This is a genomic window from Fibrobacter succinogenes (assembly GCF_902779965.1).
GTDB classification, from domain to species: Bacteria; Fibrobacterota; Fibrobacteria; order Fibrobacterales; family Fibrobacteraceae; genus Fibrobacter; species Fibrobacter succinogenes_F.
Genome location: NZ_CACZDK010000001.1, coordinates 56,343 through 114,013 on the forward strand (window position 1 = coordinate 56,343; position 57,671 = coordinate 114,013).

The 57,671-nt window shown below is 46.8% G+C and carries 50 protein-coding genes and 1 other RNA gene (2 of these 51 cut by a window edge); 36 read left to right on the forward strand and 15 right to left on the reverse strand.

Going from position 1 to position 57,671, the window contains the following annotated elements; all coding sequences use genetic code 11:
• The 6 genes from HUF13_RS00290 to mdh all read left to right on the forward strand — a co-directional run.
• Positions 1–263, forward strand: the 3' portion of a protein-coding gene (locus HUF13_RS00290) for a 23S rRNA (pseudouridine(1915)-N(3))-methyltransferase RlmH (protein WP_173473271.1). Its footprint begins 199 nt before the window's first position; 263 of the gene's 462 nt are visible here — the last part of the coding sequence; the start codon falls outside the window, past its left edge; its stop codon occupies positions 261–263.
• A gap of 166 nt (positions 264–429) precedes the next feature.
• On the forward strand, positions 430–921 hold the full coding sequence (locus HUF13_RS00295) for a dihydrofolate reductase (RefSeq protein ID WP_173473272.1): 492 nt from the start codon (positions 430–432) through the stop codon (positions 919–921).
• A 35-nt stretch (positions 922–956) separates the two neighbouring features.
• The gene (locus tag HUF13_RS00300; protein ID WP_304038660.1) at positions 957–2,657 is read left to right on the forward strand and encodes a GGDEF domain-containing protein; all 1,701 of its coding nucleotides are present in this window, start codon (positions 957–959) and stop codon (positions 2,655–2,657) included.
• Positions 2,658–2,900: 243 nt separating this feature from the next.
• Positions 2,901–4,184 (forward strand): MgtC/SapB family protein, encoded by a 1,284-nt coding sequence (locus HUF13_RS00305; protein ID WP_173473273.1) that lies wholly within the window; start codon positions 2,901–2,903, stop codon positions 4,182–4,184.
• A gap of 91 nt (positions 4,185–4,275) precedes the next feature.
• Positions 4,276–5,028, forward strand: a complete 753-nt coding sequence (locus tag HUF13_RS00310) for a hydroxymethylpyrimidine/phosphomethylpyrimidine kinase (protein ID WP_173473274.1) — start codon at positions 4,276–4,278, stop codon at positions 5,026–5,028.
• 165 nt (positions 5,029–5,193) lie between these two features.
• Positions 5,194–6,135 (forward strand): malate dehydrogenase, encoded by a 942-nt coding sequence (gene mdh, locus HUF13_RS00315; protein WP_173473275.1) that lies wholly within the window; start codon positions 5,194–5,196, stop codon positions 6,133–6,135.
• A gap of 143 nt (positions 6,136–6,278) precedes the next feature.
• Here mdh and HUF13_RS00320 read toward each other — a convergent pair whose 3' ends face one another.
• Complete coding sequence (locus tag HUF13_RS00320; protein ID WP_173473276.1) at positions 6,279–7,292, reverse strand: T9SS type A sorting domain-containing protein; 1,014 nt, start codon at positions 7,290–7,292, stop codon at positions 6,279–6,281.
• Positions 7,293–7,296: 4 nt separating this feature from the next.
• A complete protein-coding gene (locus HUF13_RS00325; RefSeq protein ID WP_173473277.1) occupies positions 7,297–8,340 on the reverse strand; it encodes a T9SS type A sorting domain-containing protein in 1,044 nt (347 codons plus the stop codon).
• 252 nt (positions 8,341–8,592) lie between these two features.
• Between HUF13_RS00325 and HUF13_RS00330 the strand changes: the two genes are divergently transcribed.
• From HUF13_RS00330 to HUF13_RS00350, 5 genes are all read left to right on the forward strand, one after another.
• Positions 8,593–10,245: a family 43 glycosylhydrolase gene (locus tag HUF13_RS00330; RefSeq protein WP_304038661.1), complete on the forward strand. Its 1,653-nt coding sequence runs from the start codon at positions 8,593–8,595 to the stop codon at positions 10,243–10,245.
• Positions 10,246–10,566: 321 nt separating this feature from the next.
• A complete protein-coding gene (locus HUF13_RS00335; protein WP_173473278.1) occupies positions 10,567–12,666 on the forward strand; it encodes a family 43 glycosylhydrolase in 2,100 nt (699 codons plus the stop codon).
• Between the two features lie 73 nt (positions 12,667–12,739).
• Positions 12,740–13,522, forward strand: a complete 783-nt coding sequence (locus HUF13_RS00340; RefSeq protein ID WP_173473279.1) for a hypothetical protein — start codon at positions 12,740–12,742, stop codon at positions 13,520–13,522.
• 219 nt (positions 13,523–13,741) lie between these two features.
• On the forward strand, positions 13,742–15,721 hold the full coding sequence (locus HUF13_RS00345; protein WP_173473280.1) for a family 43 glycosylhydrolase: 1,980 nt from the start codon (positions 13,742–13,744) through the stop codon (positions 15,719–15,721).
• Between the two features lie 156 nt (positions 15,722–15,877).
• Positions 15,878–17,380, forward strand: coding sequence for a fibronectin type III domain-containing protein (locus HUF13_RS00350; protein WP_173473281.1), 1,503 nt, complete (start codon positions 15,878–15,880; stop codon positions 17,378–17,380).
• An 82-nt stretch (positions 17,381–17,462) separates the two neighbouring features.
• Here the strand turns inward: HUF13_RS00350 and HUF13_RS00355 are convergent, their stop codons facing one another.
• Together HUF13_RS00355 and HUF13_RS00360 are read right to left on the reverse strand one after the other, a co-directional pair.
• Entirely contained in the window at positions 17,463–17,834 is a 372-nt protein-coding gene (locus HUF13_RS00355) for a DMT family protein (protein ID WP_088629078.1), read from the reverse strand.
• A gap of 148 nt (positions 17,835–17,982) precedes the next feature.
• The gene (locus HUF13_RS00360) at positions 17,983–18,549 is read right to left on the reverse strand and encodes a DUF4416 family protein (protein ID WP_173473282.1); all 567 of its coding nucleotides are present in this window, start codon (positions 18,547–18,549) and stop codon (positions 17,983–17,985) included.
• 102 nt (positions 18,550–18,651) lie between these two features.
• Between HUF13_RS00360 and HUF13_RS00365 the strand changes: the two genes are divergently transcribed.
• On the forward strand, positions 18,652–19,416 hold the full coding sequence (locus HUF13_RS00365) for a glutaminyl-peptide cyclotransferase (protein ID WP_173473283.1): 765 nt from the start codon (positions 18,652–18,654) through the stop codon (positions 19,414–19,416).
• Here the strand turns inward: HUF13_RS00365 and HUF13_RS00370 are convergent.
• Positions 19,413–20,852, reverse strand: a complete 1,440-nt coding sequence (locus HUF13_RS00370; RefSeq protein WP_173473284.1) for an SUMF1/EgtB/PvdO family nonheme iron enzyme — start codon at positions 20,850–20,852, stop codon at positions 19,413–19,415. The two genes, HUF13_RS00365 and HUF13_RS00370, sit on opposite strands and share 4 nt — an antisense overlap.
• Positions 20,853–21,632: 780 nt before the next feature.
• Here HUF13_RS00370 and ssrA point away from each other — a divergent pair.
• Together ssrA and HUF13_RS00380 are read left to right on the forward strand one after the other, a co-directional pair.
• Positions 21,633–21,993, forward strand: a transfer-messenger RNA (tmRNA) gene (ssrA, locus tag HUF13_RS00375).
• Positions 21,994–22,236: 243 nt separating this feature from the next.
• On the forward strand, positions 22,237–22,650 hold the full coding sequence (locus HUF13_RS00380; protein WP_173473285.1) for a hypothetical protein: 414 nt from the start codon (positions 22,237–22,239) through the stop codon (positions 22,648–22,650).
• On the opposite strand, the gene HUF13_RS00385 is transcribed toward HUF13_RS00380, so the two are convergent.
• From HUF13_RS00385 to ilvB, 8 genes are all read right to left on the reverse strand, one after another.
• Positions 22,647–23,456 carry a hypothetical protein gene (locus HUF13_RS00385; protein ID WP_173473286.1) on the reverse strand — a complete coding sequence of 270 codons (810 nt, stop codon included), beginning with the start codon at positions 23,454–23,456 and terminating at the stop codon, positions 22,647–22,649. The two genes, HUF13_RS00380 and HUF13_RS00385, sit on opposite strands and share 4 nt — an antisense overlap.
• A gap of 1 nt (position 23,457) precedes the next feature.
• Positions 23,458–24,339, reverse strand: a complete 882-nt coding sequence (locus tag HUF13_RS00390) for a hypothetical protein (RefSeq protein WP_173473287.1) — start codon at positions 24,337–24,339, stop codon at positions 23,458–23,460.
• The gene (locus tag HUF13_RS00395) at positions 24,339–25,142 is read right to left on the reverse strand and encodes a hypothetical protein (RefSeq protein WP_173473288.1); all 804 of its coding nucleotides are present in this window, start codon (positions 25,140–25,142) and stop codon (positions 24,339–24,341) included. The genes HUF13_RS00390 and HUF13_RS00395 overlap by 1 nt, the downstream gene beginning before the upstream one ends.
• Before the next feature lie 110 nt (positions 25,143–25,252).
• The gene (locus HUF13_RS00400; protein ID WP_173473289.1) at positions 25,253–26,353 is read right to left on the reverse strand and encodes a radical SAM protein; all 1,101 of its coding nucleotides are present in this window, start codon (positions 26,351–26,353) and stop codon (positions 25,253–25,255) included.
• Positions 26,350–26,985 (reverse strand): hypothetical protein, encoded by a 636-nt coding sequence (locus HUF13_RS00405; protein ID WP_173473290.1) that lies wholly within the window; start codon positions 26,983–26,985, stop codon positions 26,350–26,352. Before HUF13_RS00405 ends, HUF13_RS00400 begins: the two co-directional genes overlap by 4 nt.
• A gap of 26 nt (positions 26,986–27,011) precedes the next feature.
• On the reverse strand, positions 27,012–27,590 hold the full coding sequence (locus tag HUF13_RS00410) for a hypothetical protein (RefSeq protein WP_173473291.1): 579 nt from the start codon (positions 27,588–27,590) through the stop codon (positions 27,012–27,014).
• A gap of 244 nt (positions 27,591–27,834) precedes the next feature.
• Entirely contained in the window at positions 27,835–28,329 is a 495-nt protein-coding gene (gene ilvN, locus HUF13_RS00415; protein ID WP_173356149.1) for an acetolactate synthase small subunit, read from the reverse strand.
• 18 nt (positions 28,330–28,347) lie between these two features.
• Positions 28,348–30,066, reverse strand: coding sequence for a biosynthetic-type acetolactate synthase large subunit (gene ilvB / locus HUF13_RS00420; protein ID WP_173473292.1), 1,719 nt, complete (start codon positions 30,064–30,066; stop codon positions 28,348–28,350).
• Positions 30,067–30,457: 391 nt separating this feature from the next.
• Here ilvB and HUF13_RS00425 point away from each other — a divergent pair, with 391 nt between their 5' ends.
• The 13 genes from HUF13_RS00425 to HUF13_RS00485 all read left to right on the forward strand — a co-directional run bounded on the left by HUF13_RS00425 (position 30,458) and on the right by HUF13_RS00485 (position 47,048).
• Entirely contained in the window at positions 30,458–30,859 is a 402-nt protein-coding gene (locus HUF13_RS00425) for a hypothetical protein (protein ID WP_173473293.1), read from the forward strand.
• A 176-nt stretch (positions 30,860–31,035) separates the two neighbouring features.
• Positions 31,036–32,454 (forward strand): MBOAT family protein, encoded by a 1,419-nt coding sequence (locus HUF13_RS00430; protein ID WP_173473294.1) that lies wholly within the window; start codon positions 31,036–31,038, stop codon positions 32,452–32,454.
• A 136-nt stretch (positions 32,455–32,590) separates the two neighbouring features.
• Positions 32,591–33,832 carry a hypothetical protein gene (locus HUF13_RS00435; protein WP_173473295.1) on the forward strand — a complete coding sequence of 414 codons (1,242 nt, stop codon included), beginning with the start codon at positions 32,591–32,593 and terminating at the stop codon, positions 33,830–33,832.
• Positions 33,832–34,332 carry a hypothetical protein gene (locus HUF13_RS00440; protein ID WP_173473296.1) on the forward strand — a complete coding sequence of 167 codons (501 nt, stop codon included), beginning with the start codon at positions 33,832–33,834 and terminating at the stop codon, positions 34,330–34,332. Before HUF13_RS00435 ends, HUF13_RS00440 begins: the two co-directional genes overlap by 1 nt.
• A gap of 132 nt (positions 34,333–34,464) precedes the next feature.
• A complete protein-coding gene (smc, locus tag HUF13_RS00445) occupies positions 34,465–38,019 on the forward strand; it encodes a chromosome segregation protein SMC (RefSeq protein WP_173473297.1) in 3,555 nt (1,184 codons plus the stop codon).
• Positions 38,020–38,337: 318 nt separating this feature from the next.
• Positions 38,338–39,414: a hypothetical protein gene (locus HUF13_RS00450; RefSeq protein ID WP_173473298.1), complete on the forward strand. Its 1,077-nt coding sequence runs from the start codon at positions 38,338–38,340 to the stop codon at positions 39,412–39,414.
• 202 nt (positions 39,415–39,616) lie between these two features.
• Positions 39,617–39,883: a hypothetical protein gene (locus tag HUF13_RS00455; RefSeq protein WP_173389528.1), complete on the forward strand. Its 267-nt coding sequence runs from the start codon at positions 39,617–39,619 to the stop codon at positions 39,881–39,883.
• Between the two features lie 4 nt (positions 39,884–39,887).
• On the forward strand, positions 39,888–40,814 hold the full coding sequence (locus tag HUF13_RS00460; RefSeq protein ID WP_173473299.1) for a TraB/GumN family protein: 927 nt from the start codon (positions 39,888–39,890) through the stop codon (positions 40,812–40,814).
• Between the two features lie 139 nt (positions 40,815–40,953).
• The gene (locus HUF13_RS00465) at positions 40,954–42,702 is read left to right on the forward strand and encodes a 1-deoxy-D-xylulose-5-phosphate synthase (RefSeq protein WP_173473300.1); all 1,749 of its coding nucleotides are present in this window, start codon (positions 40,954–40,956) and stop codon (positions 42,700–42,702) included.
• A 36-nt stretch (positions 42,703–42,738) separates the two neighbouring features.
• Positions 42,739–43,902: an alpha/beta hydrolase gene (locus HUF13_RS00470; protein WP_173473301.1), complete on the forward strand. Its 1,164-nt coding sequence runs from the start codon at positions 42,739–42,741 to the stop codon at positions 43,900–43,902.
• 70 nt (positions 43,903–43,972) lie between these two features.
• A complete protein-coding gene (locus HUF13_RS00475) occupies positions 43,973–44,410 on the forward strand; it encodes a rhodanese-like domain-containing protein (RefSeq protein ID WP_173473302.1) in 438 nt (145 codons plus the stop codon).
• A gap of 60 nt (positions 44,411–44,470) precedes the next feature.
• Entirely contained in the window at positions 44,471–45,796 is a 1,326-nt protein-coding gene (gene ribD / locus HUF13_RS00480; protein WP_173473303.1) for a bifunctional diaminohydroxyphosphoribosylaminopyrimidine deaminase/5-amino-6-(5-phosphoribosylamino)uracil reductase RibD, read from the forward strand.
• Positions 45,797–45,857: 61 nt separating this feature from the next.
• Positions 45,858–47,048, forward strand: coding sequence for a hypothetical protein (locus HUF13_RS00485; protein WP_173473304.1), 1,191 nt, complete (start codon positions 45,858–45,860; stop codon positions 47,046–47,048).
• Positions 47,049–47,101: 53 nt separating this feature from the next.
• Here the strand turns inward: HUF13_RS00485 and HUF13_RS17200 are convergent, their stop codons facing one another.
• Together HUF13_RS17200 and HUF13_RS00490 are read right to left on the reverse strand one after the other, a co-directional pair.
• Positions 47,102–47,476, reverse strand: a complete 375-nt coding sequence (locus HUF13_RS17200) for a hypothetical protein (protein ID WP_304038662.1) — start codon at positions 47,474–47,476, stop codon at positions 47,102–47,104.
• A complete protein-coding gene (locus HUF13_RS00490; RefSeq protein ID WP_304038663.1) occupies positions 47,439–48,176 on the reverse strand; it encodes an Rpn family recombination-promoting nuclease/putative transposase in 738 nt (245 codons plus the stop codon). Before HUF13_RS00490 ends, HUF13_RS17200 begins: the two co-directional genes overlap by 38 nt.
• A gap of 269 nt (positions 48,177–48,445) precedes the next feature.
• Here HUF13_RS00490 and HUF13_RS00495 point away from each other — a divergent pair, with 269 nt between their 5' ends.
• From HUF13_RS00495 to HUF13_RS00540, 9 genes are all read left to right on the forward strand, one after another.
• On the forward strand, positions 48,446–49,357 hold the full coding sequence (locus HUF13_RS00495; RefSeq protein WP_304038664.1) for a hypothetical protein: 912 nt from the start codon (positions 48,446–48,448) through the stop codon (positions 49,355–49,357).
• Between the two features lie 155 nt (positions 49,358–49,512).
• Complete coding sequence (locus HUF13_RS00500) at positions 49,513–50,112, forward strand: riboflavin synthase (protein WP_173473305.1); 600 nt, start codon at positions 49,513–49,515, stop codon at positions 50,110–50,112.
• Positions 50,099–51,346: a bifunctional 3,4-dihydroxy-2-butanone-4-phosphate synthase/GTP cyclohydrolase II gene (locus HUF13_RS00505; protein WP_290922111.1), complete on the forward strand. Its 1,248-nt coding sequence runs from the start codon at positions 50,099–50,101 to the stop codon at positions 51,344–51,346. The genes HUF13_RS00500 and HUF13_RS00505 overlap by 14 nt, the downstream gene beginning before the upstream one ends.
• A 1-nt stretch (position 51,347) precedes the next feature.
• Positions 51,348–51,815: a 6,7-dimethyl-8-ribityllumazine synthase gene (gene ribH, locus HUF13_RS00510; protein WP_173473306.1), complete on the forward strand. Its 468-nt coding sequence runs from the start codon at positions 51,348–51,350 to the stop codon at positions 51,813–51,815.
• A 2-nt stretch (positions 51,816–51,817) separates the two neighbouring features.
• Positions 51,818–52,258, forward strand: coding sequence for a transcription antitermination factor NusB (gene nusB, locus HUF13_RS00515; RefSeq protein WP_173389538.1), 441 nt, complete (start codon positions 51,818–51,820; stop codon positions 52,256–52,258).
• Between the two features lie 5 nt (positions 52,259–52,263).
• Positions 52,264–55,497, forward strand: a complete 3,234-nt coding sequence (locus HUF13_RS00525; protein ID WP_304038665.1) for a DUF2723 domain-containing protein — start codon at positions 52,264–52,266, stop codon at positions 55,495–55,497.
• Between the two features lie 15 nt (positions 55,498–55,512).
• The gene (locus tag HUF13_RS00530) at positions 55,513–56,451 is read left to right on the forward strand and encodes a glycosyltransferase family 2 protein (RefSeq protein WP_173473307.1); all 939 of its coding nucleotides are present in this window, start codon (positions 55,513–55,515) and stop codon (positions 56,449–56,451) included.
• A gap of 33 nt (positions 56,452–56,484) precedes the next feature.
• The gene (locus tag HUF13_RS00535; protein WP_173473308.1) at positions 56,485–57,198 is read left to right on the forward strand and encodes a polyprenol monophosphomannose synthase; all 714 of its coding nucleotides are present in this window, start codon (positions 56,485–56,487) and stop codon (positions 57,196–57,198) included.
• A 122-nt stretch (positions 57,199–57,320) separates the two neighbouring features.
• On the forward strand, positions 57,321–57,671 hold the beginning of the coding sequence (locus HUF13_RS00540; protein WP_173473309.1) for a glycosyltransferase family 2 protein. The gene runs 1,332 nt beyond the window's last position; only the first 351 of its 1,683 coding nucleotides appear in the window; it begins with the start codon at positions 57,321–57,323; the stop codon falls past the right edge of the window.

The window sequence follows — 57,671 nt, forward strand, 5'->3', positions numbered from 1 at the left end:
TTAAGCGCGTGATTCTCTCCGAAGAAGGCAAACTCATGGATACGGTCAAGCTTGCCGATACACTCTCGGCACGTTTCCCCGGAAATATTGTGTTCTTGATTGGCTCGGCTTACGGCATCGATGAGAACTTGAAAAAGTCCGCCGACTTGCTTTTGAGCCTTTCTCCGTTGACTTTCACTCACGACCATGCTAGGATGATTACGGCCGAGCAACTCTACCGCGTCCAGATGGTCATGCAAAACCACCCGTATCATCATAGGTAGTAGGAAGTAGGCGGTAGACAGTAGGAAGTGGTTAGTATGCAGTGGTTAGTAAATAGAATGATTCAGAACTTAGAACTTAGAACTTAGAACTTAGAACTTAGAACTTTGCTTGTCTTTCTAAGCTCTGCGAGCGAAGCTGTCTAAGTTCTGCCAACTAATAACTAATATGCTCATATCCGCGATTGTAGCTGTATCTGAAAACAATGTTATCGGGCGCGACGGGCACTTGCCGTGGCACCTTTCTCAGGACCTTAAGCGCTTCAAGGCGATTACCACGGGGCATGCGGTTGTTCTCGGTCGCAAGAATTACGAAGATATCGGCCGTCCGCTCCCGAACCGTACGAACTACGTGCTGACCCGTAACAAGGACTTTCAGGCACCGGGCTGCGTTGTCTGCTCGTCGCTCGACGGGGCTATTGAGTCCGCTCGTGCTGCCGGCGAAACGGAATGCTTTATCATCGGCGGGGCGGCGGTTTACCGCGAGGCGATGCCGCTTGTCGAAAAGCTTTATTTGACGAGAGTCTTGTCGCATGTGGATGGCGATGTTTATTTCCCGGAGTGGGGGGGATCCTTTCAAAAAGTGAGCGAAGAAGCGTTTCCGGCTGATGAAAAGAATGATTTTGCAACGATTTTCGAAGTATGGATACGAAAAAAATAAGATTCTATCGTCTTTAGAATTACTTATTATTAAGAATGATGTTATTGAGGAATGGTAAGAGACTTTTAAAACTGTTGATTGCAGTGTTTGCCACTGTAATCGTAGCTTTATTTGTCATTAGTTTTAATGGCGCCTGCCGTCATAGCTTGTCTGACAACGTCATCAAGCTTAACGACGGTTGGTCTATATCTTTTTCTGATGTTCATCTCTCGGCTTTAGAGCATGTATCGGATTTCCGAGTCCCGTCGAATATAAAACCGGGTGATACCATTATCTACGAGCGCGACATGAAGAATGATTCCATTCCTTTGCCGACGACGCTTCGTTTTCATGCTTATCATGTTGCTGTGGCTGTCTATGTCGATAGTGTTTGCTATTATCGTTATGGCTTCGAGCGTTTTAAAGAGGGAAAGCTTGTCGGTAGCGGCATCCATCTTGTGAACATGCCGGAGTTCATTGATAATCATAAAATCCGTGTGGTGACTGTTGTTACCGAAAGTGCAGCCGCAAAGTCGGTCACGTCTATTGAACTTTTACGCTCTAATAGCATGACGGATTATTTTGCCAAGAATTTCGATTCCCTTACCATTGGTATTTTCCTGATTTTCTTTGGGATGATTGCCTTTATAACAGGCTGCTGTGCCGTTGGTTTTGAAAGGGCTTATTATCGTCTTATTTTGATAGGTCTTTTTGCGAGCTTGATGGGGCTTTGGACGCTTAATTACGCAAAGTGTATTCAGGTCTTCTCCGTCAATTATGCAATGGATACGACGTTGGAATATGTTTCGCTTTATCTGGCGGCAATTCCGTTTGGACTTCTTGTTATCAACATGCGTTCCGGAAAGATCGCTAAGTGGAAGCTGAATGTTCTAAAAGGTATTGTCGTCTTTGGAGTGTTGTTCTTTGTCGTGACCACCATTTTGCATGTGACTAATGTTGCGCATTATCCGGCATTCCTGTTAGTTTATCATCTCTATATTTTGCTCTCCTTCTTGTTCATGGTATTTTTCCGTGTATTCTATGAGCGTGGAGCGGGGTTGCAAGAAAAAATTCTTACGTCTGGAACTGTTGTTTTCGTCTTGTTTGGTATTGCGGATCTGTTCCGTTATAATGTGCAGAACTTGTTCGGTTTGGAAAAGTCGTTCCTGGATGCAACGTGCTTGCCTGTGGGAACGCTCCTGTTCATTGTGCTATTGATGGTGGGCTACCTCGTTTACATGTACGGAGAATTGATGGACAAGACCGAAAAGGAAGTTCTCCGCCAGATTGCGTATAGGGATGCTTTGACAGGCATTTACAACCGTGCTAAGTGCGAACGCATTTTCGAAATCTTGAATCATGATGATAGCGATTATGCTATCGTGAGTATCGATGTGAATGGACTTAAGTATGTGAACGACACATTTGGACATTCTGCTGGCGATAAGCTCTTGTGCTCTTTTGCCGAAGTGTTCAAGGAAGCGTTCGATGGTGTTGGTACGACTATCCGTATGGGTGGTGATGAATTTGTGGCGATTATTCGCACCGAACATCTCTCGGATCTGAATAACGCGCTAAAGAAAATGGTGGCTTTGGAGAAAGATGCCAAGTTGCCGATTCCTGTTACGCTGAATGTGGCTTACGGTTACTCGGTTCGCCGTTGTGGTGATGCGGTCACGGCTATGGATGTTTACCGCATGGCCGATGCAAATATGTACGCCATGAAACTCGCCTCCAAGCAGCAGCGAATGGCGTAGGGGAAGTTACTAGTTACTAGAAAATGGCGTAGTCATCCTCGAACAAAGTGTGGGGATCCATACAGTTTTAATTTAGAACTTAGACCGCTTCGCTCTTAGAACTTAGATCTTTGGTTCGACAGGCTCACCAACCTTTAAGGTCCCTGAGCTTGCCGAAGGGCCAACTAAGTTCTACAAAAAGTTCTGCCAACTAAGTTCTACAAAACTTTTCTTTCGCACATTTTTTTGATTAGATTTTGGACTATGATTGAGTTCAATATCTTTTATAAGTTGGCGGCGGCGCTGGGTATCGGCTTTATTATCGGTATGCAGCGTGAAAATTCTTATTCCCGTAATAATTCTCGGCATCCAGCGGGTCTTTGTTCGTTTTCGATTGTGAGCCTTTGTGGCGCCTTGTCGTGCTATTTGGGCGAATTTATGGATTCGATTGTTCCCTTTGTAACGGGGCTTGTAGTAGTTGGGCTTTTGCTTGTGGCAAGCCATGTGGCGTACGGACTTTCGAATCGCGAAAATGGCGGGCCTGCGGGTGTTACGACGAGTACGGCTCTCATCATGATTTATTTCCTTGGCGCGCTTTGCTGGTTCAATCGCCTTTTGGAAGCGTGCATTCTCATGATTGTTCTGCTGTGGTTGTTGGCGGTCAAGCGGCAACTCCATGAATTTGCAAAAAAGCTTTCGTCCGAAGATATCATGGCAACGGTCAAGTTTGCGGTGATTTCTTTATTGATTTTGCCGTTCTTGCCGAATCACGCTTTTGGCCCCCCTGGGCTAGAAGTGCTGAACCCGCATACGATTTGGCTTTTTGTGGTTTTTATTTCGGGTATAGGCTTTGTGGGCTATGTGCTTATTAAGGTTGTTGGGCCGGGCAAGGGCATTTGGCTTACGGGCCTTTTAGGCGGGCTTGCTAGCAGCACCGCACTGACGCTGAATCTTGTGGGGCGCAGTCGCGATAATGAGCAGTATGCGGCCGATTTTACGCTCGGCATTGTGCTTAGCTGGTCTGTGATGTATGTGCGACTCTATTTGATTTGCGTGTTCTTGGTGCCTTCGCTTGCGATGCCCCTTTTGGCGCCATTGATTGTTCCCGTTGTGCCCGGGCTTGGGTATGCCCTGTATCTGAAAATTCGCGAGTCCAAAAATCATCTGCAAAAAACGACTGATTTTAACAATCCGTTTAAGCTCTTGCCGGCGGTCAAGTTCGGCTTGGTATTCACGGTCGTGATGTTTTTGGCGAATGCGGCTCGCGTGTATTTAGGTTCGGGCGCTCTTATCGCGTGTAGCTTTTTGGGCGGTGCTGCTGAAATGGATGCCGTGGCGTTCTCGCTTATTGATATGTGCCGAAAGGCCGCTCTTGAAAATCAAAGCTTGATTTTGGCGCTCCTGTTTGCGAGCCTTGCAAATACAATAACTAAGGGCGGAATCGTTTATTTTCTTGGGGCTAAAGCGATGCGACGCCCGATTATTCCGGCGGTTGCGCTCATTAGCGGCGTGACTGTAGTCATGATTGGGTTTTATTCGGTGGTGTAGGCTTGTTTCAGTCATATTTTTTTGTGACGATTATCCCTCTTTGTTCCCGTTTATATAATTTGAAATGGGATAATTTTTTAATGGGTGTATCATGTTGGAAAAGATGAATTTTGCATTGACGGTTGCGGGATTCGACGGCTCTGCAGGTGCTGGAATTTTGGCCGATGTCAAGGCGATGGCTCATTTTGGCGTTTATTGCGAATCCGTCTGCACGGCGCTTACGCAACAGAACGAAGATGAATTTGTGGCTCCCGGTTGGGTTATATGGGACCGTATCGAAGCTCAACTGGAAACATTGTTCAAAAAACGCACTTTCAAGTATGTAAAGATTGGGCTTGTCGAAAAAGCAAAAGTCCTTAAACGAATTGTAGAATTTATTCGTGAAAAATCTCCGGACGCGTATATCGTTTGGGATCCGATTGCAAGTGCCTCGGCGGGTTTCCATTTTTTACGCGCCGCTGAACAGAATAAGTTTATGCCTGTGATGAAGCAGATTGATTTGGTGACGCCAAATCAAGATGAATTCGGATTCTTGGGGCTCGGACTTGCGGCGTCCCGTGGAACGTTTGAACTCGGGAAAGATTTTGCCTTGCTTTTGAAGGGTGGACATTCCAAGGGCCCGGAAGCCGTTGATTTGCTTTGGGATAGGGATGGAATACAGTACAAGTTTGCAAGCCCGCGTTTGTCGGGGGGCGGAAAACACGGCACAGGTTGCCACCTGTCGTCTGCGATTTTGGCGAACCTTGCGCTTGGGCATACGCTGCCGGAATCATGCCAAATCGCGAAGGATTACCTCACTGAACTTTTGCAAAGTGGGGAAGGGCGCCTTGCCAATGATTTGTAGCGATTAAAATTAGTTTTCCCGTTTGGCTAATTAAATGAGAAGGTTGAACCTTGCTTATTTTTTGCGTTTTTCGCTTTTATGGGGTAATTTTATCATTGTCTGTTTACAGAAAATGTTCTATATTTGATGCGTAAAATTTTAAATACCTTAAAAGGAAGGTTAATCATGGCTAGAAAGAAGATTGCACTTGTTGGTGCTGGTCAAATTGGTGGTACAATGGCTCTCGTGCTCGCCCAGAAGAACCTCGGCGACGTCGTGCTTATCGACATTCCGATGACTCAGGGCATGCCGAAGGGTAAGGCTCTCGATATCATGGAAGGCCGTTCCGTCATCAACTCGTCCGTTGATCTTCAGGGTTCTACCGATTACTCCGCTATTAAGGGTGCTGACGTTGTTATCGTTACCGCCGGTTTCCCGCGTATGCCGGGCATGAGCCGTGACGACCTCCTCGACAAGAACTGCGGTGTTATTAAGACCGTTGCCGAAGCTATCAAGGAAAACGCTCCGGATGCATTCGTGATTGTTATTACGAACCCGCTCGACGCCATGGTCTATAACATGCAGAAGCAGTCTGGCCTCCCGGCTAACAAGGTTATCGGTATGGCTGGCGTGCTCGACTCTGCTCGTCTCGCTTGCTTCGTCGCTGACGAACTCGGCGTTTCCGTCGAAGACGTCAAGGCTCTCGTTATGGGCGGCCACGGCGACACGATGGTTTCCATCATGGAATGCGTCTCTGTCGGCGGTATTCCGGTTTCTCAGCTCATGAGCAAGGAAAAGTTTGCTGAACTCGCCAAGCGTACCGCTGGTGCAGGTGGCGAAATCGTGAACCTCCTCGGTCGCGGTTCTGCATTCTACAGCCCGGCAACTTCTGCTATCCACATGGCTGAAGCTTACCTCCTCGACAAGAAAAACGTGTTTTCTTGCGCAGCCATGCTCAATGGCGAATACGGCGTGAAGGGCCTCTACTGCGGCGTGCCGGTTGTCGTTGGTGCAAACGGTGTCGAAAAGATTCTCGAAGTCAAGATGAGCGCCGAAGAAAAGGCTGCTTTCGACAAGTCTGTCGAAGCTTGCAAGAAGAACGCTGAATGGGTTGACGCACACACCTAAGAATTGTCATTCCCGGCTAGACCGGGAATCACCTTCTTAACAAAACAGCCCGCGGGTAGTAAACCCGTGGGCGTTTTTGTTATGCTTTTGTTGAGCCCGTTACTGTCATGCCCGGCTTGACCGGGCATCTCCATTCTATTGCTTTACCTCAGCACGATTTTCTTCGCAAAATTCACGTTTTTCCCGTTCACTCGCACCATGTAAATTCCGGCTTTGAGTGCTGCAAGGTTAAGCGTTGTAGCGTTGTTAATGGCGCCTTTCATCACGACTTGCCCAAGAGAATTCATCACTTCGACGGTTGCGGAGGTTTTGATTCCTGAGAATCCGAGCATGCGCCCGTTCAAAATGGCCTTGACCGCAGAAGTCCCGCGAGCAACCTTGATTCCTGCACTGGAAATGCCGCATTTTTCTGGGCATGAGCCGTCTTTCGGCCCAACGGCGCAAATGTTGAATTCGTAATCGCCGGGTTCTGCCTGAATTTTGAAATGCACTCCGACAAGTTGCTTTGCTGCTGTTTCTCCGTCAAATTTAACGGCGCCATCGTACCATGAAGGCTGTTTAAAGTCAGACCATGAAACAACGACCTTGTTGCCGTCTTTTCCGTTTGGCGATAGAATGTTCGAAGCTTTTGCGGCAGGAAGTGTTACCGCGGGGAGCGCGTAATTCATTGTGGTATCGATGGCATCGCCAAGCCCGAGTTCGAGTTGTATGTCCACGTTGGAAATGTAGGTCACGCAGAGCCCGCCCCAAGCAGACGCATCGCCTGCGGCTGGTGTCGTGTTTGTTGTCGAAGTTTCGCCGACCACATTGAAACCGACTCCTGCGAATGGGGTGATTGTTGCGCTTCCTCTGTTTAAAGAGGCTGTCCCGCAATAACCTTTGCAGTAGTTGAAAAGTTCGTCGTAAAATTCTGAATAGCAATAGGGGTAATCAAGACAGGGATCTAAAGGATAGACGACTTTGGATTCACCATGATAATACCAATCATCGCCGAAAGAATACCAATAACCTTCTGTTTGTGTTGTATTGCCAAGTCCTGTTTGAATGTGTTGTTCCGCGTTTTCATCGGCCCCATTCCAAGTTTCGAAAGTTCCTGCGGCAAATGCCGTTGATGATGCTGTACAAAGAGCGATGGATAAAACGATTTGCTTGTTCATGAGATTACCTCACCACAATTCTGTTTGAGAAATTAACGGCCTTTCCTGTAACGCGGACCAGATAAATTCCAGCGTCGAGGTGGGCGAGATTGAGCGTCGAGGTCGCGCTTTCGATTGCTCCTCGTGCGATGACTTGTCCGAGGCTGTTCATGACTTCGGCAGTGGCGGTTGACTTGACGCCCGTAAAACTGAGTGTGCGACCGTTCAGAATAGCTTTAGTTGCAACATTTTCGTTTGTTCTGTGAGCAAATTTGATTCCAACTTCGGAACTTGGGATTCCGCATTTTTCTGGGCAGCTTCCGTCTTTCGGACCGATTGCACAGATGTTGAAATTGTAGCTGCCCGGCTCGGATTGTAGTTTAAATAAAATGAAGGAAAGCTGTTTTGCGGCGGTTTCTCCGTCTATTATGGGGGCGCTTGAGTGTGAAGGTATTTGTTTGAAGTCTTGCCATGCGACTCTCGCCAAGTTGCCGGTCTTGGAGGTGGGAAGCGTGGCGGTTGGATAGGAAAGCGCTTGGGCCGGTTCTGTATCGGGGCCTTCTCCGTCTAATATCTTGCCATTCGGGTTGCTAATCGGACCTGGACCTAGTTGTAGTAGCAAATCAGTGTCAGAAGTGTATGTGACACAGAGCCCGTCCCATGCAGAAGCGTCGCCTGCTGCTAGGGTGGGGTTTGAATCGGCTGTTTCTCCGACAACGGCGAAGCCAAATCCTACGAACGGTTTTTCGATTGCGGATCCTCCTTTGAGAACCGCTGTTCCGCAAAAGCCGTTGCATTCCTCAATGACTGGATCAAAAGCGTAATAAGGTGGGTCCATCGCGGCTGCCCACATAACATTAGAGCCGTCACCGTTGTTTTTGTCGGTGTAATAGAACCAGTAACCGTTTGTTTCTGTTTCGTTGCCAAGTCCTGTTTGAATGTGTTGTTCCGCGTTTTCATCGGCTCCGTTCCAGGTAACAAACGGTCCAGCGGCAAAGGCTGTTGATGATGCAATTGAAACAGAGAAAAGAGCAATTGCTTGTGTTACCAAAGAGTTTCTGTGCTTCATTTTTTTCCTCCTGCACTAATCTGTAATATAGATTTTGAATTTTGTGTTTGAAAAAAATGAGTTGAAAAAAGATGAAAAAATTACTTTATGTGTATCATATAGACCCGAGTTGTATAATAGAGAAGCGTCTATTTTCTTTTTAACTCTAAACTATTAACTCCTAACCACAAAAAAATGTGGACTTTTAATATTGGAAAGTATATATTTACCATAACTAGACTTGTTTCGAGTGTGGATGTATGGGAGAAGTCTATGGAAACAAAGGGTTTGGAGTCTTTTGTTCACTTGCCGCGTATTGTTTGGAACGCGGCTTGTTGCGCTATTTTAAGTACTGGATTTGGTTCGGCTGCTTTTGCCGCTAATCCGCTCACGACTGATTTTTATTCTGCAGATGCAGCGGCACTCGTGCATAACGATTCGCTTTTTATCTTTGCTGGCCATGATGAGCAGGGGCCGCAGGGCAATAATAATAAATCGTTCATCATGAACGACTGGCATGTGCTCGTGACCGATGATATGGAACATTATCACGATTACGGGGCGGTTCTGAGCGTCAAGACGTTCAAATGGGCGAATGCAAGCGCTTTTGCGGGCCATTGCGAATACAGGAATGGCAAGTTTTACTGGTATGTGGCCGTTCATCACGGGACTATCAAGGAAAATGGGAGTGAAGGTTTTGCGATTGGCGTTGCCGTCGCGGATCATCCGTCTGGACCATGGACGGATGCGATTGGGCAGGCGCTTATCACCGACAATACGCCGAATGACGTGAAATTGAATATTGACCCCGCAATTTTTTACGATGGTGACGATATCTGGATGTATTGGGGCTCGTGGAATGCGGGCCGCCGCGTGAAGCTCAAGGATAATATGATTGAGCTTGCAAGTACGCCCGAAGATATCAAGATCAAGGATTTTTTTGAAGCCCCGTGGATGCACTATTTCCGCGGCAATTACTACTTCAGCTATGCTTCGGGTTACCCTTCGACGACGAACTACTCCATGGCGCCGAGCCTGAACGGACCGTGGACGCAAAAAGGCGTCATCAACGATAAAATGGAAAATTCCGAGACGAATCATCAGGCGATTTTCAAGTATCTCGGGCACTGGTATTTTATGTATCACGGCGCAAATTCTCCGGGCGGTTGGACGTACCGCCGTTCCGTGAACATCGACTACCTCTATTACGATCGTGATGGCTTGATTCAGAAAATCAAGCATACGAATGGCGTGGATCCTGTCAACAATGCGCTTGTCGAAGCGGGCGGTTACCGCATGGTCGTTTCTCATAGCAATTTGGCGCTCGAAGATAAAGACGGTATTGTGGTGCAGCAGACCGCCGACGAAAAGAACGAATCGCAACTTTGGGTGCTTGCGCATGGCGATTCGGCGCGTTATTACACACTCAAAAATTTTGCAACGGGTCGCTACTATTGCCCGCCCAAGACGCTTTTGGATACGGTGAAAACTTCTGCAACGGCTTGTGAAATCCGCATCGAAAATGCTTCGACAAAGAAGGGGTACTTTTTGTTTGCGGATTACGATAGCGATTACTTGGGCGATGTGCTGAACATCTCGAAGGAAGTCGGGATGCCGGTCATCACGTGGGTTCGCACGGGAACGGACAACCAAAAAGTGCAATTTGCAAAAGCGGAACTACCGAAGCCAACAGGGATTGCGCGCGGTTCTGCGGGGGCGCTGAATGCGCAGACCATGCAACAAGTTCGTTACGATGCTAGCGCACGCGTGATTCACTTGGGTGCTGAAGCATCTTGGTTTTTGCTTGATGTGAATGGTGTTGTTGTGCGTCGTGGTTATGGTCGTGAAATCCAAGTGCGTTCCGTTCGTTCGGGAATGTACTTTGTCCGCGCTGGACAAAACACTGCAAAGGTGCTTGTAAAATGACTGCTAGCGTCTCCGTCATCCTCGAAGCGAAGCGGGGACTACTCAGAAGGCGAGTGTTGCAAAAATGAGTTTACTCATTTTTATAACCGAGCCAAGGAGTAGGGGCTTTGCCCCATCCAGTGCTTGTCTTTACTGGATTCTTCGTCACGTTGTTCCTCAGAATGACGTTGTTGTTCGTCATCCTGACACCAAAGGCGGAAGACTACTCAGAAGGTGAGTGTTGCAAAAATGAGTTCACTCATTTTTATAACCGAGCCAAGGAGTAGGGGCTTTGCCCCATCCAGTGTTGGTTTGTTAGTTTAAATTTTTAAGGAGTTTGGTATGAAGTTTTTGAATTTTACGAGTGTTATGACTCGCGCGAAACTTGTGAATTTTGCGACTGTCGCGGTGCTTGGCGCTTTTGGCGTCTCTGCGGTGTCGGCTGCCGATTGGTATGCCAAGGACAATTTGCAATCGGGTCACGACCCGAGCATGGTGCGCTTCGAGGATGGTTACGCCCTCATGAGCACGAACAACAATTTGCAATTGTGGACATCCGAAGATGCCTACACGTGGCGCGACCACAGGGCAACAGTGAGTGGAGTTCCGAAGTGGGCCTATACGTACGCGCCTAAAACCGAGGGCATCTGGGCTCCGGATATCTTTTACATGAACGGCGAATATCGCGTTTATTATTGCGTGTCGGAATTTGGCAAGCGCAATTCGGCTATCGGTTACCAAGCGACCACATCCATTGTGCCTGGCACAACGGATTATGGCTGGACGGATCATGGCCACGTTTTCCATACGGTGGCATCGGACAAGTACAATGCGATTGATGCGGATGTCGTTCGCGATACCAAAGGTAATTACTGGATGGCTTTTGGTTCGTTCGGTCTTGGAATCCAGTTGATTAAGTTGGATGCAAAGACGGGCTATCAGGCCAGTGATGACAAGACTGTCTATAACATTGCACGTCGCACAAGCAAGGCGAGCAACGGTGCCGAAGAAGGTCCGAGCTTGATTGAACATGGCGGCCAGTATTTCTTGTTTACTGCATGGGATATCTGCTGCCAGCAGGGCAACGATATTGAAAAGACGACTTACAAAACTGCTTATGGTCGTGCTGATAATGTAACCGGTCCGTACAAAGATCGTGCAGGCTACGATATGGCTAATGGCGGTGGCACAATCCTTATGGAACGCTACGGACGTTATGTCGGTCCGGGCGGCGGCGAAGCTTTCCAAGATTTGAACCGCGTGCGTTTTGTGCATCACTATTACGATCTTAACGGCGACAAGTTTAATCACATCCATATTCGCGATGTCGTGTTTACCGAGGATAACTGGGCTGAGATGGGACAGCCCTTCCTCGGACGTTATTTGAGTGCCGAAGTCGAGCATGGCGTTTTGACGCGTGCTGTTTCGGGTGACCTTGCGATTACTCGTAGCAATACAGCTTCGAACGGTGAATACCTTGCTTACATCAACACGGCGGGCTCCAAGATTCGCCTGCCGATGAACATCATGCAGGCGGGCGAGTACCTGTTGCGTTACCGCTATGCAAACGGCGGTGAAGGCGATGCTACGCACAAAGTTACTGTCAATGGCAAGTCGCAAATCGTGACGCTTCCGCCGACAGGTTCTTGGGGCACGTTCCCAGAAAAATCTATCGTGATGATTCCTGCAACGCTCAAGCGCGGTGGCAACTTCATCGAAATTGAACCGCAGCCGAATGGCTTTTTCTCGGAACTCGACCGCATCGATTTCTTGCGCGTGATTCGCGATACTATTCCTGCCAATGGCTTTGACAATGGTATCCGCGTGCGCCTCACGGACAAGGATGAATTTGCCATCAAGGACGGCGGCTACGCTATCTTCGAAAATGTTGTGGCTGATTCCATCAAGAGCGACGAAGTCTCTGTACAAGTGAAAAATGCTGCCGCAGGCAAGCTCGCCATTCGCGATGGCGCAAAGAACGGAACCGTCCTTGCTGAGTGCGACCTCTCGACGGCTAAGGCTACTGCAAACGGCTGGTCTGAAGCAAGCTGCGGAACGCTCAAAAGCAAAACGGGCCTCAAGGATTTGTATCTGACCGCATCGGGAATTTCTGGCGAAGCCATTGTCGGAAATATCGTGTTCAAGTCTAGTGCCGCATCGTCAAGCTCCGTGGTCGAAATTTCGTCGAGTTCTGCTATTGATGCTGAATCTAGCAGCAGCGCTGGTCCTGTTGCGCTTCCTATGCAACCGCGTGCATTGGTTGGGTACAACGTATCTAGACTTCAAGACGGTTACCGCGTGCAATTTGCTGAATCTGGCAACCATCGCGTTTACCTCTTGAATTCCATGGGGCAGGTTGTTTCTGCGAAAAACGTCAACGGCACCGAAGTCGAATTCCGCAATTTGCCGAAAGGCCGTTACATCGTTAAAACGATATTTTAGCACTTGTTATGAAGATCCTCGATAAGTTTATTGTCAATGATGATTATATTTTGAGATAAAGGAGGATCTTAATATGAAAAAAATTGTTGTTTGTGGTTCAATTCTGTCGCTTGTGCTTTGGGCTTGCGGTGATTCAGTGTCAAATCCCGCATTGTCTACTGCCGGAGGCTCAAGTTCTGCGATAAGTTCATCATCAGAAAGTACTACTTCTGAAAATTCCACTTCCGAAAATCCGTCTTCGGCTGCTGCGGATGAACAGGAATCATCTTCTAGCGAAACGCAAAAGTCTTCGTCGTCAAGAGGGCCCTTGTTTAGCAGCTCTAGTTGGATTGATCCGGGTTATGACGTTTGTTGCCCTGATACGCTCTATATTGAAAACGGAGACTCGACTTATCATCAACGTAAACCGAATTGTGTTTCGTATCCGCCAATGATTATGACATATCAGTGCGTACCGCCGGTTGTTGTCAATAAGGATTCTTTGAAAGCGCTAAGCAGTAGTTCTTCGGTGATGGCTAATCCGCGTGCAAAATGCATTGTTGCAACGGATATTGTAAAGTATGGGTATTCTAAATATTTGAAAAAGTTTTTCTTGCATGAAACTCAAAATGGTGATTGCCAAATTGAAATTCCCTTTGCGCAAGATTTGTGTGAGGTTGATGCTGATATATCGTTTAAGCACTCTGGAGATACTTTGTCTGTGGAATACGTCAACGTTCGTTCAGAAACAACTTGTACGTGTACGTACAATCATAAATTTGATATCCCCGCCGAATATAAAGATGTGAAATACTTTGTTCTTAATGATGCGGTGTATGAATATTCTTCAGATGATGTAGATATATTTTGGCCATAATAAATTGTTGGCGCAGGTTGCCTGCTGAAAGCTCAAGCGACTCGGCGTCTTCAGCTCATAAAAAAATAAGAAAACCGCTCGAAATGGTTAAGTCTGGCCAACATTGATGATGTTGAGGCATGACAATTCGGAGGGTGTTAAGGAGAAACGTCTCCTAACTACTTCCTATTTTTTATTATATATTTATACTGGTTTGGCAGTGTGGAAAAGCGAGGCGTTATGAAAAGATTTAACGTGGTTTTTGTACTTTCTGCACTGCTGGCGGGGCAGGCTTTTGCTGCCGACTGGTACGCCAAAGAACACCGCTGGGCCGGGCACGACCCCGACATCATCCGCTATGAGGATGGCTATGCGCTTGCTACAACGGACAACCACATGCTCATGCAGTTTTCCGAAGACGCGTTGAACTGGGAAAACGGCGAGCAGGCCATGCCGAAATTCTCGCAGTGGCTTTACAAGTACGCTCCGAACATGATTGACATTTGGGCGCCCGATATTCACTATGTCGGTGGCGAATACCGCATGTACTATTGCGGTTCCGAGATGGGTATCCGCTCGTCGGGTATGGGCTTTATGTCAAGTAAGGAAATCGACCCGACAAAACCTGGCTACGGCTGGACAGACCAAGGCGAAGTGATTCACACGGTCAAGAGCGACGCTTATAACGCCATTGACGCGGCGGTGCTGAAAGATCTTGACGGAAAAGTCTGGATGGCCTTTGGCTCTTGGGGTACGGGCATTCACATTCTCGAACTCGATGAATCGACAGGCAAGGTGAAAAACGGCGCCAAGATGAAGAACATCGCGAACCGCGGTGGCGCTGGCGTCGAAGGCGCAAGCCTCATCGAACACAATGGCAAGTACTTTCTCTTTACTGCTTGGGACAACTGCTGCAAGAAAGGTGCCGACCTTGAAAACAATTCTTACAAGACAACGGTGGGGCGTTCTAATCGCATTGATGGCGGCTATGTAGACCGCAGTGGCAAGGCTTTGCTTGATGGGGGAGGTACGATTCTCCTCAATCGTTACGGTCGCTATTACGGGCCTGCTGGTGGCGAGGCTTTCGAAGACATTAACCGCCAGCGCTTTGTGAATCACTACTACGACAAGAACGACGGCGGAAATTCCTACATCCAGGTGCGCGACATTGTGTGGTCCGAAGACAACTGGCCGGAACTCGGACAACCGTTCTTGGGCCGCTATTTGAGCGCCGAAGCGGAACACGGCATCCTCACACATGTTGATATTTCTAGCAGTTCCAAGGCTTCGAACGGAGAATTCTGCGCTTACATCAATTACGATGACAGTAAGATTCGTTTGCCGATGATTATCCCACAGGCGGGCGATTACCTTATCCGTTACCGTTACGACAACAACTGGACTGAAGACGGTGCAAACGGCAGTTCGCATTTCGTGGACATCAACGGCAAAACGCGTGAAGTGCAACTTCCGCTGACGGGTGCTTGGAGCGAATTCCCTGAAAAGTCCGTCGTGTACATCCCGACAAAGCTCAAGCGCGGTTCGAACTTCATCGAAATCACGAAGGGCAAGCATTATGCGGAACTGGACCGCCTAGATTTTTTGCGCATTATCCGCGATACGATTCCAGCGAACGGCTTTGACAACGGCATTCGCGTGCGCCTCACGGACAAGGACGAGCTTGCCATCAAGGATGGTGGCTACGCTATTTTCGAGAACGTGATTACGGATTCCATCGTGGGACTGGGAGTGAGTGTGCAAGTAAAAAATGCCGCCGGTGGAACGCTCTCGCTCCGCAAAGAAAACAAGAAGGGCAACGTGATTTCTAAATGCGAACTGCCCACCGCAGGCGACGCTTCTAAGTGGACGGATGTGAAGTGCTCGAATCTGCCGAAGTTGCAAGGTGTCCAAGATTTTTATTTGACTGCAGAAGGTTTGGGTGGCGAAACGCTCATCGGGAACATCAAGTTTGGCGAGGCCGCTGATACTTCTGTGGCTATCCGTGGTGAATCTTTCGCGCGTCTCGGCGCAAAGAACGGAATAATCTTCGATCGTCCGAACGCTCTGGTTCTCCTTTCGGAAGAATCTTCTTGGTTGCTGTTTGACATGAACGGAGTTATTCTCAACCGTGGCTACGGCCGCGAAATACACTTGAATTCCTTGCCTCGGGGCGTTTACCTAGTGCGTTCTGGCAACCGTGAATTTCGCATAACTAAATAAGTTTGGGGAACTTGTATTTGCTTAAAAATGTGCTTTTTTATACGATAAGGCGCATTTTTAGACATATTTTTGTTGAAATGTGATTTTTATATTCTTTTTTTTACAAAAAAAAATATATTTGATTGTAAAACAAATTTTCCCCAAAGGGAGTTTTTTATGAAAAAATTGACTTTTTGGAAATTCTCGGCAACAGTAGCATTCCTGTGTTCTTTGGGTGCTTGCTCTAATTCGTCTGCTCCGGATGAGCTAGACGATGGATCCTCGATGACTCCTACTTCGGCTTCCTCTACAAAATCGTCCTCTTCTGGGGCGACTAAGACCAAGTCCAGTGCTTCTAACGCAAACCAGGCCGCTTGTGATGCACTTAAGGAAGTTCTTGCTGCTCCGTCGGGCTTTAGCATCGAGAAGGTGACGGATTCTTCTTGGACTCTTTCATGGGATTATACTCGCAATGATAATCGTCCCGAAGAGGGTTTTGAAATTCAAGTTCTCGACATGGATGCAGAATCTCCTGAATGGGAACACGAAGGAAACTCCAATGCCGATGTGACCATCTATAAGTTAGAGGGTTCCAAAAAGGCTGGTAAGTATTATCGCGTGGCTGCATTCGATAAATGCGCTACATCCAAAGAAAGTAACCGTATGCAAATCAAGTCTAATGGTTACGGCGATACAGAAACGACCACTCCCAAAACGGATATCCCGACTGATGTAGCAATCGCTCGTGTTGCTCCGAGCGTCTGGGAACTGAGCTGGAAATACAAAGAAACCAATGATGATCCGAATAGAAAGTTTGTTATCCAGACTTCTAAGCTAAAAGATTTTAAGTGGACTGGCATCAAGAATAGTGATGGCAAGGACATGGTTCTTGATGGCAATGTGCGCCACTACTACATCCAGGGCCGCGATAAGATTGAAACTTATTATCGTATGGCTGTTGTTAATAGCGGTGATACGTCTGCCTTTACCGAAGCTGTTCAGTTGACACCGGATATAGCTTATCGTGATTATATGGCGCTCAATGTTCCTACGGTATCGAGTAAGTTTACGTATCTCTATACTATCGGTATCGAATCGAATAATGATACTACAACAAAGTATGATGAAACGGTAACTCAGGTTATTGCGTCCTTTACAATTGAAGGGATTAGCAAGTATATTGTTGAATCCGAGTATACGGATACTGCATATTATGAAGTTCGCTGGTTTAATTCACTAGAACATTTCAATTATTATAAGGGTAATTGCGAAGGAAAGAAAAAGTCCGATAAATGCGATAGCTGCTATTGGAGTGAAACTTTCCCGTACCAAGAACCGTCTATCTCTAAACGTTTTGATGTATATGATGATTTCGCTGATGCCGCAAGAAAGACTAGCGTTATTAGTAATTGCGCCGCGCAAACGGGTTATTCTGCGGCAAATCATCCGAAGCTTTATGATTCTAGTACACCTGCGGATGAATGGGATCATATTTTACAAAATGAATATAATATGGCGTTGTGCCTTCGCTCTTATCTTAGTGGTATTTGCGGATATTATGCTCAATTCCGCATTGTATGGAAAGACAAAACGAATGGAAAGGGTAAGGGTGAAACTGATTGGAGCGAATGGACCGCACCGATGAGTCTTGATGGAGCTGAAGTTTGCTCTAGTAAATAATTGAGTATCGATAGTTTATCTTAAATCCAAAAACGCCGTTGCCAAGTGCAGCGGCGTTTTGCTATGGTCGAAAAAAAAATCGCTACTTCAAGAATGCAAAGAAAACAGCAGCGATAATAAACAAGAATGCAACAATGTGATTCCACTGGAGCGTTTCCGTATGGAATACCGTCACGGCGATTGTCGTAAAGACCGTCAAGGAAATAGCTTCTTGGATGATTTTCAACTGCATCAAGCTGAATGGCCCGCCGTTGATGCGGCTGCCAATGCTGTTGGCGGGAATCATAAAGCAGTATTCAAGGAAGGCGAGCCCCCAAGAGGCGAGGATGACGAGAATCAGCGGCCAGTCGGTGCTGATGTGCATTTCTTTGAGCTTGAGGTTGCCGTACCAAGCGAAAGTCATGAAAATGTTGGAACAGCAGAGGAGGAGAATTGTAAAAATACCAGCTTTCATTTTTAGGTAATAGGGGTTTGGTTTTAGGAGAATTAGTAGGAAGTTGTCGGTAGGAAGTCGGAAGTTTGATAATCGCGGCATGGTTCGGCAAGCTCACCAACCTAGTCAGGTCCCTGAGCCTGTCGAAGGGCAGCCTACTGTTTACTGTCTACTTCATTCGACGCAGTCTATACGGCCTTCCTGTAGTCATTTGGTATGCCAAGCGCTTACGCACTTCTTCGAGATACTTGATGTAATTCTCGCTTTGGTAGTCGCGATACGTCCAATCAAAAGCGTGGAAATGCCCATCCTGGAAGTATAACGTTGGCTCCACGAAAATTCCGCGCTGCATATAAACGCGCTGGCGCTGGTCCTTGGTCGTTGCCAAAAAGAACTGCCCGAGAGTCATGTAGCCCGGATCAAGATTTACAGGGCGCAGTCCCGGAGTGCCGTTTTCTTTAGCGATTTCGAGCTCGATGTCGTTGGTCCAAAGTTTGATATCGACAATTGTTTCGCGATCCACGAGCTGCTCGTAGCTAAAGAATGCTCGCACCGGAGCTTCGCCGATTTCCTCTTTGTAGTAATTGGTGAACGTAAATGGAAACGGTTCCAAGTTCAGGTCTTCTTCGCCGAAACGGGCTTTGAGAATACCGCGAACCGCATTCACGGCTTCGGCATCTTTCGCGAGAATGCCCACGATAATTTTCACTTTGGCAGGAGTTCTAATTTCACCCATGGACGCAAATTTAGAAAAAGTGCTCAGGGCGACGCGTCATTCTCCGAAGGAGAATCCATTATTTCTAGTGGCCGACGCTTCTTTTTTTGTATTTTTAACGATATGATGAAAAATAGAACGCTTTGTGCATTAGCTGTTATTCTCTCGTCTCTAGTCTGTACATTCTCTTCTAATGTTTACGCTGAGGCTCCGCGGGTTGTGCCGACGATTCTTGATTCGATTCCGCATGAATCTTCGCATTTTACGCAAGGCCTTTCGTTCGATGGCAAGGAACTGATTGAAACGACTGGCTTGTATGGAAAATCGGGGTTGTACCGCCGCACGCTGGACGGAAAAATTCTCGATTCAGCGCGACTCGAAGAACGCTATTTTGGTGAAGGTTCCGTAAAATTAGGAGATGAAATTTATTACCTGACCTGGAAATCGCACAAGGCTTTTATTTTCAAGAGCAAGCCGTTTAAAAAGAAAGGCGAGTTTCGCATTCCGACAGAAGGCTGGGGACTTACGCTTTGGCGTGACCAGCTTTTGATGAGTAATGGCACCGATGAACTTTTGCAAATTGCGCCGGGCAGCTTTGAAGTGACCGGAAACATTAAAGTTCGCGATGGTCGCTATTCGATTAAACTTTTGAACGAACTTGAAGTTGTCGGAAATATTTTGTATGCGAATATTTGGCAGACGGATTTGATTGCCGAAATTGAACTCCCGAGCGGGAAGGTGTTGCGCTATATTGACTTCTCGAAAAAAGCGGGGGAGATTCGTGACCGATTCCCCGGCGTAGATGTTCTGAACGGCATCGCCTACGATGGCAAAGATTTTTGGATTACAGGCAAGCTCTGGCCGCAGATTTATAAAGTCAAGTTCTAAAAACCGCGTTCTTCCCACTTGGCGTTATTGCCGATGTTGCGGATTAAGCGGAAACCGCCATTCATAACAGAACCAACTTTCCAGTACCCATAATTTATTTTTTTCCAATAAGGGAAAAAGTCGGCTTTGCCAAATTTGTGATTTAGTGAAACTCGATATTCTCCACCCTTTAGACAGGAAGGTAGTGACGATTTAAATGAAAAAGGATTCTTTTCTTCAAATAGCACATATTCTCGTACTAAGCCAAACATGTCGTGTAGGCCAAAACCATTCGGTATCTGCTGACCAACGGGTTCCGATAAATGCAATTCTTTTACATTATTGGGTCTAACACTATTAAATTTTGCGTATTTCAGGGCTTCTTCAAAAGTTGCTGACGTATCACCCCAAGGTGCTTTATTTTTTTTATCGCCACCACGTGCAAGCATCATCCATTCATCATAAAAAGGAATTCGGTAACCATTAGAGGAATAGTCAACAGAAACCTGTATATACTCGTCATTATGTATCGTAAAATCCCAATATTTTATTACATATTTACCTTTTGATATGATTGTCTCTGCATTTTCACTAGTTTTTGAAAAAATGTAGCAAGGCTTTAAGTTCTCGCGGATACTGCGAGCGTTCGCATATTTCAGAGCTTGGTATAGAGAAATCATATTTGCCGCTGTATCGTGAATCGCACAATTTTGGTTACGAATGCTAGTCTTTTTTCTATTTACCCAATCTTTATGGGCGATTTTTATCGGTAACGATTCATGATATGATGAGTTTTCCGGAATACTATCCCACATCAATTGTGTAAATTCACAATTTGTTATAGGATATTTATCAACTAAATATGTACCCGTAACAGACACAAGCCTTTCTGGATCTTCGCTCTTGAAAAGTTCGGAAATTTTTTCCCAATCCTTGCTGTATTTGTTAAAACCTAGCAGAACTTCTTCATTTTTGAAATCCAAATATTTCATCCCGACAGCTAAATTAATTTTATGGGAAATCTTCACATCCGAGAAATACACATTAAGCGTTTCAACCCCAATAAGAGTCGACGTTTGGAATGCTAGGCACGAATCGCTAGATATAATCGCTTTTAAGGAAGTTTCCCACGCGACAACAGGCTCGTCAACACAAATTTTAACGATTTCGTTTTTTTCTACTTCGAGCCAGTTTTCTTTGTCCAAAGTATCGCGGCTTACATTAAATGTTCTTTGAATTTTATCTTCTGGAATCTTTTCCAGATTCTTTCTCGGCTTGACGCCTTCAACCGGCTTTTTCACCAAAATTGAACCATGAAATCTTTTTGCAAGCGCAACAAGCTTTGAATACTCCAAGCTGTCCTTATACGCACCGCGGCTTTCTCCGTGCTTGTCATAATAGAGTTGAGCATTCGCAAGCGCAAAGTACATCGTTAGGAATAACAAAATCTTTTTCATACAATTGAATATACAAAAAGAACACCGAGATAGCTCGGTTTTGCATTTGTCATTTGGATTTTACTTCTGTCCATTTTGCGTTATTACCTATGTTGCGGATGAGGCGGAAACCACCTAGATCTGAACTATAATCAATTGTACCATAATTAATTTTTTCCCAATTATCGTACAAGTTTCCACCTCCTTTGAAACACGATAAATAATCTACAGACTTCGTTCTCGGAAGCCTCTGCGGATGATGGATCACTCCTTTCTGCGGCTTTGGTGACGAAGTAACATAATAAACTTCGCATCTACGCTTCATTTTATTGTTTTCTTCAAAAAGAACATGTTCCTTAACAAGACCAAATACGTCATATATCCCATATCCATTAGGTGAAAACATTCCTACTCGCATTTAGTCGACTGGCCTGTCTCAATCCAAACGGTTACTTTACAAATTTCTTCGAACTTTATATATTTGGAGCACTAAAGCACTGGTATGTGCTCTGGTTTGCTTCGAATAACGCTGTTCGCGTTATTCTCACCCTACGGGCTTTTCGAGCTTGCGCTCTCAAAGGCTTAAACGCTCCTTAAGGTCGCGTTTAATCGACGGGTCTCAACCAGAGCACCCCCGGTGCAGGCACCGGGGGTGCTCTGGTTTGCCAAAATTCCTGCTATTCGCAGTAATTTTGCCCTTCGGGTCTTTCGAACGCATGCATTCTCAAGAGCTTAAATGCTCGCGAGCTCGCATTTAATCGACAGTCCTGTCTCAACCGAGCACCCTTGTGTAGAACACAAGGGGGTGCTCTGGTTTCGACAGGGTTACCGAAGTGTTAGTTGCAAGTCGAGGTCTCAGACGAGGGCAACTCGTTAAAAAGTCTGAAAAAAAATAAGTGCTGACGAAAACTACGCACTCGCTGCCTAATTAACGGCAACGCCGGGCCTCATCCCGCTCCCATCGGGGTGTACGTCCGGACGCAATATGGGATAGGGAAGTGTCATGCCTGGGGGCATTTCCCGAGATTTACTAGGCTGGTCAAACTCCGCGCCGACCTTCTTGGGCGTGGATAAGACGAGATCTTAAATTCGAAGGGAACACTTGTAGGAACGTACATGGACGTGATTTTGGACAGGGGTTCGACTCCCCTCACCTCCAGAAAAACAAAAGGCTCTCAAAGAGAGCCTTTTGTTTTTGTCATTCCCGCCTTGGTTTATTTGTCATTCCCGCCAGAGCCTGTGCTGAGCGCAGTCGAAGTAAGCGGGAATCTCCTATAATAACCGTTCGCCTGAATTCCGCTTTTAAGTCTGCATTGCCATCTAGTATCTATTAACTAGTATCTAGTAACTATTAACTACTAACTAGTGACTAACTTTTTTACATTTTAGGCAAAGGAGGTTGGATATGGATTGTCGAATCTTAGTTCGTTTCATTGGAATCCAACAGGATTTAGATGCCTTGTGGAATGCTTTCATGGAACATTTTCCGGAAGCGGAACTTCCTAGCGTGGATTCCGGCGAATGGTATTCCGTTGAGGATTTCATGACGGACGAGTATGAGTGCCGTTTCGAGGAACTTCCTGAATCAGAACTGTATGCGGTCGATGGAACGTTCCTTGTCGAAAACGAACCTCCAGAGGATGTCTTGACCGAAATTTTGGAACGCTTCGAACGTGTGTACGCCGTGTTCAAGTGGTCTACGATGGATGTTGGGGTAGGCTGCGGCACTAGCGAAGGCTGGGGCGAGTTCAATGCGGACCGCACTGACGACGGTTCCGACGAAGCAAACGAAATTTCCGAAGCAGTTCTCGGATTTTAGAACATCCAGCCGATAGCGATGATGGTTTCGAAAACCGTCTTTTCTAAAAGATGGGTGCCGTATTTGTTGTTATCCACGTAAATTTCGTAAGTCGTATGATTGGCATTGGTACTCTTTTGAAATTTGGGAGACTTTACGAATGTCCCCAAGTTCATTTCTGTTGTCAGGATAAATCTTTCGTAGCATAAGTTGAAGCCGAAACCTGCGGTGATATAGAGCGCTAATTCTTTTTCTTTTAAATGCATTTCGTTGGTGTAGGAACTGGAGTCGCGATGAATGTCAATGTTGTAAAGTGTCGGAACGGCTTGGATGTGGATAAAACCTTCCGCTTGGCTTTGGCTCTTTTTGTGGTTGTTCCCTAAGGCGTCTACGTATTGATAAGTTCCTAAGTTGCGGCGCGCCCAAAACCATTTCACGGCTATGGGTGCTGTGAAAATGTCCATGGTTCCTTCTGCATCAGTGTGTTTTTTGATGTCTGTCTTGTTGTATCCGATATATCCGAATCGTAGTCTAGCGCTCCAAAAATCGCTGAACAAATATTCGTAGCCCAAAGAAAAACTCAAGCTTTGCGATGTCAAAAAGAGTGATAGTCGATGATAACTATTTGGAACGGCGCTCAGACTCACTAAGTCGACGGTATCTTCAGGTGCGGTCGTGGCATCTGTTTTTGAATTTTGAGATGTATTGTTGAGTGTGTTGTCAATGTATGTGACTTTATGTGTATCTGTGTAAATGGTGTCAACGATTTGTTCTTGTGAAAATGCACTTGCAATGCAGAACAAAAGAATAACAAGTATGTATCGCATATTAGAATCCTAAGTTAAGTTCGCTGCCGAAGAATAAACCTTTGCCGTTCATCCCGTTAAGAAAGTGATAGCTGACGCATTCGTTGTTGTCATCGCCCCAATTGAGATATTGACGGGCTTTGTCGCTCCAGTATTGGTAACCGAATGTTATACCAAAGTCCCATAGCGTATTTCCCATATTTCTTATATATCCCAGTGTAGCGTTTGCAGAAAAACCTGCATCAAAACTTCCTTTCATGTTTTTTTCACGCTTGAGGTTCTTGTCGTAAGCAATTTTGAGAGTTGGGCTTCCTAAGGCTTGAATATAAAAAGAAGAACTATTGAGAGGTGTGTTTCTATGTGTCACTTTGAGCTTTTCTGGATTGGCTCTGTCGATAGAGAATGTGAGTAGATATTGTCTGTACCCAATACCCGGACTTATAATACTTCTGAAGCCTTCCCATGTTTTTTCTTCATCACTACTGATTTTAAAGGAGTGGTCTCCAAAGAGCATGATGGTGGAAATGTTAAACATGGTGGAGCCTCGATGTTCATTTTCGATTTCCCAACTCAAGTCAATCATGGGAGCGCCGAACCATATTGAAACAAGGCTAAATCCGCTTTTGATGTTGATATAGAACTTTCTTCCTGGCGGGATCGTATCCGTACTGTAATCCAAGATGTATTCATTTTTCTCTTTTGTTTTGAACGTCGGTTGCTCTTGGGATTGTGCCTGCTGACGAGCCGATTCTTGAATATAGACCGTATCCGGTGGGGATGCAACGTAAAGTGTGTCGGTGATTCGCTTCTGGACGTAAATTGTATCTGTTACAGCAAGTGTCGGGCTTGCCAAGAACGCAAAAATCGCAATGAAAATCCATTTAAGATATTTAAATTGTTTCATTAGAAAATCCCCACGCCAATATTTAATCTCAAATCAAGTTGGAGGCCTGCAGAAATGTAAGATATTTCTTTTTGGAGCAAATCCTTGTCGGATACTCCATACGAGAATCCATATTCAAAGCCGAATGTAGCTCGTTCCCCTCTAAATGCGTGGCCTGCATGCAAGTATGGCGCGAATAATGTTGCTGTATCGTGTCGAGAATGTGGCCTGTCGTTGTACAAATCGGGTTTATCGTCCCAAGTGTTTATGTAGTCGTATTTGCGGATGAGCCAATTTCCACCTACATCAAAATAAAAACTGTATTTTGAGGGCCTAAAGTAATGGCGGTAGCCTAAGCCAATGTCGTATTGCGAAATATTGCCTTCGTATATGGCGTCATTAAAGACATTATTTCCGATTTGAGGGATCATTTTGCTATAGCGGAAATTCAAAATAAGCGAATTTTTGCGGCTTGTTGAAAATTCGATATTTCCACCAACCGAAGTAAATGTAGTGTCGATGAGCCACGGGATTGAAATGAGGTCGAAGTGCAAATAAATGAGATGATGGGTGTAGCTCGTATCATTGCGGAGGTATTTTGTAGTGTCCAATCCGAGTGGATTTTCTTTAGTAGGTGCGCAACATTTTTTATTACTATAGACTGTATCTGTTCTTGGTTTTATCGGAATATAAACGGTATCGCGAATGATTTGTTCCACGTAAACGGTATCGTGAATCTCGCTTCCGTTGTCTGGAATCGTTCCGTTTGGTATGGCGCTGAAGGCCGAAATACATAACAATAAAATTAAAGACCAAGTTTTCATTGGTCTCAAATATAACAACTGGTATTTTTTTTATTTGCTTCTAGTATTTCTTTTTGATAAAGCGTATTTTTGGGAGATTTTTTGGAAAAAAAAAGCGTTGAAATGCATGCTTAGATGTTTTTTCTGGAGCTTGCTTCAACTAACGTGTCACAGATTTCTGCGAGCATTCTTTCGTGAGTGCACACTTCGGGTGACACTCCTTCTATTGTTCCCGTCGTGTAATAGCTTGTGCAGGCGCATTCGTGGGCGCAACAGCGGTAGCGGATATCGCATCCTTCACATTCTTTTTTGTCGTTGTCTAAAAAGTTGCGGATTTCTTCGCAAGCGGTTTCGTCAAAGCCTGTGAAAACGTTCCCCTGCACATATAGGGTGTTTGGGTTTGATGTTATAAAACGTGTGCAGGGGAATATGTTTCCATTGGTGGCCACTCCGACTGCGCCATTGTACACGTGGCATGAATAAAGTCTGTATCGTAAATTTGTAAGAACTAGCTTTACTTTGTCGTGAATTGTGCCGAGGAAAAACTTTTCGCCTTTTTCGCGACATTCTTTCCAATATTGCGCCATTTTCTGGTATTGAATGGCTAGCTTGTCAAAGTCTTCGCCGGTCCATTTGCCATCAAAATCAACGCTTGTGGTGAGGCTTTGGAATCCTTGTTCGTGCAGCCACTTGACGCTTTCAAAAAGTGTGTTTACATGTGCGCGAGTAACCGTGCTTAATGCGACTGCTCCAAGTTTTGCAAAACGCGGAATGTTGGGCTCGATAGCTTTAAAACTTCCGGTCCCGTTGACTGTACGGCGGGCGATATCGTGGTGGTGTTCGGGGCCGTCGAGCGAAAGATAAATGCGGAAATGCTCTTTTTCGCAAAAATCAAAAAACTCATCGTCGAATAACGTTCCGTTTGTGTTTACTGCAAAATTCAGAATGAAATTGCGGGCAATTTTGCCGTTGTCCATCGCTTCATCAACAACCGCTTTTGCGAATTCGACACCTTTATAAATGGCATCTCTTCGCAAAAGCGGCTCCCCCCCAAAGAACGTGATGTTCAAGAACTGCTGCTTGAAAAAAATCGTACGCTCCAACCCGATGCGGATGGACTGTTCAAGGGTCTCGTCGTCCATGACCGTTTGGCGGGCGGCTTGCGATTCTTTGTAATAGCAGTATTTACAGCGCAGGTTGCACTGCTCTGTAAGGCAAAGGACTAAGTTCATGCCTGAATGTCATCCTGCTCGAACGTCGTCACCATGCTGAAAATTAAACAGCCGTCAGGGTCTTTGCATAGATCAACCTTGCATCTAGTAGTAGGGTCAGATGGGTCGCAGAGCGGGTCTTCGGCTTCGCTGCTGCTGGACATGGTCTCGGACGAGCTTGATGCGGGTTCTTTGGCTGAACTGCTGAGTGGTGCAACGGATGAACTGCTAGAACTTTCGGAGGATGAAGGTGAAGAAATAAGAGGTGCTCCCGAGGAAATGGGAGGTTCGAAAGAACTGCTGCTGGGGAAATCTTCATATGGAGGGATGACGCCGGCTTCTTGGATTGGCTCCATTGAAGAACTGCTCAGCAGTTTTGCGGACGAAAGCGCTTCGACAGCTTCGCTGCTAAGACGTTCTCCGCTGGAAGAAATGTCGATGTAGCTTGAACTGCTGAATTGTTCTCCACATGCGACTTCACCGCATGTTGGTTCGGTTTCTTGCGTTTTTTTGTCGCTGCCAGTTGCCGAAACGCTGTCATCGCAGGCGGTTGTTCCGATGGACGCTGCGATTCCGAGTGCGGTTGCGATTGCACTTTTGGTAAAATTGTTCAATTTTGAACTATTAACGACTTTTTTCTTTTCGATTTTCATTTTTTACCTAACACTCTTTTAAATGCTTACGTCATGTCGGACATTTCGTATGTGGATACCATGCTAGCCATCATGCCACGGTCGTCATCGCGGCACATAATGACATGAATTCCTGTAGAGTCTACTTTTTCGCAAGTCCTTTCTCTTGGCCATGGGGAAATAACGGAGTCGCTTGATGAACTGCGGGGCTTTTCTACAAAAGTGCTGCTGGAACTTTCGGATGAACTGCTGGATTCACTCTCAACGCTGGAGGAACTTTCTTTCTCCTGGCTTGATGAACTTTCAACTTTTTCAGAAGAACTGCTTTGAAGTGGCGTACTAGAAGAGCTGCTAAGTGCCGCTGATGAAAGAGCTTCTTCAACGGAACTGCTGAGGTGTTCGTGGCTCAGCGGAATATCGGCTACAGAAGAACTGGATGCTGTTTCTTGGGTCTTGGATGCATCGCTGCTCGTGGGCTCAACGGGGCCCATTACTTGACCACTTTCGGCATCGCTTAAACACCCGCTCACAAAAACGGCGGACATGCCAAGCATAGAGGCGATACCCACCTTGGAGGCATTCGACAGACGCGAATTATCGGTCACTTTCTTCTTCTCGATTTTCATAAAACACTCCTTCTTCCATAACACTCTACCTTAATATAGTTTGTTTTGGAGTATATAGACAACTTTTAGCTTGTTTTAAGATTGCGACCTGTACGTTTTTGTTGCATCCGTTGCATATAGACGTTGCGACTTCGTCGCAGTTGGCAGAACTTAGTTGGTAGAACTTAGAATATGCAAAAAAATGCATCCGGAATCCCGAATGCATTTCTCTAAGTTCTAAGATCGAAGCTCTAAGTTCTAAAGGCTAAGTCTTGTCTTCACCGCGGAGCATAATGACCTTGCCCGTGCGGATGTATTCCACGATTTCGAACTTCTGCAACAAGCTCTTGAGGGTATCGACCTTGACGCTGTTGCCCGTGATCTGGATAATCATGGAAGTCATTGTCATATCCACCGTGTTGGCGTGGAAATGGTCGCAAAGCTGCAAGATTTCGGTGCGCTGTTCTGCAGTGCAACGAACCTTGATGAGTGCGAGTTCCTTTTCCACAGCGTCTGTACCAGTATGGTCCTTGGCCTGAACCACGTCCACGAGCTTTTCGAGCTGCTTGATGATCTGCATCAAGATTTCGGGATTGCCGTGAGCGATGATGTTCATGCGGCTGAAGTTCGGGTCGAGCGTGGGGGAGACGACGAGAGAATCGATGTTGTAGCCACGGCGGGAGAACACGAGTGCAATACGCACGAGCACGCCCGGGCGGTTTGCCACTAACAAGCTAATAGAATGTGCAATATCTTTCATTTTCAAATTCTCCTGTTATTACGTCGATCCGGTGGGTTTTTCGAGCTGCGTCTTGGGCTGTTCGGTAATCATGCTCGTAATCGGAGCACCAGCCGGAATCATCGGGAACACGTTGTCTTCCTTTTCGCATTCGCAGTGGATGAGGATCGGGCCATCGTTGTAGTCCAAAGCCTTCTGGATCACGCGTTCAGCATCAGCCGGGCGCTTAATGCGGAGACCTGGGATGCCATAAGCTTCGGCGAGCTTCACGAAGTCCGGGTTGCCCTTCATATCGACGCTGGAATAGCGGTGGTCATAGAAGAGTTCCTGCCACTGACGCACCATGCCGAGGTACTTGTTGTCCATCACAAAGATCTTGATGGGGAGCTTGTGGATGGCGGCCGTTGCAAGTTCTGCTTCGGTCATCTGGAAGCCGCCGTCACCGCTGAAGCTGCAAACCGGCCAACCGGTTTCGTTGCCGAATGCGGCACCGATAGCAGCCGGGAAGCCAAAGCCCATCGTGCCTGCGCCACCGCTGGAGTGGAGCTGACGCGGATAGTTGATGTGGAAGAACTGTGCAACCCACATCTGGTGCTGGCCCACGTCTGTCGTGACGATTGCTTTGCCATGAGTCAATTCGCTCACGGTAGCAACGATGTGCTGCATACGGAGACCGCCCTGCTTCGCGTAAGTGAGCGGATAGCGCTTCTTCCAAGTCTGGCAAGTCTTGATCCAGTCAGCGGTATCAAGCTTGTTCACCATCGGGAGGAGCTGTTCCAAAACGAGCTTTGCATCACCGCACATGAAAACATCCGGCTGCAACACCTTGCCTTCTTCGGCAGGGTCAATGTCGATGTGCATCTTCACGGCGTTCTTGCAGAATTCGCTGAGCTTACCGGTAATGCGGTCGTCCCAACGGCTACCGATCGAAAGGATCAAGTCGCATTCGAGAACAGCCTTGTTGGCGTAAATCGTGCCGTGCATGCCGAGCATGCCGAGCGAAAGTTCGTGGTCGGTCGGGAAAGCGCCGAGGCCGAGCATGGTGCAGCAAACTGGAGCACCGAGCTTTTCGGCAAGTTCCTTCACCTGGCGGGATGCGCCAGAAATCATGGCACCGTGACCCACGAGGAGGAGCGGCTTCTTAGAATTCTTGATGTAGTCGGCGGCCTTTTCGACACTTTCTGTAGAAGCGTAAGTCGGAATCTTATAGCCGGGGAGGTCCATCTGGTCGGTGAACGGAGCCGTGCAGGGGCCTGCAGTGACATCCTTCGGGAGGTCGATAAGCACTGGGCCCGGGCGGCCAGAACGTGCGATGTGGAAAGCTTCCTTCATCACGCGCGGAAGGTCGTTGGTGTCCTTGACCAAGTAAGAATGCTTCACGGTTGCAAAAGTCATACCGCTAGTGTCGCATTCCTGGAAGGCGTCCTTGCCCAAGTTCGGAGTGGTCGTCTGTGCGGTAAGCACGACGATCGGGCTAGAATCCATGAGAGCTGTATAAATACCTGTAAACGTGTTCGTTGCACCCGGACCGCTAGTGACAAGAGCTACACCGACCTTACCGGTCTGGCGGGCATAACCGTCAGCCATGTGGGTTGCGCCCTGTTCATGACGGCTGAGCACAACTTTGATGCTGGAGTCGAGGATGGCATCGAACATCGGAATGGCCGATCCACCGGGATAGCCGAAAATAGTATCAACGCCTTCACGCTTGAGGCATTCGATAATCACTTCGGCACCACTTAAGGTCTTATTTGCCATAATTTATCCTGTCTTTTAAAGAATAGATGAAAATTTAGATAGGATGAAATATAGGAGTATTTTTTGAGGGTGGCAAGAGGTAAAACCTGACTTTTGTGAAAATTTTTGAAATTTTTTAAGAAATTTTATTTCGAAACGACCTGTTTTAATGCAAAAATTGGAAATTTTTCGCTAAATTTTGAAAATTTATACTTTGAATAAAGTAAAAACTAGCGAAAATTGATACAAAATAGGATTTTATAGACTGGCTTTATAAAAATATTTGTGATTTTGCCGAACTGGCTTGTTCGCCTTGTCATTCCCGCCCCGGATTGAAGTCCGGGGTAAACTCCAGCGTAAATCTTCCTAATGTTATATGGGCTTCACCCCTAAATTTTTCTAATTTGTAACTATGATTAAAAAGATTTTTCTCTCGCTGATTCTTGCGGCAGCATTCGTGTTTGCCGCCGACCCGATCACCATCGAAGGGCGTTTGACCGAAATTCCAGGCAAGATGCCGAGCAATGACCTGTACAGCTACGTGTATGTATTCAAGTACAAGGTCCAAAAGGTGGTTTCGGGCAAGCTTGATGCCAAGGAAGTTCTCGTGGGCGTTTATAACCCGCTTATTGCTCGCGGCAAGGTCAAGGACAAGATGGCCGACAAGTCCAAGGGCAACGTAGGTGAATTCAAGGCTAAGGCAAAACATACACTCAAGCTCATCCCGCTCGAAGGCAACTGGGATGGCGCTGTCGAAGACGAATACTTTGACGACGAAGGCCCAAGATATTTGGCAATTGAAGTGAATGAATGATTGGCTATGAGGTCGCTCGTTTTACTCGCTTTGGGCTATGGGCACGGAGCTAAAGCTCCTATGAGGTTGCTTCGCTCTGAGCTTTTCTAATTACAATAACCCCATACCCCAAAGGGGCGAAAGCCCCGAGCTCAAACCTCACAGCCTACTTCCTACAGTCTACTTCCTACTAATCCATGGTTTTCTCTTCCCAAATTTTCTTGTTCTATTTCTTGCCGACGTTCTTGGTTGGCTACTTTGTTCTCTTCAAGTTCGGGGCCAAGCATTCGTTCCTGAACTTGTTCATCACCATCTTCAGTTACGTCTTTTACGGCTGGCTGGAACCGTGGCTCGTGTTCCTCATGTTCGGCTGCACGCTTGTGGTGTACGTGGCTGGACGGTTCATCTCGGCGCCTAACGCAAGCAAGTTCCAGCGGAATTTTGCACTTGGGACTGCGATTGCGGTGAATCTCGGGGCGCTCGGCTTTTTCAAGTATTATATGTTTGGCATGGGGATCGTGAATGATTTTGCAACGATGCTTGGTTGCGAACCATTCTCGATCATGACCGTGCTTTTGCCGGTGGGTATTTCGTTCTACTCGTTCCAGTCGATGAGCTATGCGATAGACGTATGGCGCGGCTCTGCACCGCCGGTCAAGAATTTTGCGACATTTGCTTGTTATGTGGCCTTGTTCCCGCAGCTTGTGGCGGGGCCGATCGTGCGCTACAATACGGTGGCCGAAGAGCTTGAAACCCGCACGCATACGCTCGAAAATTTTGTTCGTGGTATCGTCTTTTTTTGCTTCGGCTTTGCCGAAAAGATTTTCCTTGCAAACCAGGTGGGCATTATTGCCGATCGCGTTTTTGCGGCTGATGCTCCGGGAGTCATCAACAGTTGGTGGGGCTCACTTGCGTACATGTTACAGATTTACTTTGATTTTTCGGCGTACTCGAACATGGCGATTGGCCTTGGACTCATGCTCGGATTCCATTTCCCGCGAAACTTTAACGGTCCGTATCGTTCCAAGAGCATTACTGAATTTTGGAAGCGCTGGCACATTTCACTCACGAGCTGGTTCCGCGATTACCTGTACATCCCGCTAGGCGGAAACCGTGTTGGCAAAGCTCGCTTGTATTTTAATTTGTTCTTGGTTATGTTCGTGAGCGGTGTTTGGCATGGCGCAAACTGGACGTTCGTGTGCTGGGGCCTTTATCATGCGTTTTTTATGATTGTCGAGCGCGCGAACAACAAGAATGCTTTTTATTACAAGGCTCCAAAGGTTGTTCAGCTTGCGATTACGCAGGTGATCGTGCTTTTTGGCTGGGTGCTGTTCCGTGCTGATTCTATTGGCGATGCGTGGCGGATGTGGAAGAATATGCTCGGCTTGAATGCGGTTGCTGCATCTGATGCTATTTTATCAGCTGAGATATTTACGCCGAGCTGCATTGTGTTCATGCTTCTTGCGTGGATGCTTGCCTTCTGGAAATTCCGTAGCTTTGACTGGTGCGATAATATTTCTTTCAAAAAGGCGTTCGTAGCGCTTGCGCTTTTTGTTCTCGCAACGCTCGCTTTATTTACCCAGAGCTACAACCCGTTCCTTTATTTTCAATTCTAGCGGCGGAGCCGCAGTAAACAGTGATTAGTAAGCAGTGGTTAGTAATCAGGATGTGTAATTGGAATGTTTTATTACATTCCTAACCACTAACCACCAACCACTAATCACTCACTTTTCCTTTACTATATTATAATCCATGAAAAATGGTTTAAATAGGATATTCTTCTTACTTGCGTTGGCAACGGGAGTTGCTTATGCAGACCCGATTCCTACCGAGGCTCTTACACAGGGCGGCCTCACGATGCGCGACCGTCAACTCCGTGATATCGGTCTTGTGATGCGCGGTGGGCGAGGCGGATTTTTCGATATCGGTTACACTTATACGCCTTCGTCGGAACAGTTGCAATTGAAAAGCAAATATGGTGTTCATAACGGCTATGCTTTTAGGCATCATTATGGAATTTTCGGGAGCTGGGTGCTGGACTCGGTCTCGCATTTCGGATTCCTCACGTGGTTTGACCGTGCCGGCTGGGATTCTCAGGACTTTTTCTTCTTCCCGCATTTTGGCGATTTTGCTCATATTTCGTCTGCGTTTACGTGGGGCTTTTCTTACACGAATACAAAGTATGATGTTACGGCGGCTCTCGGTTTGCAACACCAGAATTTGGAATTGGCGAGTTCAAAAGTTTTTCCGCACGAAAGCGATTCGCTGCTGTTCTATTGGGCCCATGCACGTTATAAAAACGTGAGTTTCCAGGGTAGTTTCTATCGTGGCACGTTCCAGACGCTCCGTCTTTCTTTGGATCTTGAATCCCGTGAACTTTATGGTGGAGTCGGGAGCGGATACAAAACGTATTTGCCGAATTTGAACGCTACGATTTATCGCCGCAAGAAAAATGACGATGATGATAACTTCCTTCGTCTTAATTGGGAACAAAATCTTTATGAACAAAGGGTGTATGCCGATGTGACGTTCGATTTCCCGGATGATGGATTCCGTTCTGCGGCTTTGAAGTTCTATCCGGATCCGTCTCGAATGATTGGCGTTGAAGCTTCGTGCTACCGCCGTCACGAATTTGCGGGTGCGCAGGATTTGCTTTGGGGCGGTGCTATTGATTTGCTGTTCTTGCGTTTAGGTTATAATTCATCGTTTGATTATGAAAACATGTTCCACGCAAAAGGAACTCTCGTTGCTGAAATCAAGTTCAATATTGGTGCAACTGATGGCAAGTTCTTTGGACGTGGTGCTGCAAAACCTACGCCCATGGAAACGACCAAGAGCCGATTTGATTTGAAAAAGCTCATGAAGTCCCGCGCGGAACAAGATTCGGAAACTCCGACAATCGATGCTCAGGGACATAAGGTTATTCATGCGAAGGGAATCCGCTATGAAAAGGTGGGGGCTCCCGAAACGACTTCTAACGAAGGAGGCAACTAATGAAATACTTGCGATTGTTCCTTTGTCTTGTTGCGCTTAGTTTGACGGCGTGCATGAGTCATTTGTTCATTGATACGTCGACTCGACTCCAGGTTGAAAATAAGACCGATGTGACGATTCTTGGACTGGATATTGTTTCTGAGGATGGTTCTTCTGTTCGTACGTGGATTCGCGATGCAATTGAGCCGGGCGAAAAAAGCAAGGTCGTCGAAGAAGACTGGGTAGGAACGTTTAAGGTCCGCGTGCGCTTTGACAAGTGGAATGGCAAGTTGCTTGCAAGTGTAGGTAAGGTTTGTGCAACTTATAGCACTCCCGTTAGAGTGTATGCTTTAGCCAAGCAAGGCGAACCGAACGTATTTGAAATAGATGATAATGGTTGCAGTCAGGAAGGGCATGTTCACATGGTCTATACTGAAACGGACCTCGATTTCGAAGGCGGCAGCCAGTACCTTGTAGTCTCGCAAGACGAAGACGGGAATGTTGCGTTTATGTTTAAGTAGAACTTAGAACATTCTATCATCTCTTTAAGAAATTCTAAGTTCTAAGAGCGAAGCGGGCTAAGCTCTGCCAACTAAGTTCCCCTGTCTACTTCTTACCGCCTACTTCCTACTTTTTTACTACATTTTGCTCCAGTGCAGATAACTAAGTTAAAGATTTTTGGTTTTAAATCCTTCGCGCAGAGAACGGAAATTAACTTCCCGACGAAGGGTCTTACGGCGGTTGTTGGGCCGAACGGCTGTGGCAAGTCCAATATTACGGATGCTATCCGCTGGGTGCTTGGCGAACAGAAAGCCGCTGCTTTGCGTATGGGCAAAATGCAAGACGTTATCTTTAGCGGTACCGAAGAACGTGCCGCCATGAGTCTTGCCGAAGTTTCTATCGTCATCGATAATAGCGATGGTACGCTTGCTTCTGATTATTCCGAAGTCATTGTGACGCGTCGTGTGCACCGCGATGGTTCGGGCGAATACCTCATCAATAACCAGGAATGCCGTCTGCGTGACGTTCACGCTTTGCTTTTTGACTCGGGCCTTGGTTCCAGCACGTATTCGCAGATGAACGCCGACATGATCAAGGCGGTTCTTTCGGATAAGGCGGACGATCGTCGAGTGCTTTTTGAAGAAGCTGCCGGCGTGAGCAAGTACAAGCAGCAGCGCAAGGAAACGCGCCGCCAGCTTGAACGCGTGCAGATGGATATGGAACGTGTCGAAGACAACTTGCGCAGTGTCCGCCGTTCTGTCCGTCTCTATGAAACGCAGGCCGAAAAGGTCAATGCTTACAAGAAATTGAATACGCGCCTCCGCGAACTCGATTTGTCTGTCAGCCTCGATAAGTTTGAAGACTACAAGGAAGGTTTGGCCACGCTCGATTCAACGACCAAGCGTATGAATCACGAAGTGGAATCTTCCAAGACGCAGGCCACTGAACTCCAAGCGAAGATTGAAGAAAAGAAGCTTGCCATTAGCGAAGATGAAAACGCTTACCGAGATTTGGAACGTGAAGTCCAGGCGGCAACGATTGCACTCAATGACTTGAATAATAACATTGTCCGTTTGCGCGATTCCATGTCGGGCCTCCAGTCTTCGAACGATAAGGCTCAGGGCGAAATCGAACGCAGCGAACTCAAGTCGCAGGAACTTTCTCAAGAAAAAGCTCGTCTCGAAGAAGAAATTGCCGTTCTCGGTAGCGAAAACGACATGGATGAGCTGAATGCGCTTTTGGAACGCGAACGCGAAACGCTCCAGGTCATGCGCGATAAGGTCGATGACTTGCGTACGCAGTCCCGTGAACTTTCGAATGAACGCTTGCAGGCCACAAACCGCGTGAACTCCCTCCGCGGGCGCTTTGAACGCATGGACGCCGAAGTCAACATGCTCCAGTCGAACATTGCGAAGTGGCAGACTGAAATCGAAGGCCTCGATAAGCAAAAGTCCGATGCCGAAGCTAACATCGCCGAAATCCAGGCGGGCATCGAGGACACGAATCGCGAAATTGAAAATCTCGAAGAACAGCGCGCCACGCGCGAAGAACGCTTGGAATCCGAACGTGCGGAACTCACCGAAGCACAGCAGAAATTGCAGGGCTTAAAGAACGAAGAAGCCCGATTGCAGTCTCGAATCGATGTGCTCCAGAGCGTGATGAACGAAGGCTCGGACGCAAACCGTTACCTCAAGGAAAACAAGTCGAACCTCATTGGCGGTCTTGTTTCGGAACGCATCGAGGCAACGCCGGAATACGCTTCGAGCGTCGAAGCCGCTCTCGGTGAAATTTTGGATTCTGTTGTCGTGAATGGCGACAGTGCCGTGAACGAAATTGTGGATGCGCTCAAGAGCGAAAACGTGGGCAAGGTGCTCATGTCGCTCGTTTCAAGTGCCGCTCCTGCTTACGACAAGCCGGTGAACAATCCGGGCGTTGTCGGTTCGCTCAAAGATTTTGTCAAGACGGATGACGAAGTTTCTCCGTGGCTTTCGGGAATTCTCTCGCGCTATTTTGTTGTGGATTCTTTGCAGACAGCGCTTAATTTGGCGAAGGAATACCGTGGCGAAAACTTGAATTTTGTCACCGCCGATACGATTGTGCGTACAAGCGGTCTTGTGTCGTTTGGCGTTTCGACGTCGGGGGCACTCTCCCGCAAAAACGAAATTGCAGATGCCGAAGCGCTTTTGGAAAAAGTGCAAGGCGATATTTCTGCCGGCGAAGAAAACGTGGACCGTTTGCGTGAACTGACCGAAGAAGACGCTCAAATGCTCTCGTCGCTCGTCGATGAAATTCGCGAAAAGCGCGATTCTCTGCGTGGTGGCGATGCTTCTATCCGCATTCACAGGAATACGGTTGAAAACTGCACCCGTCGCTTGAACCAGTTGAATGGCGAAGTAACGAACGCACAGAACAGAATTGAAGCGGCGGCGCAGTCCAAGAACAGCGATGCGGAACTTGCCGAAGCCGAAACCGAAGTCGAAAAGGTCGAAGAACGTTACCAGACGATTTCGGATCAGCTGGGCGAAAACGAGACGATGCTTCGCGAAAAAGAAGAAGATGTCCGCGAACTCGAACGCAGCGCGCAAGACAAGACTTCTCGCCTCAAGCAGAATCAGAACCGCTTAGTCGCTATTGCGGACCAGATGGAATTCTTGGACAATACGATTCGCAACCGCCGCGAAGAAATCGAAAAGAACACGGTTTCGATTGAAAAGTTCGAGACGGATTGCAACAAGCTTGCCGACGAAGCGCAAGTGAAGGATAACGCGCTCCGTGAACTCGAACGCAACCGCGATTTGGCTCGTGAACGCTACGACCTCGTGAGCGGTGATTTGGAAGGCTGGCGCGACGAAGTGAACCGCCTTCGCGATGACATGATTGAAAAGATGAAGGAACTGAATGACGTTGGCCGTCGTCAGGAATCCTTGCAGAACAATCTTGACCGTCTCCGCGAACGCATCACGAACGAATGGACTGTCGATTTGGACAATCCCGAGAATGTTGAACGCGTGGAATACACGCAGCCAGAAGCCGACCGCGAAATCCGTGAACTCCGCGGCAAAATCAAGGAACTCGGCCCGATTAACATCAACGTGATGGAAGATTACGAAGACGAAAAGAAGCGTTTGGAAGAAGTCGAAAAACAGTTCGACGACCTTGACCGCGCCCGTGCATCGCTTGACCGCACCATTACAAAGCTCGACGACATTGCCCGCCAGCGTTACCTCGATACGTTTGCACGCATCCAGAAGAACTTCCAGTTCGTGTTCAGTAAGCTGTTCCTCAATGGCGAAACGAAGATGAGCCTCGTCGAGAAAGTCGATGAAATGGGCAAGCCCATGGACATCCTCGACGCCGACATTGAAATCAACGTCCGCCCGACAGGCAAGAAAATGCGCGGTATCAAGGCGCTTTCCGGTGGTGAACACGCGCTTACTGCAACAGCGCTTTTGTTCGCAATCTACATGGAAAAGCCGTCTCCGTACTGCGTGCTGGACGAAGTCGATGGTCCGCTTGATGACGCTAACGTCGGTCGCTTTATGGCGCTCCTCCGTGAATTCAGTAAGCAGACCTTGTTCATCGTCGTGACGCATAACAAGCGTACCATGGCCGAAGCCGATATGCTCTATGGTGTGACGCAGGAAATCAAGGGTATTTCTCGTATTGCTAGCGTGCAGCTCGCCGATGCAACAAAGTTTGCGATTTAGTTAGTAGACAGTAGACAGAACTGTTAGCATGTTGCCGAAGCTCGTAGTGCATGATGATCATTCTCCGAAGGAGACTCCATATATCTTGTAAATGCAGTTGGATTGGTATGGATCTTCCTAACGGAAGATGACTGTTTCTGTTGTGTAATCAAAAAATCAATTGAAAAAAATTATAATCGCGTCAAGCTTTAATCTACTGACTAACAACGTTCTATATAATACATTTTGTACTTTTTAGGCGTTGATTTTCGCATCCACTCCCGTTTTTACTTCATTTTTGCATTCGTTTTTCTGTAAAGCTTTTATAGTTTTATTTACATGAAAAACATATCCCAAATTCTTTTGCTTTTTCCGATTGTGGCGATGTTTGCGTCGTGCAATAGCTCAACATTTGGCCCGGAATCGAATTCAGAACCGATTGCTTATACTCCAGATGGCAAATGCACGATTGCATGGCAGGACTCTAAATCGCAAGAGCAATTGGACTCTTTGCATACTTTTTGTGATACCATTTTTGTCCGTAGTGTCATCAATATTTATAAGGACACTGTTTACGATGATACCATAATTACAGACAATAAAAAGTATACTAGCTTTATTTACCTTGATCGTTATACGGAAAAAACAGATACGCTAACCAAACCTACAGCTGAAAAAAGCGGGGCGTCAGGTCCGTGCGGTCGCGTGCCTATTTATTGCAAGCTTGATTCTTCTGATACGCAAAAGACGTTTAGTTGTACAGAAGCTAGCATTTGTTATATGTATGAACTTGAAGCAAGTTCTGCTAAGGTCGTTGCTATTCGTTTGCCGGATTTGTATTATGATTCAACTGTAATAGTAATAAAAAAGTCTGTGTGCTCTGAACCGGGATTCCGCTGTGTGCGTGATACTGTTTTCCATGATGCATTCCATATGACATATCGAACCATTGCTCTTGACACAACGTTCTTGAATTATGGTCCAACGGCATGGACGGATTATGTTCCTGCCATCAATGCGCCTGCGTTTGATACAGCTGCGTTCCGCAATGCACTAGATACTCTTGACACGCAAAAAGAAATTTTTGGAATGGATACGTTGTTCACAGGATATTCTGTTTCGGTGGAAGGATTGCCGGACTGGGCATCGAATACTACCAAGTGCACAACGACGGAAGATTCTAAACGTGTTTGCATTTATAAGGAAATCGAACTTCGTCCCATATCAATGCTTTCGACTTATCCCACGTCATATAATAAAAGGCCATTCTATCTTTGGAATAATCTTGAATCGCCTTTGGAAAAAGACACTTTGATTACATGGAAATTGAGATATAGATATTCCGGTGGTCATAATTTTGAAGGAAATCGCGACTCGTTAGAAATAACTACGCTGTTTAGAGGCTTAAGCAATTAGAACTTTATGGTGTGGGGTATGGGGTCGTGCCTGCGGCACTTTGGGGTATGAGGTTATTGCAATTAGAACCGCTCAAAAGCGTGCAAAACGAGTGTCGCAAAATTATGCTTGCATAATTTTATGACCGAGTGAAGCTGCGGACGCCGAAGGCGTCAAAGCGAAGCGACCTCATAGCTGACGTTCTATTTACTATATTCTTTGCATGCAGACTACGTGTTCAATTTGCAAAAAAGAATTCAACGACAAGGTCGGAATGTCGCCTTTGCAGGGAAATCTTGCCATTCGCGTTCGCAATAAGATTGGCAATATCTGCCCCGAATGCCGCAGTGAAATTTGCAAGACCAAGCGCGGCCGCTGGAAGATGTTCTTCTACGATTTGAAAGTCGGCTTCTTGTGCTTTTGGTTCCTTGTGCCCATTGCCATTATCTTTATCGCGTTTACGCTTTATCTAGCGTTATACGTGCTTTAGTTTTATGCCGCTTAAAATAAAAACGCTTTTGTGGCTTGCTGTCGCGTTTCTCTCGGTGTCCTTGTTGGGATGTTCTCTAAAAGATAAACCTCGCCAGCATTTTCTTTGGAAAATCTCCGATCAGAATTCTAGCGTTTATATTCTCGGTAGCATTCACTTTGCCGATAAGACGTTTTATCCGCTTGATTCTGTTATCGTAAATGCTTTTGACCGTTCCGATGAGCTGGCTGTAGAAATTGACATCAGCGATTCTACCGTTTTCCAGAAGAGCGTGCATCTCTCTTCTTTGTTAGGAAAACTTGATGGCGACAAAACTTTGGATATGTTTCTCCCTGAAGATGCCCTTTATTCTCTCGATAGCCTTTGCCTAGCGTGGTCTATTCCGGTGGATTTCTTTAGCGGCTATAAACCTTGGGCTGCAGCTATGACCCTTAGTTCTATAGCCAATCAGCGCGCGGGACTTGATGCGAGATTGGGTATTGATTTGTATTTCTTGACAATGGCTCGGAAAATGAAAAAGAAAATTATTTCACTTGAAACTGTTGAATTGCAAGTGAAATTGTTTACGGGTATGGACATTCCTGATTCCATCGGTGTTTTTGCCATGAGAAATATGATAAAAGATATTGCCTTATTGGATTCCTCTATTGCGAAATTCAAAAATGCATGGAAAACAGGGAATGATTCGTTGCTTACGTATGCAGCGAATATGAGGATGGGCGAGTTTAGCCATGAGGATTCTCTGATGCAAGATTTTATGTATGATAAGATTTTGTATTCGCGTAATGGCCGGATGGCTGATTCAGTTTCCAAGTTCCTTGATGAAAATCGCAAAGTCTTTGTTGTTGTCGGGGCTGCGCATCTGACCGGATTCAAAAAAAATGTCATTGAAATTCTGCGTCGTAAAGGCCTGAGTGTAGAACGGTTGTAAATAACTTCCTACTGTCTACTTCTTACTTTCCTCTCGACCACTGTTTACATTCGTAACATATTCCCGCAGAAATCTCACATTTTGCAGGACATTTTGTATATATTACTAAAGGTCACCTTTAAAAATAGTTTGGTTCTACATGTTTTTAGAAAAAATCAAGTCCCCTGCCGACGTTAAAGCGTTGGATGTTAAATCCCTCGAACAGCTTGCCGCAGAAATGCGCTCGGTGCTCGTTAAAAAACTTTCTCAGTGCGGTGGGCATGTGGGGCCGAACCTTGGATTTGTGGAAGCGACGATTGCGCTCCATTACGTTTTTGAATCCCCGAAAGACAAGATTGTTTATGACGTGAGCCACCAGAGCTACAGCCACAAGATGCTTACGGGCCGCGCCCAGGCGTTCTTGGATGAATCGCATTATGGCGATGTGACGGGTTATAGCGAACCGACCGAAAGTGAACACGACTTTTTTATGGTGGGGCATACCTCTACGTCGGTGAGCCTTGCGCTAGGGCTTGCGACGGCTCGCGATGTGCTGCGTGAATCGGGCTATGTGATTGCGGTGATTGGCGACGGTTCCTTGAGCGGTGGCGAAGCGTTTGAAGGCCTTGACAATGCGGGCGAATACGCTACGAATTTTATCGTGGTGGTAAACGATAACGAAATGTCCATTGCCGAAAATCACGGCGGCTTGTACAAGTCCTTGGCGGATCTCCGCTCGACTGGCGGCAAGTCCGAAAATAATTACTTCAAGGCGCTTGGCTTTGATTACAAGTACTTGGAACAAGGTAACGATATTGCATCGCTCATCGAAATATTCAAGTCCGTGAAAGATTCGACCCGCCCGGTTGTGGTGCATATCCATACTCAAAAGGGCCGCGGTTTTTCATTTGCAGAACAAAACCGCGAAATGTGGCATTGGGCCGCTCCGTTCAATGCGGATACTGGTGAAATCTACTGGGGCAATGGCGAAAGTTACAGCGAAATTCTTGGCTTGTACCTTATGGCAAAAATCAAGAGCGATCCAAAGGTGGTCGTGATTCATTCTGCCGTTCCGGCGGGGATTGGTTTCCATGCCGCTCGTCGCAAAGAAGCGGGGCCGCAATACATCGACGTGGGTATTGCCGAAGAACATGCTGTGGCGCTAGCATCAGGACTGGCGAAGGGTGGTGCGAAGCCTGTGTACAGTACGCACGGCACGTTTATCCAGCGCACTTATGACCAGCTTTCGCAGGATCTTTGCGCCAATAATAATCCCGCGACAATTTTGGTGACGATGTCAGGTGCCGATGGCATGAACGATACGACTCATCTTTGCATTTTTGATATCCCGATGATGAGTAATATTCCGAACTTAGTTTATTTGTGCCCGACGTGCGTTGAAGAGTTCAAGACGATGGCGGACTGGGCAATTGAACAGACGGGACATCCAGTGGCGATTCGCATTCCGAATGCCGTGCACCATCGTAGCGACATTTTTGAAAAGGATTATTCTAACCTCAACAAGTTCAAGGTGGTGCATCGTGGCGAGCGTATCGCCTTGATTGGTCTTGGCGATTTCTATCAACGAGCAGCGGCTGTAGCGCTTGAACTTCGTCGCGAAGGCATTGATGCAACGCTTGTGAATCCGCGTTACGCAAGTGGTGTTGATAAAGATTTGTTGCTTGAACTAACTAAAACACACAACGTATTTGTGACACTCGAAAATGGCGTTGTCGAAGGTGGCTTTGGGCAAAAAGTGGCTGCGGCTTTGGGTGAATCAAATGCTAAAGTTCTTGTGCGCGGGCTTTCGAAAGAGTTTTACGATAAGGTTAGCTTTGCGGAACTCTGTGAAAAGAACCGCTTGAATCCCGCACAGATTGCAAAAGACGCGGTGACTCTGCTTTCATAGCCGATTGCGTCCTTTGAAATTTTTTATTATGTAGGCATGAAAAAAATTAAAATAATCTTCATGATTATTCTGCTGTTGCTTTTTTTTATTGCATCGGCGGTTTATGTGTACTATGCTAATGCTGAAGCTCTGCGTGATGTTCAAATTGATTGTACTTCTGTTATTGATGTGCATCCCGATGTCATTGAAAAATCTTTGTTGAAGGTTCAAACAGATGCGGAGTTGGGTGAACCATTTCGTGTTTATCCGATAGAAACTAGCCCGGATAGCGATCTGGTTTTCCATTCGACGCTAATCGAGTATCCTTTTGGGAGCTCGCCGCGTGCGGATTCGCAAAACAACGTTAGTCTGCGCGGAATCATCTTGTATGTGCACGGCTATAACGATTACTTTTTCCAAAAAGAACTTGCCGAAAAGGCTGATTCTGCAGGATTTGCGTTCTTTGCTATAGATTTGCACTACTGTGGACGTTCTTATGTGTCGGATGAACCGCGCGCGGATTTCCGGAATATCAAGGAGTTCTATGCAGAACTAGATGTGGCTGTTGAACTCAGTAAAAAAATTGCTGTGGATGATTATGAAGAAGCGGAGCACATTCCGTTTATCATCATTGGGCACTCTCAGGGTGGGTTGATTTCTTCGTTGTACGTGAACGATCGAAGCGATGCTCATTTTGCGGCACTTGTGCTCAATAGTCCGTTCTTTGAATTTAACTATAACTGGTTCATGCGCAAAATTGTGATGCCGGTAGTTTCGGAAGCCGGTTTGTTCTTCCCTGATTTTCCGTTGGGAACGACGGGGGATCCGAATTATGCCAACTCTCTTTTAAAGAGGGAAATGGGTGAATGGAATTATAACGAAACATTGAAGAGCTATGTTCGCCCCATTGTATATTTGGGCTGGGTTCGCGCGGTTATGAATGGACAAAGCCGTCTCCATTCAAGGCTGAAAATCAAGTCTCCGGTGCTTGTGATGCATGGCGATTGTTCGGCCGATGGTGTGGAATGGACGGATGATTATTTGCATTGCGATGGTGTTTTGGATGTGGATCAGATTGAGGATTGGGCGCCGTATCTTGGCGAAAAGGTGACAACGCGCACGATTCCGAATGGACTCCATGACTTGTATCTTTCTCGCAAATCAGTCCGCGATAACGCTTATCACGAAACTTTCAGCTTTATTGAAGACCATATAAAATAGCAGCTCAAAAAACTTGATGTTGCAGATAAAATTATAATTATTGTTATTTTTTTAACAAGGAGTTATGTAAATGAATAAATTGATCGCGATTTCTTTTTGTGCAATGTTGCTTGCTACGGCTTGCAATTCTTCTGAAGAACCGAAACCGCAGGCTGTTGTAAATAAGGTTGAAGCTGTGCAGCCGGCTGCCGCTGTTGCTGAACAACCTGTTGCAACGGTAACGACGATTGATTGGAATAAGGCTTTGGAAATGAACAAGGCTGGTGCACTTCTTATTGACGTGCGTACTCCGGCTGAAGTGGAAAAAGGCAAGGCTTCGCCTGCCGCGATTAACATTCCGCTCCAGGAAATTCCGCAGCGCTTGAGCGAATTTCCGAAGGACAAGGACTTGTTGATTTATTGCCGTAGTGGCAAGCGCAGCATGGCTGCTTCGAAATTCCTTGTGGAAAATGGCTATACCCGCGTGTTCAACATTGATGGCGGAATTATGGCTTTGCCGCAGAAGTAATACCGTCATCCTGAATGTGTAGCGTGAAGGATCCAGTTAAATCTTGAATCGCCTTCCCTTATGACTTCTGAACTCACAAACTACATGCATTTCGCCTTGCAACAGGCTTTTGGTGCAATTGGCGTGAGCCGCCCGAATCCGGCGGTGGGTGCCGTTGTTGTGAAGGATGGAATTGTGGTAGGGAAGGGGCATACGCAATGCCCCGGAAGTGCCCATGCAGAAGTCATGGCGTTACGCGATGCGGGTGAACTCGCTCGTGGTGCCTCGATTTTTGTGACTCTGGAACCGTGCTGCCATTACGGTAGAACACCGCCTTGCACTAAGGCGATTATCGAAGCCGGAATCAAGAAAGTCTATTTTGCACATTCCGACCCGAACCCTGTTGTGCATGGGAATTCTCGCGCGATTCTTGAAAAAGCCGGAATCGAAGTGCACGAAGGCGTAGACGCCTGCATTTGCGCTTGCGTTGAAGAATGCCCGAATGGCGAATCGTCTACGGAATGCCGCGTTTTTGAATTCCAAAGTGTATCGCCCGAAGACCGCGCTTTGCGCGAAGGCGAAGGGCGCGAAGTTTTCCATGAAGTCGAGCGATTCTTTGAAGCGTATGATTATTTTGTACGCACGAAGCGTACATTTGTTGAAGTCAAGTCAGCGGTTTCGCAAGATGGATTTATGGGATGTGCCGATGCGTATGGAATGCATTTGCCGCTTGCGATTACAAAGCCTGGCGCCAATTGCTGGAATCATGAACTCCGTGCGATGAGCGATGCTGTTCTCGTTGGTGCGGGGACGCTCCTTGCCGATAACCCGAGTTTGAACGTGCGCTTTGCGGATGGTAATGATCCCGTTAAAGTGATTTGGGCGGGGCATCATGAATTTACTGCTTACGAAATTACGCATTTTGTGGCGTTCTCGTCGAAAATATCAAAAACTTTGGTGTTTTCGTGCGTAGCGCAGCCGAATTTGCCGGACGCAATCGTTTTAAATCACGAAACATTTGCCGAAAACTGGCGTAAAATGATTGATGATTTGTCTGCCCGCGGAATGCATCGTTTGATGGTGGAACCGGGCGCAGGCCTTGCGCGCGAACTTTTTAAAGACGAGGCGGGCGCGCAAAAGCAAGATGCGCAGAATTCATTGGATAATGCGCGGAATTGCGCGCAGTCTCAAAATGCGCAAGACGCGCGCGAAAATGCGCAGCCCCTTTGGAACCGCCTTGATCTGTGGCGCTCTACCGACACTTCTGTTGATGAAAAACTGGACCAGCTTATTGAACAAGGTGCAGTGAAATATGGGCTTGAATACCCCGAATTGCCCGCAGGCCTTGTCGCTAAAGAATCTGCCGTCATCGGCCCCGATGTGCTGACCGTGTATTATCCGGATTAGACACGAGTAAATTTTTAATTCATTTTAAATGGAAGAAATAAATTTGGGTATATTTAAGTGTATGGACAAGCGAATTTATTTCTTTGGGACAGTTCTTCTTCACATTTTATTTTGTGTGGCTTTTGTGGGCTGTTCTTCGGATTCTGTTGTGAGCCGTCTCGATACAAAAAACGATGAAAGTTTGCTTTCTTCTTCAGCGAAAACGCCAGAAAAAACGGCGGCTATTTCTGCAATCGCACATTCTTGTGTGCCAGATTCCTTGGTGGCGGATTCGCTCTTAGACGTTTATGAAAAAGAGGGGAACTTTGGTGAAGCGACGACCAAGTTGGCGGATTGTGCGTATCAAATGACTTTAGAGCGATTGAATGGCGATGTAATTGTACGATCTGCTTTTGAACGACTTGAAAGAGATTTTGACTTGAATTATTTGGATTATAAAGAGGCATTTTACAAGTTCTGGCAAGATGATTATGGCATTGGGCCTTGCAGCAGGGATTCTTTCAATGTTGTCGCGAAAAATAAGGATTCGCTGAGTACTGTTGCTAATTATTTTATTTGCACTGATAGGCGTGAAGGCTTCACAAGCGAAATTAATTGGGTGCGGGCTAGCGATCTTCAGGTGAATGCTTACAAGCAGGATTGCGATAGTACCGATTACCGTGGAATTAATAATGCGACAACGGGTAAATTGTATGTATGCGATCATGGAAAATGGCGTTATCCCTTAGAAGTTGAAGAAGAATGTGGACTTTGTGGATCCGAAAATAATGGGCTTGTCAAGGCGGGGTCTATTTTTGAGTATGTTTGCAATTCAAATCAATGGAAATTGAATGAATTTATTTTGAAGGATTCTCGCGACAATAAGGAGTATCGCACTACAAAAGTAGCAGGTTTGTATTGGATGATGGATAATATGCAAGCGGATACGGCTCGTTTTTATTGGGATGAAGCGTCGAAAGAGGGCTTTTGCCCGAATGGCTGGAGGCTCCCCACTGCTGATGAATGGTTGGACTTGTTCGAAGCTATGGATCACAAGGCTTCGAATGCTTCTATTATGAGTTTGCAAGGTGCAGCTTTAAGATATTCCTCTTGGTGGACTTCTACCGAAGTTGGTGCCGATAGTGTTAAAACGGTAAGTGTTCTTTACCGTCCTATGAGTTACGAAGAATCTCTGAAATTTGGTAATTACAGCACGAGTACGAACACAAAAATGTATCCGCATTCAGTACGCTGTGTGAAAAATGAACTTTGAGAAGAGTCGCTTTAGCCCCGATGTGCTGACCGTGTATTATCCGATAATTTTTTTTATTTTCCCATAATTTCTTCTTTGGATAGCTTGAAGTATGCCGAGGCTTCTTCAATGGTTAGTTTTTGGTCGCTTACCATTTTTCTAGCCGTGTTAATTTTTTCTTCTACAGCTTCCTTTATTTTTTGATGTTCTTCAGCAAGTTTTTCCTCAAGTTTTTCCTTAAATTGTTTTTCAAGTTGTTGACGTTCTTTGCCGACTCGTTCTTCAATTTTTTCAGCCATTTGCTGGCGGAAATAGTCGCCAATGCTTACGAAACCGTATTTTTGTCCGATGCTTACGAACGCCATGTTCAGCTCCTTTAAGAAATCTTTACCTAAATACTCTATTAAAACCCTACAAGCTGAGAGCAGCGGAAAAGCTTGCTTTTCCATTGCCGAAGCGTAGGGGTTTCTTGAAATATATACTTGTTTTTTCAAGCAGGCAAGACGCCTCGTTTCGCGGAATTTTATCCAAGAATTTGCAGAACTGCGGCAACAGTTCTAGCAACTTATCTTTGTTGAATGCGTGCTTTAATGCAATTATACCCATGCCAGTTGCGATATCTTCGCAGGCGAGGCAGTCGCTGTCCGGAATGTCTGCCATGTTTACGAACGTGCATTGGAATGGCAGGACTTTTCCGCGGAAGTATTCAGGGTAGGACTTTTCCAAGGTTTTAAGTGGGTTCCAATTATCTCGTCCGTTGTAGAATATTATCGCCATTGTCGGGATTCCGCTGAATATCCGGTTCTTGTCCTGAATTTTCATGACGGAATGGATGTATTTGGAAATTTGGTCGAAGATTATGGGATCGCGCCCGGATTTGTGCTCTAGCAGGATTCCGACGAGAATCGGAGCTCCTGTCGAAACATTCACGCGAAATGCGAGGTCTGCTTCGCCGGTATCGTCAACTTCCGAATACGAATCAGGAATACGCATAAGCGTATCGAGATTGACCTGGTTCAGAAATGTATCGATATCGTGATTTATTTTCGCTGCAAGCTCAAGCAAGTAGCGGACATGAGTTGTGTTGGCAAATAGCCAGCGGAAGTATGCATCGTGTTTTCGTTTGGAAGTCTTGTTTTCGTTTTCCATTTGTTCTTAGTGCCTTTTAATTCAAGCGAACCGGCACGCAATTACATATAATAACGGATATAGAAAACGATTTAGCAAATAAAGGTTTTTGAAAATGTTCTGCATCGTCAAAAACGGATGTGCTTAATTTAACAAACTCTTTTCAGAAAAGCAAGAGATATTTTGTTTTAGAATTATTTTGCATACAATCGTTAGCAATTTTAAATTTTAGACATGCTTTAGTTGACGTTGGATGGCATTTTTTTACTTTTGAAAGTATGTTAGACAAAATGTTTATGAAAACCTTTACCTTTTTGATTTTATTCCTTGTGGCTTGCGCATTTTCTGATAATACGCAATACGAATGGATCGATGAAAATGGCTGCTCGTATTGCCTTTATGGATATTTTAAAAATGGAAAATGCGTGCATCCCTCAAAGGTAAGTTGGAGGGGCTTTTCTTCTTTTTATTATTTGTTGAGTTCTAGAAAAATAGAAAAAAATTTTTTTGTGGTTAATTATCCTTTCAGTCCGAAGTTCCACGTCTATTGTGAAAATGAAGTCGATTACTGCAAGACGATAAACGATTCTATGGCTAAAAAGTTGATGCCGTCTTTGAAGAATCGAAAATCCTTGTGTAACGAACAACATAAAAAGACTGAAAATACAGGCATGTTTTACGATATGCCGATACCCCGTGAAGATTTAGAGTTCCTCTGCGACTTTGTGAAGTTTAATAATAAAAAATCATTCCTTGAAGTTTTGGATACCGGAATTTGCCCAGTTCGTGCGAATGCAGGCTTAATGGGTAGCCAGCGTACAAAGACTTTTTTATTTGGTAATTTTCATGTGGTAAAGAGAAAGGGAGAGCTTTGGATAGATAAAGAAGAAGCCTTTCTTCAATCAATTGATTCTCAACAGCGTCCAATCAAAAAATTTATTACGAGAAACTTTTTCACACTCGGCGAATGTTCCCATTCAAATTGCGAAATTCTGAATTACGTTGGAGAACAACCTCAGGATTTCGATATCAAATGCAACTTTATTAAAAAGAAGGATAGCGAGGGGAATGTGACAGTCCTTGCAGAGGGCGTTTGCCCCATAGAAATCTTGGATAAGGACGGCAAAAAGCAGGTATATCGAGTACGCTCCGTTAAAGACGGTGACTCCTATAAACTGATAATGACCAATAAGCAAAAATAATCCGCCTTTTACCCCTATCAATAACCTGCACTTTCCTTCCTACTTCCTTCTGTCTACTTTGACGCCTTACGGCGTCCGCGGCTGCGGCTTAAAAATGAGTCTGCAAGCAGCCTCGCTTTGTTCGCCTTGCACGCTTTTTCTATATTTTGCCGCGTATGTTTACGGGTATAATTCAAGCAACCGGCGAAATCATTTCCCTCGAAAACAGGGGAGACGCGCTTACCATGCGCATGAAATCGCCGGGATTCTTCAAAAACAGCAAACTGGGCGACAGCATTGCCAATAACGGTGTGTGTCTTTCCGTTGAAAACTGTACCGATGACAAAGCTACGTTCTGTCTCATGCACCAGACCGTCGTGAATACGTCTTTTAAGCAGGCTAAAGTCGGGGATCTCGTGAATCTCGAGTATCCTTGCCGTGCCGATAGCTTTATGGGCGGTCATTTTGTGATGGGGCATGTCGATTGCACTACCGAAGTTTTGCGCGTTACTCCGCGTGAAACTGGTGTTGAGGTCGATTTGGCTCTGCCGCAGGACTTGCGCCGCTACGTGATTCGTCGTGGTTCCATCACCTTGAACGGTATTAGCCTTACGGTTGCCGAGAAAGGGGAGGATTATATCCGCGTCTGCATTATTCCCGAAACTTTAGCCCGCACGAATCTCAGGAACTGGGTGCCTGGCACCGTGGTGAATGTGGAAGTCGATATGCTGGGCAAATATATTGAAAACTATCTAAAGGAACGTGACCTTGCTTAATACGATTGAAGAGGCCATTGAGGATTTCAAGAACGGTAAGTTCTTGGTCGTGGTTGATGACGAAGACCGTGAAAATGAGGGCGATTTCATTATCGCCGCCGAAAAGATTACACCGGAAAAGGTGAACTTCATGCTCCACGAGGGGCGTGGCGTGCTTTGCTGCCCGCTTCCGATTTCTCGCTGTCGCGAATTGAATCTTACGCGTCAGACTGTTGAGAACACTTCCATGCTCGGCACTCCGTTCACCGTCATGGTCGATAAGCTTGAAGGCTGCACTACGGGTGTTTCTGCCCACGACCGTGCAGCGACCATCCAGGCTCTCGCCGATCCGAATTCCAAGCCCTCGGACTTTGGTCGTCCGGGTCACATTTCTCCGCTTTACGCTCAAGAAGAAGGCGTTTTGCGCCGTGCAGGTCACACCGAAGCCGCTGTGGACCTCGCAAAGCTCGCCGGTCTCCGCCCGGCAGCCGCTCTCATCGAGATCATGAACGAAGACGGCACGATGGCTCGTATGCCGCAGCTCCAGGAAGTCGCCAAGAAGTTCGACCTCAAGATTATCTCTATCCACGACTTGATTGACTACCGTTTGCGTAACGAAAAGCTGGTGCAGCGTGTGGCCGCCCCCCACGTTTCGACGAAATACGGCGATTTTACGGCTTATGCCTACCGCAGCAAGACCGATGGTGTCGAGCATGTGGCCTGGGTTGCCGGTAATCCGGATTTCAGTAAGCCGGTTTATGTGCGCGTTCATAGCGAATGCCTCACGGGCGATATTTTCGGTAGCCTACGTTGCGATTGTGGTGACCAGCTTGCCGCTGCGATGAAGTTCATTGGCGAACACGGTGGCGTGTTCCTTTACATGCGCGGTCAGGAAGGTCGTGGCATCGGTCTTTGCAACAAGCTCCGCGCTTACGAATTGCAAGAAAAGGGCATGGACACGGTCGAAGCGAACCTCCACCTTGGGTTCAAGTCCGACTTGCGCCAGTACGGTACGGGCGCTCAGATTTTGGCAGACCTCGGCGTGAAAGAAATGCGACTCCTCACGAACAACCCGAGCAAGATTTCGGGCATTTCCGCTTACGGTTTAAAGATTGTGGAACGCGTGCCTATCGAAATCAAGCCGAACAACATCAACCGTTTCTACCTGCGCACCAAGAAAGAAAAGATGGGCCACGAGCTCCATCTCGACAATGCGGATCATGGCGCAGCCGAAGTTTTAGATGAAGGAAAATAAGATGAAAGAATTCAAAAATTCCCTCAATGGTTCTAATATGAAGGTGGCCATTGCTGTTGCCCGCTTTAACGAAGTGGTGACGGATCGCCTCCTCGAAGGTGCTGTTCGCGAACTCGAAACGCTTGGCGTTGCCTCGGACGATATCGCTGTGGCGCATGTGCCGGGCGCTTTTGAACTGCCGGGCATCTGCCGCCGTTTCGTGGATTCAGGCAAGTACGATGCCGTGATTGCTCTCGGCGCCGTTATCCGTGGTGAAACTGGACATTACGACGTGGTTGTGAACAATTCGACGGGTGGCATTGCGTCTCTCGCTGCCGAAGGCAAGATTCCGGTGATTCTTGGAATCCTCACCACCGATACGGTGGATCAGGCGATGAACCGCGCAGGTCTCAAGGCCGGGAACCTCGGCTGCAACTGGGCTAGAACAGCCGTTGAAATGGTAAATCTTTATAAGCAGATTGGGAAATAATTATGGCACAAGTAAGTTTTAGACCTGCTCGCGTTTTTGCGATGCAGCTGCTTTACGCGATGGAAATTTCTGGCGGCACGGTGGCCGATGCTCTTCCGGGCGTTCTCGATGCACAGCCGCTTCAGGACAACATGAAAAAGTACGGCATGAAGCTTGTCGACTTGGTCCTTGCACACAAGGCCGAACTCGATTCTGAAATCGAAGCTTGCTCCGCTCATTGGGGAATTGAGCGCATGGCGACTCTTGACCGTATTATTATCCGCATCGCGATGGTCGAACTTTTGTATGTTACCGAAGTCCCGATGAAGGTGGTTATTTCTGAAGCTGTGCAGATTGCTGCGAAGTTCAGCACGGATTCTTCGGGCACGTTCGTGAACGGGCTCCTTGCGGGGTTCATGCAGAAGCGTGGCATGGTTGCAAACAATACTAAGAAGGATGCATAATAGTTATGAAGATGAACGAAAAATGGTATAAACACCTTTTCGCCGGAATTGCTGGCTTTGTTGCTTTAATCGTTTACATGATGACGATGGCCCCGACTGTCTCTTTCTGGGACTGCGGTGAATTTGTCGCTTGTGCAAATACGCTTGGTATTCCGCATCCTCCTGGAACTCCGTTCTTCGTGTTTTTTGCCCGTGCGGTGATTCTCTTCTTGCCGTTCGTGGGTGAAATCGCAAAGCGCGTGAACTATATTTCTGTGGTGAGTTCTGCAGCGACGGTTTATGTAACGGCGCTCTTTGCATGGGAACTTTTGTCGACAGTCCTCAAAACGGACGCGCTTGCAGCAAAGATTTCTGAAAAGATGCGCATGTATGTGCTTGGCACCGCTGCTCTCGTGGCAGGATTTCTCCTCACGTTCTCCGATACGTTCTGGTTCAACGCTGTCGAAGCGGAAGTCTATGGTGTTGCCATGTTCATCCTCATGCTCGTTTCTTACCTCGGCTTGGTGTGGTACAACAAGCGCGAAGAAGCTAGCAGCGACAGAATCCTCATCTTTATCTGCTACATCGCATTCCTCGGCGTGGGCGCTCACCTTTACACGATGCTTACTGTTCCGGCCGTGTTTGCGCTCCTCCTTGTTGCTCAGCCGAAAAAGATTCCTGAACGTTTGCCAATCTGGATTACGGGTACGCTCCTTTGCTCCGTGATTTACCAGGTGTCTTCTTTCATCGAACTTTCTTTCCTTTGCCTTGCTGCCTTGGGCGTGATTCTCGGCGCTAGCAAGTTCCTCGGACTCAGCTTGGTCCGTAGCACGTTGGTTGGCCTTACGATTTTGCTCGGCGTGGCTTTGTCCATGATTACCGGCAGCTGGCTTGCGACTATCGGTATTCTCGTTGTCTTGGGTATTGCTGGTTATGCTTTGTATGCCGTGCTTGGTTGGAGAATCCCCAAGTCTAACGAAGGGGCTCTCAAGCGTAGCCTTCTCCTTTCTGTTGCCTTTGCATTCTTTGCTTTGGTTGGTTACAGCACGCACCTTTACATCCCGATCCGTTCGGAACTCAACCCGACGATTGACGAAAACGACCCGGAATTCAACATCCGCGACGAACAGGGCAACCTCCAGTTGAGCAACCTCTTCGAAGCCAAGAACTGGGAAGCTTTCAATGCGTTCATCGAACGTAAGCAGTACGGTTCCGAAAGCATGATTTCTCGTGCGTTCTACCGCCGTTCCCGCTTGGCTCACCAGGTGCTCTCTTTCCCGAGCATGAGCTACGGTGGTTACCAGATGGCCCAGTACTTGCCGACCAAGGTGGGTGGGGTGAACTATGCTAACGGAGTCTATACGTTTGACGCTTCTGAAAATGAACCGATTGAACGTTTTGGAATCAGTTTTCCGACGCAGATGTCATTCATGGGCGATAATGTCGCATGGCAGCTCATCTTCTTCTTGATTTTTAACGGTTTGCTTGTCGCAGTTTGTGTTTATGTCTATAGACGCAACAAGCATGTGGGTATCTTTATTTCGACGCTCTATGCGCTTTGCTCTCTTGGCCTCCTGTTCTACATCAACTTTGCTGATGGCTCCCGCATGGAACAGCGCGACCGCGATTACTGGGTGAGTGCCATGACGCGCAATGTGGCGGATTTGAATAACGCCGGTGCCGGCATCACGGCTCTCCCGGATCCGAACGAACTCATTGATCTTCGCCAGACGATTGAAACTTCCAAGTATGCGATTGAAAGACTTCGCATGACCAATGCGTCTGCTTCTCGTATCGCTGATTACGAAAAGAAAATTAGCGAAGCTGAAAACACGACCGCATGGAAGAACTGGCAAAAGATCGAAGAAAACTTCGCCCGTTTTGGTCAGCGCGCTCCGTTCCCGGAAGCCGTCCACATGGAAGTTCGCGAACGTGATTACTTCTACACGCCTGCATTTATTTTCATGAGCATGATTTATGGTATTGGCGCAGGCATTCTCGTGTTGCTTGCTGCAACGTCTGCAACGACTGCCGCATTTGCATCTCCGATTGCGGCTGCACTTGTGCTTGTTTCGCTCATTGTTCCGTGCGTTTCGAACTACAAGGAACATGACCGTTCTGGTCTTTGGGTTCCTTGGGATTATGCTTATAACCTCCTCAATAGCTGCCGCCCGAACGCTATTCTTTTCACGAATGGTGATAACGATACGTTCCCGCTGTGGTTTGCTCAGGAAGTTGCCGGTGTCCGTAAGGACGTGCGCGTGGTGAACCTTTCCTTGGGCAACACGGATTGGTACATCAAGCAGATGCTTACGAACGAACCGATTCTCAAGCTCTCTTACACCAAGGAAACCATCGATAACGATATGGTCCTTGACAATAGCAGCGCCAATAACCCGAACCACCTCGTTTCTACTTGGGTCCGCAAGGCCGAAATGCTTAAGCCCAAGCTCAAGGAACGTATTGACCAGATGGAATCTTCGTCTTTCATTTCCTCTGCTGATTCGGCTAAGTTGCTCCAGTTCAAGGTGAACTACCAGGTGTGGGATGCCTTTGCGGAATGGGCTAAGAGAAACCGCGCAAGCATGATGCTCACGCAGTACAAGCTTGTGATTGACCTTGCTCTCAATAACATGGATCGTCCGATTGAAATTTCGACGACGGTCGGTATGTCTAACTTCATGGGTCTTGAAAAGTACATGGTCCAGGAAGGCATGGTCTATAACTTTGTGAAGGGCGACCTCACGCCGAAGCAGAATGCTTTCGATGCCAAGGTTACTGCAAACATGATCGATAGCGTGTACAAGTTCCGCGGTCTCGGTGACGGCTCTGCCTTCATCAACTCCGAAACGGAACGCCTCCTCAGCAGCTATGTTTCGCTCTACTTGCAGATTTCCTTCGACGCTCGTGAAAAGATTGCGGCTCTCGTTACCAAGAAGCCCTTTACCAAGGCTGACAAGGAAGAAGTGGAACGTATTGCTTTGAACGCCGCTAAGTATCTCGAACTTGGTATGGCTCAGTTCCCGAGAGAATGGCGCAACTACTGGGCTGCTTCGTATGTGTATGCATCTGCCGGCATGAAGGATAAAGCTCTCGATGTCGTGAAGCGCGGTCTTGAAAGCATTCCGGCCTACGATGCTCCGGGTAAGAACCGCCTGATGATGAGCCTTCAGCAGATTGAATCCATTACGGATCCATCGCTCAAGGTTGACGAAGATTCAGCAACGCCCGCTGCCGAAGCTGCTCCCGCTGCTAACTAGTTTCGAGGTTTTGTAATGGATTTGAGCTTGGTTATCCCTGTTAAGGAAGAAAGTGAAAATCTTCCTCAGTTGTTTAAGGAAATTTGGGCTGCTATAGAACCGACGGGTATGGAATTCGAGGTTATCGCTATTGATGACGGTAGCCGCGATAATACCTGGGAGGTGATTGAAGGCTTGGCCAAGGAATATGGCGCAAAACCGAAGTCTTCGGTGAATGCGTTCCGTTTCCAGTTCAACTGCGGCAAGGCGGCGGCGCTCGCCCTTGGATTCTCCAAGGCGCGCGGCAAGTACGTTGCAACACTCGATGGCGACTTGCAGGATGACCCGCTCGAAATCCCGAAGATGATCAAGATTCTCGAAAGCGGTTATGACCTTGTATCGGGCTGGAAAATTCGCCGCTTGGATCCGTGGCACAAAACGATGCCGTCGAAGCTTTTCAACTTGACGGTCTCGATGGTTTGCGGCAAGCGCTTGCACGATTTCAATTGCGGTATCAAGGCATATCGCAATTCCGTGGTGCGTTTTATCCAGCTTTACGGCGATTACCACCGCTTTATCCCGGTGATGGCCAAGTGGCAAGGGTTCCGCATTACCGAAATGCCGGTGGCGCACCGCGCGCGCGTTCATGGCGTTTCCAAATACGGCGTGTCTCGTTTGGTGAGCGGCTTTTTGGACCTTGTCTCTTTGATGTTCATGCGTAGCTTTTCTTCGAAGCCGCTCCATTTCTTTGGCCTTGTCGGGCTGTTGTTGTTCGTTTTAGGCCTTGGCATTTGCGGTTATTTTGGCTATGAATGGATTCAGACGGGAGCTATGCATGTGCGTCCGCTCTTGTTGGCTGGCGCCTTCTCGCTTGTCATGAGCGTTCAGTTCTTTTCGCTTGGTCTTTTGGGCGAAATGATGAATGGCAGTAGAAAACGGACTTATCCGGTTTCTGATACCATTGGTGAATTGTAATTTTGTATAGATTTGTGTTTAGAGAGGTATTTAATGGCGTTCCCTAAGAGTTTGGTGATTGTTCCTACCTACAATGAGAAGGAGAATATTCTCCTCATCATGTCGGCAATTTTGGAACAGAATGATTGTCTTGAAATTTTGGTCGTGGACGACGGTTCGCCGGATGGAACGGGGGATCTCGTTCAAGCCGAAGCGGACAAGAATCCTAGAATCCATTTGATCCGTCGCAAGGGTAAGATGGGGCTTGGCTCTGCTTACGTGATGGGGTTCAAGTGGGCGCTCGAACGCGATTATGAACGCGTGTTCGAAATGGATGCTGACTTTAGCCATGCTCCGACAGACCTGAACCGCTTTTTGGAAACGGCCGAAAATGCCGATCTCGTGCTCGGTAGCCGCTATCAGGACCACCGCATTAGCGTTGTGAACTGGGACCTTCGCCGTCTAATCCTCAGCTATGGCGCAAATGTCTATACTCGCATTGTGACGGGCCTTCCGATCAGCGATGCTACGGGCGGCTTCAAGTGCTTCCGTCGAGAAGCTTTGCTGGCGCTCAACCTCGACAAGATGAAGAGCGATGGTTACTGCTTCCAGATTGAAACGACGTTCAAGATTTGGAAGAAGGGCCTCCGCGTCAAAGAAATCCCCATCATCTTTACGGACCGCACCCGCGGCACCTCCAAGATGAGCGGCGGAATCATCTCCGAAGCTTTCTTCCTCGTGCTGAAACTGCGACTGGGTTTAGCATAATTGAATAGTGGTTGGTGGTTAGGATTGTGATAAGAACGTTCCTTTTACATTCCTGTTTACTAGCCACTGTTTACTAACCACTTCCCACTTCCTACCGCCTACTTCCTACTGTCTACTAGCCTATGCTTTCCTGTTCCGTCATTATCATTTCGTATAACTCTTGCGATTTCATTCCGGCTTGCCTCAAGTCCGTACGTGATGCGTGTGAAGGGATTGATTCGCAGATTATTGTTTTGGATAACGGTTCCAACGAACCGATTATTCCCGAAATCAAGAATTTCTTCCCTGAAGTGGAATGGATTGACTCCAAGGAAAACTTGGGCTTTGGCAAGGGCTGCAATTTAGCAGAAAAGCATGCGACTAAGCCCTACCTGTTCTTCATCAATCCCGATACGATTATTTCGAAGAACGCCTTCCGCGAAATGCTTAATTTTATGGATGAGCATCCGGATGCAGGTACGGTCGGTTGCCGC

What these genes read in the sequence shown, in the direction of transcription:
- HUF13_RS00310 (WP_173473274.1), top strand. Translation starts at nt 4,276, where the DNA reads ATGTTGGAAAAGATGAATTTTGCATTGACGGTTGCGGGATTCGACGGC.
- HUF13_RS00390 (WP_173473287.1), bottom strand. Translation starts at nt 24,339, where the DNA reads ATGAAACAATTTAAATATCTTAAATGGATTTTCATTGCGATTTTTGCG.
- HUF13_RS00295 (WP_173473272.1), top strand. Translation starts at nt 430, where the DNA reads ATGCTCATATCCGCGATTGTAGCTGTATCTGAAAACAATGTTATCGGG.
- HUF13_RS00525 (WP_304038665.1), top strand. Translation starts at nt 52,264, where the DNA reads ATGAAGATGAACGAAAAATGGTATAAACACCTTTTCGCCGGAATTGCT.
- HUF13_RS00490 (WP_304038663.1), bottom strand. Translation starts at nt 48,176, where the DNA reads ATGGAAAACGAAAACAAGACTTCCAAACGAAAACACGATGCATACTTC.
- ribH (WP_173473306.1), top strand. Translation starts at nt 51,348, where the DNA reads ATGAAAGAATTCAAAAATTCCCTCAATGGTTCTAATATGAAGGTGGCC.
- HUF13_RS00460 (WP_173473299.1), top strand. Translation starts at nt 39,888, where the DNA reads ATGCCGCTTAAAATAAAAACGCTTTTGTGGCTTGCTGTCGCGTTTCTC.
- HUF13_RS00400 (WP_173473289.1), bottom strand. Translation starts at nt 26,353, where the DNA reads ATGAACTTAGTCCTTTGCCTTACAGAGCAGTGCAACCTGCGCTGTAAA.
- HUF13_RS00300 (WP_304038660.1), top strand. Translation starts at nt 957, where the DNA reads ATGATGTTATTGAGGAATGGTAAGAGACTTTTAAAACTGTTGATTGCA.
- HUF13_RS00500 (WP_173473305.1), top strand. Translation starts at nt 49,513, where the DNA reads ATGTTTACGGGTATAATTCAAGCAACCGGCGAAATCATTTCCCTCGAA.
- HUF13_RS00355 (WP_088629078.1), bottom strand. Translation starts at nt 17,834, where the DNA reads ATGAAAGCTGGTATTTTTACAATTCTCCTCCTCTGCTGTTCCAACATT.
- HUF13_RS17200 (WP_304038662.1), bottom strand. Translation starts at nt 47,476, where the DNA reads ATGGAAAAGCAAGCTTTTCCGCTGCTCTCAGCTTGTAGGGTTTTAATA.
- ilvN (WP_173356149.1), bottom strand. Translation starts at nt 28,329, where the DNA reads ATGAAAGATATTGCACATTCTATTAGCTTGTTAGTGGCAAACCGCCCG.
- HUF13_RS00305 (WP_173473273.1), top strand. Translation starts at nt 2,901, where the DNA reads ATGATTGAGTTCAATATCTTTTATAAGTTGGCGGCGGCGCTGGGTATC.
- HUF13_RS00450 (WP_173473298.1), top strand. Translation starts at nt 38,338, where the DNA reads ATGAAAAACATATCCCAAATTCTTTTGCTTTTTCCGATTGTGGCGATG.
- HUF13_RS00465 (WP_173473300.1), top strand. Translation starts at nt 40,954, where the DNA reads ATGTTTTTAGAAAAAATCAAGTCCCCTGCCGACGTTAAAGCGTTGGAT.
- HUF13_RS00340 (WP_173473279.1), top strand. Translation starts at nt 12,740, where the DNA reads ATGAAAAAAATTGTTGTTTGTGGTTCAATTCTGTCGCTTGTGCTTTGG.
- HUF13_RS00395 (WP_173473288.1), bottom strand. Translation starts at nt 25,142, where the DNA reads ATGAAAACTTGGTCTTTAATTTTATTGTTATGTATTTCGGCCTTCAGC.
- HUF13_RS00345 (WP_173473280.1), top strand. Translation starts at nt 13,742, where the DNA reads ATGAAAAGATTTAACGTGGTTTTTGTACTTTCTGCACTGCTGGCGGGG.
- HUF13_RS00365 (WP_173473283.1), top strand. Translation starts at nt 18,652, where the DNA reads ATGATGAAAAATAGAACGCTTTGTGCATTAGCTGTTATTCTCTCGTCT.
- HUF13_RS00350 (WP_173473281.1), top strand. Translation starts at nt 15,878, where the DNA reads ATGAAAAAATTGACTTTTTGGAAATTCTCGGCAACAGTAGCATTCCTG.
- ribD (WP_173473303.1), top strand. Translation starts at nt 44,471, where the DNA reads ATGACTTCTGAACTCACAAACTACATGCATTTCGCCTTGCAACAGGCT.
- HUF13_RS00325 (WP_173473277.1), bottom strand. Translation starts at nt 8,340, where the DNA reads ATGAAGCACAGAAACTCTTTGGTAACACAAGCAATTGCTCTTTTCTCT.
- HUF13_RS00320 (WP_173473276.1), bottom strand. Translation starts at nt 7,292, where the DNA reads ATGAACAAGCAAATCGTTTTATCCATCGCTCTTTGTACAGCATCATCA.
- HUF13_RS00485 (WP_173473304.1), top strand. Translation starts at nt 45,858, where the DNA reads ATGGACAAGCGAATTTATTTCTTTGGGACAGTTCTTCTTCACATTTTA.
- HUF13_RS00440 (WP_173473296.1), top strand. Translation starts at nt 33,832, where the DNA reads ATGAAATACTTGCGATTGTTCCTTTGTCTTGTTGCGCTTAGTTTGACG.
- nusB (WP_173389538.1), top strand. Translation starts at nt 51,818, where the DNA reads ATGGCACAAGTAAGTTTTAGACCTGCTCGCGTTTTTGCGATGCAGCTG.
- HUF13_RS00405 (WP_173473290.1), bottom strand. Translation starts at nt 26,985, where the DNA reads ATGAAAATCGAAAAGAAAAAAGTCGTTAATAGTTCAAAATTGAACAAT.
- HUF13_RS00425 (WP_173473293.1), top strand. Translation starts at nt 30,458, where the DNA reads ATGATTAAAAAGATTTTTCTCTCGCTGATTCTTGCGGCAGCATTCGTG.
- mdh (WP_173473275.1), top strand. Translation starts at nt 5,194, where the DNA reads ATGGCTAGAAAGAAGATTGCACTTGTTGGTGCTGGTCAAATTGGTGGT.
- HUF13_RS00430 (WP_173473294.1), top strand. Translation starts at nt 31,036, where the DNA reads ATGGTTTTCTCTTCCCAAATTTTCTTGTTCTATTTCTTGCCGACGTTC.
- HUF13_RS00470 (WP_173473301.1), top strand. Translation starts at nt 42,739, where the DNA reads ATGAAAAAAATTAAAATAATCTTCATGATTATTCTGCTGTTGCTTTTT.
- HUF13_RS00535 (WP_173473308.1), top strand. Translation starts at nt 56,485, where the DNA reads ATGGCGTTCCCTAAGAGTTTGGTGATTGTTCCTACCTACAATGAGAAG.
- HUF13_RS00385 (WP_173473286.1), bottom strand. Translation starts at nt 23,456, where the DNA reads ATGCGATACATACTTGTTATTCTTTTGTTCTGCATTGCAAGTGCATTT.
- HUF13_RS00495 (WP_304038664.1), top strand. Translation starts at nt 48,446, where the DNA reads ATGTTTATGAAAACCTTTACCTTTTTGATTTTATTCCTTGTGGCTTGC.
- HUF13_RS00360 (WP_173473282.1), bottom strand. Translation starts at nt 18,549, where the DNA reads ATGGGTGAAATTAGAACTCCTGCCAAAGTGAAAATTATCGTGGGCATT.
- HUF13_RS00435 (WP_173473295.1), top strand. Translation starts at nt 32,591, where the DNA reads ATGAAAAATGGTTTAAATAGGATATTCTTCTTACTTGCGTTGGCAACG.
- HUF13_RS00370 (WP_173473284.1), bottom strand. Translation starts at nt 20,852, where the DNA reads ATGAAAAAGATTTTGTTATTCCTAACGATGTACTTTGCGCTTGCGAAT.
- HUF13_RS00455 (WP_173389528.1), top strand. Translation starts at nt 39,617, where the DNA reads ATGCAGACTACGTGTTCAATTTGCAAAAAAGAATTCAACGACAAGGTC.
- HUF13_RS00380 (WP_173473285.1), top strand. Translation starts at nt 22,237, where the DNA reads ATGGATTGTCGAATCTTAGTTCGTTTCATTGGAATCCAACAGGATTTA.
- HUF13_RS00475 (WP_173473302.1), top strand. Translation starts at nt 43,973, where the DNA reads ATGAATAAATTGATCGCGATTTCTTTTTGTGCAATGTTGCTTGCTACG.
- HUF13_RS00330 (WP_304038661.1), top strand. Translation starts at nt 8,593, where the DNA reads ATGGAAACAAAGGGTTTGGAGTCTTTTGTTCACTTGCCGCGTATTGTT.
- ilvB (WP_173473292.1), bottom strand. Translation starts at nt 30,066, where the DNA reads ATGGCAAATAAGACCTTAAGTGGTGCCGAAGTGATTATCGAATGCCTC.
- HUF13_RS00410 (WP_173473291.1), bottom strand. Translation starts at nt 27,590, where the DNA reads ATGAAAATCGAGAAGAAGAAAGTGACCGATAATTCGCGTCTGTCGAAT.
- HUF13_RS00335 (WP_173473278.1), top strand. Translation starts at nt 10,567, where the DNA reads ATGAAGTTTTTGAATTTTACGAGTGTTATGACTCGCGCGAAACTTGTG.
- HUF13_RS00530 (WP_173473307.1), top strand. Translation starts at nt 55,513, where the DNA reads ATGGATTTGAGCTTGGTTATCCCTGTTAAGGAAGAAAGTGAAAATCTT.